The following is a 57,671-nucleotide window of genomic DNA, read 5'->3' as shown; positions in this document are numbered from 1 at the left end:
CAACAGCCGCTGATGCAAGGGACCGCCATGTAGCCGCGTATAGTCGAACCGCTCCAGCCCCGCGAAGAGGGGAACGTGCCCGCGGACGAGCAGCTCCAACCAGAGTGCAAGCACAAACAAACCGACGACGCGAAAGGCCAGGTCGGGCAAATTCCAACTACCTGCCTTCAGCAAGGCAGAGATCCTGACGACGGATGTGTCGGAAAGCGCAAGCAGGCGTTGCCGGCGAAAGGAGAAGAGCAATGCCGCGATGACGAGGCCCTGGGATGTGGCGAGCGGCAGCACAGCCAGACCGGGACCGATCTCCCTTTCCAGTTGCTCAGAGTAGACCGGCCCGAGCACGTCAATGTAGAGAACGGAGATAAGCCGCCAGGCGAATGCAAAAAAGAAGAAGAACAGGACCAGCAGAAGTCCGGGCCGGCTCGTTGCGATACGTCCCATGGCTGCAAGCACGAGGCCAGCGGCGGTGACGCACAATATCGCTGGAAGAAAGCCGTCCAAGTTCCACCAAGAGACCATCTCTTCCCCTCGACACCCGGCTGTTGCCCCTGCCCCGGGCAAGTTCCGGATCAGTCCGAATCGCCTAGGGGCTCCCAACCATAGAGCAATCCGTCATTGTGCAGGGTCGGCGCGAAATTCATCCGCTCCCTCGCCGTCACGCGGATGCGGCCCTTGTGATCCAATTGGTCGAGCAGCGTCCACAGCCGGGTTTGATAGTCCATGGACCGTATGTAGATCCGACTGGCGATATCCCGCGGATCGGAAAAGTTCAACATGTCGACCGCCGGCTCGATATTGATCACGCGCGCAGGGCGCGCCTTCAATATATGATCCACCACGGCCTCGACCGCATAAGGAATCTGCTCGATGCAGAAATAGGTCAGGATCGTCGCGCCCGTGAGCTCCTTGAAAGAGGGATCGGCAGGATCGGTCAGGTCGATACGACCGAAGCTGATCCGATCATCGAGTCCAAAATGGCCGGCGATCTGCCGGCCGGCCTCGATCCCGTTCGGAGCGATGTCGAGGCCGCGCAGCCTGGTCCAGCGCGGGTCGATGCACAGCGAGAACAGATTGTAGCCGAAACCCGCACCAAGCTCCACGAGCGAGGTTGCTTCGCCGGCGTGCCGAGCGATCAGTTGCGAGAGCGCGCCCAGCCGATACCGATAATAGTCATTCGTGGAGACCCGGACGATCCGTCCATCGACCTTGGCGAGGCGCGACGTCTCATTGTGGCCGACCAGAAAGTCCTCGAGCGAACGCTCGCGAAGCCAGGCGCGCTCCGAAAGGATCCGGCCCCATTCCCCGGCATTGTATTCGGCATCAACGATGTCGTGCGTTCGCCTGATATTCTTGAATGTGATCCGGCGAAGGCTGCGCGCGATGTCGACGGCGTAGGCTTTCGACAGCTCCAACCGTGAGGCCGGCTTCAAAACGGGCCTAAACGTCACTGGACGTTCTTTCGAAGATCGATCATGAGATTCGAGCGCCTACCTATCACAGGCCCAGGAGAAGCTTCTCGAACTGCGTCGTGTTCGGCGTCGCGAAGAATGGCCTATTCCTGGCACCAGGGAACATCCGCGGAAAGGAGAAGAATGTCGCGGTGTAGAGCAGCCGTCCATGCCCCGGTCCCATACGGCTCCCCATGTGCAGACATCTGGTCGTGTCCACCATGAAGGACGCAAGCCGGGGCGCTTTCATCACCTTGATATCGCCGCGTGGAACCTTTTTGAACACCTGCTCATCGGGGAAATGGCTCCCGAGCAGAGGGTAGCCGAACCTCTCTGTCGACTGCTTTGGCAGGAAAGTGAACGGACCGTCGGCGTCATCCTCGACATCAGTCAGATAGCTGAAGAACTTGATCACCCGGACATCGTCATGATCACGATGCCAAAGTTGCGACGAGGCTAGGCTCTCACCGGTATAACGGGAGTAAGACAATAGCACGTAGTCGAGCCAAGGAATCTCACCCAGGGCGGTTGCCACGACGTTGACGACCGAACTCTGCATCGCATAGCGAACGAAGATGTTATCCGCACTGAGCTGGCCGTTCTGCATCTCGGCATCAAGCAGACGCACCCAGAACTTCTTCCAGGTCGAACTCTGCTTGTCCTCGAGCCCCTCGATGTCCTTTAGTCTCAACAATCCCGCATCCGCGAAGGTCTGCTGGATCGCGCGGTCCATCAGCTCGGTGACGACCGCATAACCGTCCCGATTCAAGTCCTCGGCCTTGGCCTTCTCCAATGCAGATGGAGTCAGGAGTTCAGCCTGGCGCCGCCGCTCCTGCTTCTCGCTCAGGTGCCAGGTGCTGACGCCGGTCTTGACTGCCCAACGGAGGGGCGAACGGTTCACGTGCCAAAGCGCCCTGGACATCAATCCCATTTTGCCGCCCCTCGACCCTGCAGGATACAAAGTTCGCGCCGTTCCCCATGGGGTTCAGTCAGCAGGCTGGCCTTAGCAAATCCACCAAATCCGAGCAACCGCAGAGTGTTGGCCCGGAACTTCGCGACGCCATGGGGCGTGGGGTCCATCAGCGGTGCGTCATCGCACGGGCGAACTTGCCTACCATCGCCCGGTCGCTGCGCGACAGTATCAGGGTGATGCTCAGGACTGACGCTGCGATGCACGCAATTGACCCCACGATGAACAACTCCGGCAGGGTTGTCGGTGTGGCGTACATCTTGTAGCCGGCCGCCATCGTCGCGAGGATCGCCGCCACCAGCATTTGCCTGCCGAGTTGCTGCCAGAAGAGCGAATTGGGCAGGCCCATGAAAGACAGCATGCGCTGGGCAATGAGCGGCGCAAACAGGACGTAAGACACCGCCCAGCCGAGGATGAAGCCACGTTCGCGCAACCATGCCGCCGTGAGCGCCGTGATGATGTATTGCGTCAGCACCTGCAAATAGAGGAAACGCGTGTTGATCCGGAGAAAATCCGACCGGACCATCAGCGCGGTCTGCCCCGCCCCCAACATGACGCTCACGGCAGGAACGAACAGCGACGAGGCAAGCCACGGCCATTGATCTGCATGTTGCGGGCCGACCCATACCTTCAATATCTCCTCGGAGAACAGCCCGATGACGACGAGGATCGGGACGATGATCGCGGCCGGCAGAACCAGGCCGTTCCGCCCGAGCAATTGTAGCCGCCGAGTATCGGTCTTCTCATCGAGATGAGTGGAGATGGGAAGAATCGCGGAGTAGACAGGACTCATCGTCGTTTTAAGAAACCGCGGCAGCCGCGTAAGCAGGTCGAAGGCCCCGACCTCGGCGGGACCGTACAATGCGCCAATCATCAATGGGATGATGGATAGCTGCAGGGTGCCCGCGATCCTGTTGTTGAACATGAGCCAGCAGCGATAGGCAACGTCGTGCCGGCTCGCAGGCGTCCAGGAGCTGAAACGCAGCGGCGTGCCGCGTGCCGCGATGTAGATCACCAACGCCAGCACGAGGTACTTTGCAACCATGGCGCCGAGATACGCATAGGCGATCCATTCAAAGGCGGCATTTTCCCAGAAGGCGAGATAGATCGAACCAACGTACAGAACGCTGCTTCCGACTTCCGTCATCCGAAGCCAGCTATATTGCTCGAAGCCTTTTAGCGCGCCTTCGGCCACCAAACCGACGAAGGCGATCGGCAGGACGAGCGCGGTGATCCGGAGGATCGACACGAACGCCTGCGCCTGTTCAGGTGCCACCTTGAAAACGAGCGCAAGGCTGGATGCGGCAAACCAGAGCGCAATGCCCGAGACGACGCCGGCAACGACCGCGATCAGGGTCAGGAGCGATATCTTTTCAGAGGCCGCCGCCCAATCCCCGAGCCGCCCGCGAGCAATCGCCTGGGTCGCGATCTCAGATACACCGAAATCGATCAGAACGAGAAAGCCGCTCGGAAGAAAGCCGCGCACCAGGACGATCAAGCCGAGAATTGCAAGGCCGTAGGACTTCGCGATCAACCCGACGGCAAACAGTCCCAGCACGCCGGCAAGGCCGTAGGCGACGGCTGAGATCGCGGTGTTATGCAGGAAGCGGCGCAGCATGGGTCAGTTCAATTCCGCGAGCTGCACGCTCGCTCCGCTCATCATTCGCTTCACACGAACGTTCGCGGCTGGCCGGGCGACAAAGCGCCTGCCGTCGATGGAAGCCTCGTCGAGGCGTTTCAATATCGAATTCACGGTCTCGATGCCGAACGCCTTGCCGTCCCGGCGACGTTCGCTTTCGGCGGAGCTGCAAGCACGCCGCAGCAACGAACTCGTCCCGTAGCCCAGACTTCGACGAACAGCAGCCGCGGCCATCCCGCGCATGGAAGGCCGCGCCGACGCATGCGTCGGCGCCTTGCCCCGCCGGGCGGAGATTGTCGCAAGCACCACCTCGGACACGCGAGCGGAACTCGCGCCGTCCACGGCGGTATAGAGGTCGCTGAGAATTTCACGGCGAAAAGCCGCAGTCTCGGCGGGCAGCGACGGCATACGACCTTCGAGACCCTGCCGGACCAGTTCGATCATTTCGGCTTCCGTGGCGGCGCCTCGACTGACCCGCGTCGCCGCATCGAGACGCAGGGCCGGGGTGTTGAACCACTCCATGCTCAACGGCTCGACGTCCAGCATGGTCGCCTCGATCGCTGTCGAGCAGTTCTGATGAACGAGCAGGCGCGCGCCGCTGATCCATTCGAGCGAAGTTCCGGTCTGGATGACCTTTGCGTTCGGCAGAGCCGCGAACGCATCATACGAGCTGATGTTCTCGAATGGGTGCGGCCGCAGCACGAACTGCACGTCGGAAAAATACTGCGCGAGCTTGATCGCCATATCCAGAGTACTGCGATAGGCATGGGCGCCATCGGCGATGAACTGGCGGGCGAATTCGCGCTCGAAGCCCGCTTTGACCATCGACTCCTCCTCGTGAGCGGTGCTGCCGGAGAAGCGCGGATTGACGGTCGGGAAGTTCGTGTTGATGAGAACATAGCCCGACCCGACGGACGGCTTCGGCAACGCCGCGCGCCAGGGTGGCGCGCAGAAATCATAGCGCGGACAGCCGGTGGCGTGCAGGAGATCCGCCGCGACCGTGTCCTGCCGGAGGAATGCCGCGTATTGCGCCTGGCCCCAGACGCAGTAGAGATCGACGAGATCGGGACAGCCCGCACTCTTCACCATGCGGGCAAACTGATCCGCATTCTTGCCGCCGATTCCTTCCGTATCGAGAACACCGACCAAGATCCCGGCGCTCTTGTAGGACTTGATCAGATCGGCATTGTTGGGACGCGTGTAGTTTACCAGCACGAGATCAGGCCGCACGGCCGGAACGTCGAATCCCTGCTCGTACATGGGCACGAGCGTAGCCTGCATGCCGCGTGTCGACAATTGCCGCGCGAGCAGCACCAGTCCCTCGAGGTCGCGAAGCGGGTTATCGACGACCAGGCAGACATGCGGCCGATCAGCCACGGACGCTCCTCGCCATGCCTTGCGGCGTCAGAAACTCATCATCTGCAGACGAGAGCAAATCCCAGCTCATCGGCGTTCCTTGCCGAACCGCGCGGCCGACACGCTTGCCAAGCAGTGTCTCGAAATATTTCGGCGGCAGGCCAAGACCGGGCCGGATGATGCGGAGGTTCTGCTCGGTCAGCACGTCACCGGGTGCGAGATCCTCCGCCACGTAGAGCGACCGGCGGAACACGAGCGACTTGTTCTCTTTCTCAGTCAAACCATAATAGACTTGGCCGAGAGCGAGCCAGGCGCGCTTCGTCTCCACCACGAGGGCCGCCATCTCCTCGGGCTCCATCGAGAAGGTGGAATCGACGCCGCCGTCGGCGCGGGCGAGCGTGAAATGCTTCTCGATCACGCTCGCACCGAGCGCAACGCTTGCGACTGATGCACCGATACCGAACGTGTGATCCGACAGCCCGACCTCGCAGCCGAACAGCGAGCGCATATGGGGAATTGTCAGCAGATTGGTGTCGGCGGGCGTCGCCGGATAGGTGCTGGTGCATTTGAGCAAGACCAGTTGCTCGCAGCCCGCCCCCCTCGCCGCCCTCACCGTCTCGTCGAGATCGGCGACCGTGGCCATTCCCGTCGAGATGATCATGGGCTTGCCGGTAGCCGCAACCTTGCGAATGAGCGGCAGATCGGTGTTCTCGAACGAGGCGATCTTGTAGCAGGCGACACCGAGACCTTCGAGAAAATCGACGGCGCTCGCATCGAACGGAGTCGAGAACGGAATCATGCCGAGCGCGCGCGCACGGTCGAAGATCGGTCCATGCCACTCCCAGGGCGTGTAGGCCTGCTGGTAAAGCTCGTGCAGGGAACGACCTTTCCAGAGGCTGTCAGGATCGTCGATGAAAAACTCGTCGCGCGCGAGCGCCAGCGTCATCGTGTCGGCCGTATAGGTCTGCAGCTTGAGCGCGTGAGCTCCCGCCTTCGCGGCGGCCTCGACGATCGCCAACGCGCGCTCAAGCGACTGATTGTGGTTTCCCGACATCTCCGCAATGATGAACGGCTCGTGAGACTGGCCGATCGCGCGCCCGGAGATGGATATCGTGTCAGTCATCGATTGCTCCAACCTTTTCGAGGCGCACCAGGTAACGGTGACCGCGGAAATCGAAGAACGCGGGAAAGCGCTCGGGATCCGCCACCCGCAGAAGCTCGAATTGCCGAGCCAGTGGCTGGGCCGGATCCAGCCTCGAATCCGCAGGCGAACGCCGAGGATAGTAGGTCGGCGCGCGGCCATCCTGAGCAACCGGCGCCTTCCGCCCGATGCTCGCCAAAGCCTCGTTCATGAGATCGAGCTCGATCGCAAACAGCTTCGCATTGATCTCGTCGAACAGTTCATGGCCTTCGAGGATCAGGTGGCGCTGCGCCCAGATGGCGCCCGTATCCACCTGGTCCTCGGCCTCCAGCAACGACACCACGATGTCATTCTTTCCCTCCAGGATCTGCCAGATGTGCGGCGACCACCCGCGCCCCTGGGGAAGGTCGCTCGCATGAATGACGAGACTCTTGCCGTAGCGTGTGCGATCCCCCGCCGAAATGATCTCGTGGCACGAGATCAGGAACAGGATGTCCCCGCCCGAGAGCTCCGCCTTTCTTTGCACGAGTTCGACCGCGTGCGTCGCACCGGTGACCTGCACCCAATGCTGCAGATGAGGGTAAATCGGATGCGACGCGCTGGAGCAGAGGATCGAAATCTTCATCTTCAACCGACGGACCGAACAGCGGGATTCTCAAGCTTCGTTCCGCCTTTAGCACGAAAGTCCGGCTTGGCCACCAGCTGGCTGCCCGCCCCCCGTAATTTTTGGGCCCGCGGAAGGATTGTGGTCTGGAATCAATGGCCTAGTCGTACATTTGGGTCACGACTCGGTTCCTCCCTTCGCCGTCCGCCAGCGCCAGGGCAGCCTGCCCCATCGCCCTGACGCGAGGTGCACTGTCGAGCAACGAAAGGAGGCCTTCGGCAAGCATCTCAACCGTGACGGCGGCCGCGGAACCCAAATAGAGTGCAGCTCCGGCATCAGCCAGGGCCGTCAGCGCACCGACCTGGTTGTCGGCGATGTCGACCGCCACGGCAGGCAGGCCGAGGCAACAGCGCTCCCAGCTCATCACGCCACCCGCCCCGATTGAAAGATCGGCCCGCCGCATCAATTCGGCGATGTTGTCCGCCCCCCGATGGACCCGTGCTCCCGACAACCCGCGGCACAATTGCACGATCTCGTCCGCATGAGGATTGCTCGGCCCGACGACGACATCCACCTCCACCGACGGCCGCTCGAGGTCCGCGATCGCTCGCAACGCCTTGGCGGTCTCATTGGCGGGATCGGAGCCGCCGTAGCAGACCAGGATGCGGCCAATCTCGCCGCTGCGGCCCGTCAACAGGCGACGCTGCTGCGCGAAATCGGGGCGCAGCAGGGCGTATCGCGGCCCGAGCAGTTGCACACAGGTCTCGACCACCCGGTCCCGGTAGCGCGCGTGCATCTCCCGAACGAGGTTCTGGTCGAGCAGGAGGTCGCAGTCATGCCGGCGATCGGCGAGATCGTCGATTGCCAGAAGTCTCGACGCACCGCGCCGGCATGCGTTTTCCCAGCGAAAATCGAGCGCGTAATGGTCCACAATGAGCCAATCGGCTACGCCGATCTGGTTCAGGGCGAAAGAGGTCTGCTCTGCGTCCTGTTGCCATGTTGTCGGCAGCCAATGCGCATACGTGCTCGCCTCAGCCGTCTCGAGACGGCTTCCCGCGGACGGATCCGGCAAGAGCCGGACGGCGTGTCCGTTTGCTTCAACCAACGCCACAAGTCCCGCGGCGTGGCTGCGCAGGAGGAAGCACGACTGCGCTCCCTTTTCGGCGAGCGCATTCGCCAAAGTGAGGCATCGGGTGAGATGCCCCATGCCCATCTGGACCGATGCGTCAACGCGAAAGATTGCTCGCTGCATGCTGTTCGTGAACCCTACCCACGACCTCGTCCTGCCCGCGATCGTAGCCGATGAGACCGCCGGCTACCACAATCTGGACCGGAACTCATTCCAATCCACCCTTGAGCTATCTCGCTGGCTTCTATATGCGGAAACCGCAACTAAGCGCACCCCAAAACCCGACATGAGCTCCTCCAAGACCATCCTGATCACGACGCTAGCCGAATACCAGACCCGGTTCTGGATTCCGGTGGCGCAACGGCTGCGCACGTCAGGATGCGACGTCGAACTGCTCGCCTTCGACGATCGGAGCGCCGAGATGTCGGTGGCGGCCGGCGTGCCGGTCACGAACATGTACCGCGAGGGCCTCGAGGTCGCCCCCTCGCCCGATGATCGGAAGGCTTTCGATGCACGGATCGAAGCCTATGGCCTCGACGGCTCCAATTTCCTGTTCAGCCACGAGCGCTTCACTTTCGGCATTCGCGACAGCGCGGCATTGCGCCAACGCTTCATGATCTACGCCAACGCCATGGAGACCTTGCTCGACCGTCTCGCGGGGCAAGGCAAGCGCGCCGTGCTGGTGCAGGAGCTCGGCGGCTTTCTCTCGGTGATCTCGAGCTTCTACGCTGCGAAACGCCGCAACATCCGCAATTGGTTCATCGAGCCGTCATTCTTCCGCGGCCGGATGTACTTCACGCCGGACAGCCTTGCCGCGCCGCAGGTGATGGCGACACCTGCCGACACGGTGTCGCCCGAAGTGCGCGCCTATCTCGACGACACCCTGAAACAGCAGGCCATCGTCATCCCCAAGAAGGACCAGCATCACTATTCGGCCGCCTTCAAGAAGGTGGTCAATCTGCGCAATTCGCGCCGCCTCGCCGAGAAGCTCTGGGACCAGTTCGCGCTCGGCAAGCACCAGGAATTCGGACACAATCTGCGCCATGCCCGCGTTCATGCCGCGATGGCCCTCAATGCGACACGGCTGAAGAAGCTCTATCGTCCCATCCCGGACGCGCGGTTCGTTTACTATCCCTTCCACGTGCCGGCCGACATGGCTCTAACCCTGCGCTCGCCCGACTATCTGGATCAGGTTGCGACCGTCGATTTCCTGCTGCGCACGATCCCGGATTCGCACGTTCTGGTGGCAAAGGAGCATCCTGCCCAAATCGGCGCGATTTCGGCCGATCGCCTGTTCGAACTGGCGCGTCGCTTCGACAATTTCGTACTGCTGCCGCCACAGACCAACAATTACACCGTGCTGAACCGCTCCGACGCCGTCATATCCGTCAACAGCAAGTCGGGCGCCGAAGCGCTGCTGCTCGGCAAGCCGGTGGTGGTGATGGGCGACGCATTCTACCGCTCCTGTCCGCTGGTCTATGCGGTCGATCGTCTGGCCGACGTACCCGCACGGTTGCGCGCGGCGCTCGCCGCCGGGCCGTTCGATCCCGCCAAGGGCGCGCCCTATTTCGAGTCGGCCTGGCGACGGTCTTATCCGGGCGAGCTCTATGTCAGCGACACCAAGCTGCTCGACACCTTTGCGGCCTCCTTGCGTACCGCAATCGCCGCGCCTGACCGCGCGAACTGAACGGACCCGTCATGCCGCTCGTTTCGATCATCACTCCATCCTGGAACGTCGAAGGCCTGATCGAGGAGACGATCCGCTCGGTGCAGAGCCAGACATTCACAGATTGGGAGCTCTTGATCGCCGACGACTGCTCGACGGACAAGACCCCGCAGATCATCGCCGGCATCGGCGAGCGCGATCCGCGCGTCAAGCTGATCCGGCAGGCGAAGAACGGCGGGCCGGCGCTGGCGCGTCAGGCCGCGATCGACCAGGCGAAGGGCCGCTATCTCGCCTTCCTCGACAGCGACGATCTGTGGCTGCCCGAGAAGCTCGAGCGACAGCTCGCCTTCGCAAAGGCAAAGCAGGCCGCGCTCAGCTACACCGCCTTTCGCCGCATCAACGACACCAACACGGTGACTGGCCGGCTGATCGAGGTGCCGGCCTCGCTCACCTATGGGCAGCTCCTGAAGAACACTGCGATCGCGACACTGACCGCGATGGTCGACCGCGAGATCGCAGGTCCCGTCGCGATGAAGAACGAGGGCTACGACGATTTCTGCCTGTGGCTCTCGATCCTCAAGCGCGGCCATACCGCCTACGGCCTCAACGAGGATCTGGCCCGCTACCGGGTCAGAGGATCCTCGGTCTCCAGTCGTCCGCTGCGCTCGGCCAAATGGGTCTGGCAGATCTACCGCAACGTCGAGCAGCTCTCCTTGGCCCGATCGGCCTGGTGCTTCGCCCATTGGGGGGCTCGGGCCTGGCTGAAGCGGCGGGAGTTCTAGCCGTATGCCGGGATCCGACTGAAAAAATGCCAAAACAACCCCATGCACAGTAGAGGTATTATAGCACCTCTATCCAAACCCACTTGGCTATTGGCGAGTCCGGCCGTTGCCGATACCACTCAGCCCGCGCCGTCGCGAACAGTCTGGAACCGATCATGCCGTTTGAAAACTACAGAAACAGCCGCATCCTCGTGACCGGGGGCGCCGGATTCATCGGTTCGCACCTGTGCGAGCGGCTGCTCGATGCCGGCGCCGAGGTGGTGTCCGCGGACAATTATTTCACCGGCAGCCGGCGCAACATCGCCCATCTGATCGCAAATCCGCTGTTCGAGGCGGTCCGGCACGACGTCACCTTCCCGCTCTACATCGAGGTGGACGCCATCTTCAACCTCGCCTGTCCGGCCTCACCGATCCACTACCAGCGCGATCCCGTGCAGACCACCAAGACCTCGGTGCACGGCGCCATCAACATGCTGGGGCTCGCCAAGCGGCTCAAGGCACGCATCTTCCAGGCTTCGACCAGCGAGGTCTATGGCGATCCGCTGATCCATCCGCAGACCGAGGATTATTGGGGCAACGTCAACCCGATCGGCATCCGTTCCTGCTACGACGAGGGCAAGCGCTGCGCCGAGACGCTGTTCTTCGACTACTGGCGCCAGCACGGCCTGCCGATCAAGGTCGCGCGCATCTTCAACACCTACGGCCCGCGCATGCAGCCAAATGACGGCCGCGTGGTCTCGTCCTTCATCGTCCAGGCGTTGAAGGGCGAGCCCATCACCGTGTTCGGCGACGGCGGCCAGACCCGCTCGTTCTGCTATGTCGACGACCTCGTCGAGGCCATCATGCGGTTGATGGTGACTGGGGAAGACGTCACCGGCCCGATCAATCTCGGCAACAATTCCGAGTTCACGATCCGCGAGCTCGCCGAGAAGGTCATCAAGCTCACCGGCTCGCGCTCCACGCTCGAGTTCAAGCCGCTGCCGCAGGACGACCCGCGTCAGCGCCAGCCCGACCTCACCAAGGCGAAGGCGGTGCTGAACTGGGAGCCGAAGGTTGCGCTCGAAGACGGGCTGAAGGAGACGATCGCCTACTTCAAGCACTCGCTCGAAATCGCCTGATCCCGCGCGCACATGACTGAACTGTCCCGCAGCTGGCTGCGCTGGGCTGAGTTACACCGCTAAGCCAGCCCATTCGCGTCAGGTCTAAGTTGGGACCATGGCGCGAAGCCGGTCGCGCACGGCCGCACTCAGCAGCGGTCTTGCGAGCACGCCCACAACGATCAGCCAGATCGCACACTCGGCAACGAAATTCACGAGTCCGCTACCGGGCACGAGCGCATTGATCTCACGCCCCATCATCCAGCCCGCTGCCACGATCACGGCGGTCATGACCAGCAGAAACGCAATATGTCTCAACGGTCGCCGCAAGGTCTGCCGCATGATCAACCATCCGAGCAGGCCGAATTGGATCAGGATGTCACTTGCGACCACCGCGGCCGCGGCGCCGAGCGGCCCGATGCTGGGGATCAGCGCGAATGACAGCGCCAAGAAGATGACGAGCTGGAGACCTTTGGTTCGGATCAGCAGTTCGCCGTGATTGCTGTGGCTGGCGAAGACCAGCGCCAGCAACGACGGCGCGACCGCAGCCGAGCCGAGCAACAGGATCACCGCAAGCGGACCGTCATAGGGAATGCTGCCATGGGTCCAGAGCGCGAAGAAGTCGGGCCAGAACGGCAGCATGCCTGCAACGACCAAAGACGCGAGCCCGGTCACGAATGCCGATCCGTAGGCATAGTGGCGGCGCAGTCGCTCCTTGTCACCGATCGCGTGATCGTGGCCCAGCTCCGCGCCGAACGGCAAGGCAACCAACAGACAGAGCGCGCGCACCAGACCCGTGATCAAGCGCGTCAGCCCCCATTGTGCGACCGCGACGCGGTCGGTGACGAGCGCAGAGACCAGCAGGACCGGCAAGTTGACGAGCGCGAGCTCAGCGACGTTGGTGACGGCGAACGGCAGCGCGCGACCAAGCTGTCCGATGCTCCAGCGCCATGATGGCATTTTGAACGATGATCTTGCGGCAAGGCGCAGGAACGGAAACAGGCGCGGCGCATCGAACGCGACGATGAAGATCGTGAACAGCAGCTGCGTCGAGACGAAGGCAGCCGCCACCGCGAGCAGGGTTCCGGACGTGAATAGCGCGGCAAGCTGGGCGAACTGGCCGAGCAACAAAGCGGCGTTTTGCAGCCAGATGAGACGGCCATATCGACCACGCACGCGATAGAGGCCTGCGGCGAGGTTGCCGGGCACGCTAAGGAGCATGCCGAGGGTCATCACCAGCATCGCGGCATCGATTGTCGGCGTCGCATGAAAGCCGAGCACAGCCGAGGGCGGCGCGACATAGATGGCGGCGCAGAGGAGCGCAGCGAGACCTGCGATAATGGCTAGATAGATCCGCTGCATGGCGCGATAAAATCGCGCGGTCCGACCGTCCGAGTCGGCAGACGACCAGAAAGAAAGGAACCGGTTGATCGCGCGAAGCTGCAGTCCCGAATCTGCCACGACGACGAGGCCGCCCGCGGCATAGATCACGAGCCACGCCGCGAGCAGGTCGCTGCTCCAGACACGCAGGAAGGCCGGAAGCAGCAGCAGCTGCTGGGTCAACCCCAACACGATCTGCACCAGATTCGCCGACCAACCGTGAATGAGCCGGCGGGCGCGCCCGGCACCGCCGATACCCTTCGGACCATCGGCCTCGCCGGGCGCGTCAGTCTGCGTATCGGTCAAGCCGCACCCTTCCGGCGATTGGAACGTTGAAGCCGCGTCTTAAGGCGGTTGAGCTGCTTAGGCAATGGCGGCGCTATCACCCGCCACGGCCCTGATCGGCATCAGCGCAGGAGGCGCTTCGATCGGTTTCGGCGGCCTCGCGGCTCCTCATCCACACCCATGAAGCCGGATCTCTGCGGCGCTGTCACGAGATGCGAACCGCTCGATCAGCACGCGGTAGAATCTATTCTCGGCGGCAGAACCACAACACGCGGGTTGAGCCCGAATTCCGATAATGGCCCCTCACCGGCATTAGTGCCGGGCGGCTGCTTTTGCTATCCGCAAAAGCTCGCTTCCATACGTCACGCGAACAGGTCGTGACCAACGAGGTTTACAAGTTCATTGATGTTACTTGAAAGAAGATCTGCGAAATGCCCGTCGCCGTGTGTCAGGGCGTCTAGCGTCAGCCTGGATGGGTCCAACGAGGGTGCGCTTACGTTATCTGTGTTCAAGACAAGCGCTTCAGGAAAGTGGTCATGGTGGCTGGATTCGGAAACGTCGGAATTGAACACAAAAGAGTCGTTCGCGATCGTCGCAATCGTCGAACCGGAAGCCGGGGTGCCGATTGCTGATGCCGATACAACACCATTGCTATTCAAATCCTGATGGAACGTGCTCTCATACGATTGCAGTGCGGTGCTCGTCCCGGAAACAAAGGTCAGAAGGTTTGTGATGTAATTGCCATTCGAGTCGGTGCTCCAGATGTTGTACTGGCCCGTGCCGGCATTCTTCCAGGCCACATTGTAGCCACCGCCGGTCTGCTCAGCCCCGATCGGCGCCCAGCCCGTCCACATGCCGACCGTGATCGGCGCACCCGAAAACACGAGCTGGGGCCCGGTTCCGCCTGCAACGGGATTCAGAAAATAGTTGTTTCCAACCTGGACCAAACTCGTTGAGCCGGCCGTCTCGATCGCGATCGATGGTGCACCAATTACACCATCGCCGTTGAGATCCTGATGGAACGTGCTCTCATACGATTGCAGTGCCGTGTTCGTCCCGGAAACAAAAGTCAGAAGGTTTGTGATGTAATTGCCATTCGAGTCGGTGCTCCAGATGTTGTACTGGCCCGTACCCGCATTCTTCCAGGCCACATTGTAGCCACTGCCGGTCTGCTCAGCCCCGATCGGCGCCCAGCCCGTCCATATGCCGACCGTGACCGGCGCCCCCGAAAACACGAGCTGGGGCCCGGTTCCGCCTGCAACGGGATTCAGAAAATAGTTGCTTCCAAGCTGGACCAGGCTGGTTGAGCCGGCGGTCTCGATCGCTATCGACGGAGCACCAATCACTCCATCACCATTGAGATCCTGATGGAACGTGCTCTCATACGATTGCAGTGCCATGCTCGTCCCGGAAGCAAAACTGAGGAGGTTTGTGACGTAGTTGCCACTCGAGTCGGCGCTCCAGACGTTGTACTGGCCCGTCCCCGCATTCTTCCAGGCCACGACGTGGCCAGCACCTGTCTGCTCTGCCCCGATCGGGGCCCAGTCAGCCCACATGCCGGTTGTGACCGCCGCGCCCGAATACATGAGCTGTGGCCCTATCCCGCCTGCCGCGGGATTGAGAAAATAGTTATTCCCGATCTGGACCAAGATCGTTGAGCCGGCGGATTCGATCGCTATCGTCGGCGCACCAACAGTCCCGTCGCCATTCAGGTCCTGCTGGAACACTGATTCATACGATCGCAGTGCAAGGTTGGTACCCGAGACAAAACTCAACAGGTTCGTGATGTAGTTGCCGTTCGAGTCGGTGCTCCAAAGATTGTACTGTCCCGTGCCCGCATTCTTCCAGGCGACATTGTAACCGCCACCCGTTTGCTCCGCCGCGATCGGGGCCCAGCCCGCCCACATGTCGACGCTGACGGGTGCGCCGCTAAATTCCAGCTGCGGTCCCGTTCCGCCGGAAACAGGGTTCATCGAGTAACCGTTACCGACCTGCACCAAACTCGTCGTCCCCAGCGCCTCGATCACGATTGGCGCCACGAACGTGGAGCTCGCGAACGTACCGTTCGCGAATCGAAAATATTCCACTCCTGTCAGCATATCCGTGCCGTCAGGCGAATTCAGACGCTGATCGGCAACCGTGAACGTCTGCGTGTTCGCGTTGTACGAGATGGCATAGTTGGTTCGGTTGCCGGAATACACTGCGGTATCGCTGCCAGCACCGCCCATGATCGTGTCGTTGCCGGCGCCGCCGGTGATCGTATCGTTCCCCGAACCGCCGTTCAGCACGTTGGCGATGGCGTTGCCCATGATCGTGTCGTTGCCGGACCCGCCGGTGGCGTTGTCGATGTAGGAGCGCGCGTCGCCGTTATAGAGATAGGCGTTGTAGACGTTGCCCGATGCGTAGTGGCCGTTGCCGAGATAGGCCAGCTGCACGGAGGAGAACACCGATGAGGCACCGGGATTGAGGTTGATGCTCAGGTTCGTCGTGTAGTTCGACAGGTCGTAGGTATCGGTGCCGCCGCCGTCCCAGACCGTCTCGTAGATGCGATTGGCCGAGCCGCCGACGCCTCCGCCGGGTGCGAGCTGGCCGACGCCATTGATGAACTGCTGCCCCGTGGTCGGATTCCAGGTGTAGACGGTGCTGCTGCTCTGCGTCGTGTAGTCCGCGCCGTACATCGTCTGGAGCGCGAGGATATCGTTGGCCATGTAGGTCTGCGAATATCCGTAGGCTTCGTTGGTGTAGCCGCCCGTGGTCGAAGCGCCGACATAGCTGCGATAGCTCATGACGGTGTATTCGCTGCTGTCATGCGCGCTCGGCACCGCAACGTTGCCGGGGCCGCCGGCCTCCTGGCTGTGCTTGAGGCCGATCGCGTGTCCGAGCTCGTGCAGCGCAGTGGTGAAGTAGTAATTGCCGAGTTTGGCCAGCGAGAAATTGTATTGAGTCCCGAACCAGATGTCGCCGCCGGGTGCATAATTGCCGGGATAGTAGGCGTAGGCGGTCGGATTGGCGGCCGACGACTGCGCGATCATGAGGTCGGCGCCGTTGGTGCCCGCATATTGGATGTTGGCGTTGGTGTAGCTCAGGATCAATCCGACGGCGTAGTTGATCGCCGCCTGGATCTGGGTGGGCACCGAGGCAAAGCCCGAGGTGGTTGGTTCGCCGCTGCCGCCGGAATAAGGATTCGAATAGTCGCTCGGCGCATCAGGAAAGCTGTAGGTGATCGTGCCTGACCATTTGACGCCGGACAGCAGGCCGTCAATCTCGGCGTTGTTGGTGGCACTGACATAAGCGGCGGTGGCCAATGGACTCTCCAAGCAACGCGTCGTGTGATTCGCCGCGGGGGCACATGATTCTAGCTAGAGAGTTAAACGTTTGGTTTAAATGGGGCAGCGGCGTTTGCGCTGCTCCCATAAGGCCGTGTTAGCCATTAAATCCCGTAGTCATACGGAACACCAACATAGAGTTTCGTTCCCGGAACACCCGTGAATTGCAGGGTTTCATGAAACGACGCACACTCCCGGCCGGCCTGTTTGGCGCCTTGATTGCGCTTACTGGATTGTCCCATCAACGTCTCGGAGGACTGCCTGTGATGGTGGAGAGGGCCAAAGCAGACGACAGCAGCAAGGCAGGGCGCGCGCCCTCCATGCCGATGGCGCGAGATCCTGCCGCTGCGGTGGCCGAGGAATATGAAGCTGCCCGCCGGAAGGGTACGCGGGAGGCCCTTGAGCTCTTCATTGCGCGCCATGGCGATGATCCCCTCGCCGCGCAGGCGCGGGCCGACTTGAAGCGCCTGCCGCGCTGATCTCACAGACACCGCCTCAGGCATCGCATTTCAGCAGGCGGCATCGGCGCCGGCCCGGCTTGTCGCGTGATCTCTGGCCACTATGGTAGGCCGCAAACTGTCCCGGAGCCTTTCACGATGCCCTTTCCGCATGCCTCGGAAGCCCTGTCGCGCTTCACCGTGCTCGATCTGACCCGTGTCCGCTCCGGGCCGACCTGCGTGCGCCAGCTCGCCGACTGGGGCGCCAACGTCGTCAAGATCGACGCGCTGACCGAGGATGCCGGCGGCGAGCAGCCGGGCGGGCCACGGCGCGGTTCCGACTTTCAGAATTTGCACCGCAACAAGCGGGCGATGACGCTGAACCTGAAGGACGAGCGCGGGCTCGCGGTGTTCAAGCGCCTGGCCGTCAAGGCCGACGTCGTGGTCGAGAATTTCCGGCCCGACGTGAAGAAGAAGCTCGGCATCGACTACGACAGCCTCGCCGCGATCAACCCGCGCATCGTCTATGGCAGCATCTCCGGCTTCGGCCAGGACGGCCCCTACCACAAGCGGCCGGGCTTCGATCAGATCGCGCAAGGCATGGGCGGGCTGATGTCGATCACCGGCGCGCCGGGCGAAGGCCCGATGCGGGTCGGCATCCCCGTCGCCGACCTCAGTGCCGGTCTGTTTTGCGCGATGGGCATCCTCACCGCCCTGCTCGAGCGCGAGGTCTCGGGCAAGGGCCAGTGGGTGCAGACCTCGCTGCTGCAGGCCCAGATCTTCATGCTCGACTTCCAGGCCGCGCGCTGGCTGATGGAGAAGGAGGTCGCCAAACAGGCCGGCAACAACCATCCGACCAGCATTCCGACCGGCGTGTTCAAGACCTCCGACGGCTACATCAACATTGCCACCACGGGCGGGCGGATCTGGGAGCGCTGTGCGCAGGCGATCGGCGCGCCGGAGCTCTACACTCATCCCGACTATGCGACGGCTCCCGCCCGCTCGAAGAATCGCGATGCGCTCAACGCCGAGATCGAGAAGCGCACCGTGACGAAGTCGACCGAGACCTGGGTCCGCGAGCTCAACGAGGCCGGCGTGCCCTGCGGGCCGATATACGCCATCGACCAGATGTTCGAGGACGCGCAGGTCAGGCATCTCGGCATTGCGCAGGACGTGCCGAATGATGAAGGCCGGGATATCCGCCTGGTCGGCCAGCCCGTGACGCTGTCGCGCACGCCGAGCAGGATGGTGGCGCGGCCGCCGGAATTCGGCGAGCAGACCGACGAAGTGCTGAAGGAGTTCGGCTTCGAGACCGACGAGATCGCAAGGCTCCGCGACGCCAAGGTGGTGTGACTTCGCGCGCCCCGCCTGCAACGACAAAGCCCGGCACGAGGCCGGGCTTTGTTTATTGTTAGACGCCTCTTTTGTGATCCAGCTCGCTCAGTACTTCGCGACGACCGGGCCACCAAATTGATAGTTGATGCCGGCGCGCAGGATGTGGTCGGTGAAGCGAGAGGAAGCACTGGCCGCAATCGTGGGCAACGGCGCCAGCGAGAACGGACCTGACGAGAACCGGCCGAGATCCACATAGAGATATTCGAGCTTGGCGCTCCAGTTCTGAGTGATCTTGCCTTCCACACCCGCACCCACGGTCCAGCCGACCCGCGTGTCCGACGAAGAGCTGGTCGAGGCGACCGTGACACCAGCCGGGGTGAAGCCGACGATGGTGCCCGTGGTCTTGATCTCGCCGAAGGCCACGCCGCCGGTGCCATAGAACAGCACTTTCGGCGTCGCCAGAATGCCGACGCGGCCGCGCACCGTGCCAAACCATTGCAGATGCTGGTCGAGCGTCAGAGTGGTGCCGGCAGCAGCGCCGGGGGGCAGAAAGGTCAAGCCGGGAAGACAGGCGCCGCCTGCAAGGCTGGTGGGGGCGCAGCTGAAGCCGGCCCGTCCCTTCTCGTCCGACCAATTCAGGTCGCCCTCGATGCCGAACACCCAATTCGTGCTCTGCCAGTTGTAGCCGGCCTGGCCACCGGCGACGGCGCCGTTCATGTCGAACGAGGCGCTGGTGACGGATCCGGCCGGCGGCGCGATCACCGCACCGGTCGCCGTGTTGGTATAGGTGACGTCAGTGCGCGAACGGCCCCAGCTGTAGCCGCCGTTGGCGCCGACATAGAAGCCGGTCCAGCTCCAGACCGGATCGACGATAGGCGCCTTGACATACGGCTTTGCCGCGAGATCGGCAGCCAGCGCGCCGGTCGCAAACAGCGACATCGCGGCCGCCATTCCAATCACTACCCGCTTCATAGAGAATTCCCCCTTGCACGATCTTGTGATCGAAATATACCCGCCTCCTCGCCCAAGGGCTGTGCCGCCGCGGCAACATTCGGAAACAATCGGACACGCGGTGGTATCCCGACCGAAAAGCTACCTTACTTATAAACCATTGATTTCAAAAAAGATTGGTCCAGCGCCCTAGGCCGATGTCGCCCTGGTCCCATGCGTCAACCCGACACGGGCGAGGAGGTGGTCGATCACCGGCCAGAATAGCAGCACAATCGCCAGGGTTGTGATCGAGCCGACCAGGCCGTTCGACCAGAACACCTTCAGGGTGCCGCCCGAGCCGATCATCGACAGGCGGAAGGCATCCTCAGCGCGGTTGCCGAGCACGAGCGCCAGGGTGAACGGGGCCAGCGGAATGCCGATCTTCTTGAAGACGTAGCCCACCACGCCGAAACCCAGCATCAGCCAGATGTCGAACATCGCGTTCTGGATGGCATAGGCGCCGATCGCGCAAGATACCACGATCATCGGCGCCACCGCCGCGAACGGCACGCGTAGGATCGAGGCGAAGATCGGCACCGTCGTCAGCACCAGCACGAGGCCGACGACGTTGCCGAGATACATCGAGGCGATCAGGCCCCAGACGAAATCCTTGTGCTCGACGAACAGCAGCGGCCCCGGATTGAGACCCCACACCATCAGCCCGCCGAGCAGGATCGCGGCCGTGCCCGAGCCGGGAATGCCGAGCGCCAGCATCGGCAGCAGCGCCGAGGTGCCGGAGGCATGCGCCGCCGTCTCCGGCGCGAACACGCCCTCGATGCGGCCCTTGCCAAAACTCTCGGGCTCCTTGGCGAAACGTTTTGCCAGATTGTAGCCCATGAAGGAGGCCGCGATCGCACCGCCCGGGGTGATGCCGAGCCAGCAACCGATGAAAGAGGAGCGCAGCAGCGTCACCCAGTATTTCGGCAGATCCTTCCAGACGCCGAGCACGACGCGCAGCGAGATGCTAGCCGCATGCCCGCGCAGCGCAAGGCGCTCCTCCATCGTCAGCAGGATCTCGCTGATGCCGAACAGGCCGATGACGGCGACCAGGAAGTTGATGCCGCGCAAGAGCTCCGGCGAGCCGAAGGTCATGCGCAGACTGCCGGACACCGTATCCATGCCGATGCCGGCCAGCAGCAGGCCCAGCGACATCGAGATGACGGTCTTGTGCTTGGCTTCGCGCCCGAGGCCGACGAAGGAGCAGAAGGTGAGGAGATACACCGCAAAGAACTCGGGCGGGCCGAACTTCAGCGCAAAGGACGAGATCATCGGCGCGAGGAAGGTGATCAGGAGCACCGCGACCAGCGAGCCGACGAAGGAGGAGGTGAACGCCGCAGTCAGCGCCTCCGCCGCCCTGCCCTGCTGCGCCATCGGATAGCCGTCGAAAGTGGTCGCGACCGACCAGGCTTCGCCCGGGATGTTGAACAGGATCGAGGTGATGGCACCACCGAACAACGCGCCCCAATAGATGCAGGACAGCATCACGATGGCCGAGGTCGGGTCCATCGTGAAGGTCAGCGGCAACAGGATCGCAACGCCGTTGGGGCCGCCGAGCCCGGGCAGCACGCCGACGAAGATGCCGAGCACCAGCCCGACCATCATCAGCACGAGCGTCTTCCACGTCAGCAGGACGGCAAAGCCGTGGAGCAGGAGACCGAGAGCTTCCATCGCGCGCGGCTCCGCTTAGCGGCCGAGGGCCGCTTCGAGCGGCCCCTTCGGCATGATGACGTCGAAGGCGACATCGAAGGTGACGAACATGATCGCCGTGAACGCGAACGCGGTGAGCAGCGACTTCCACAACGCGATCCGGCCAACCAGCCGCATGAAGCCCGCGATCAGGAGAAAGCTCGCGACATAGAGGCCAAGGAACTGCGTCGCCAGGCAGAACAGCAGCGTCGGCACGAACACCGCCAGCACGCGGCGGCCTTGCGCGCGCGCGATGAAGGTTCCGGGCGAGACGCGCCGCGCCAGCAGCGCGGCGATCAGACCGTAGAGGCTGCCGCCGGCGAGTATGACGGACAGATAGAACGGGAAATAGCCGGGCTCCGGCCCGGTCGCATCCCAGGACGCGCCGGTGCGCCAATTGTCGTAGCCGAGCGTGACCGCGAGCGCGAGCAGCAGCAGGCAGACGACGATCTCGATCGTGCCGGAAGAGACGACGGAAGGGGAATCGTCTTCGGGCGCGGTAGGATCCTCGACGACGATTTCGATATCGGTTTGGGACATGGGCTCAGATGCGAGGCTGGGGATTGTGCATCTCTCCCCGTGCTGACGGGGAGAGGCAGAGGCCGGATCCGCGGCCGTTTTCTAGAACGCCGAAGCGAAGCTTCGGCTATGGCAAAGCGCCGGGTGAGAGGCTCTCTCTACGAGCTCAACTCGTGGAGAGAGCCCCTCACCCTGCCCTCTCCCCGTAAGAACGGGGCGAGGGAGAAGAGAGAGCTACTTCGCGACGAAACCGGCTTCCGTCATCAGCTGCTTGTTCAGCGCATCGTCCTCCTCGAGGAACTGCACCATGTCCTTGCCGGTGAGGAAGATCGGCTTCAAGGCCTGCTTCTCCATGTAGTCCTTGTACTCCGCGGTCTGCGTCACCTTGTGAAACAGATCGACGTAGAATGCCTGCTGCTCCGGCGTGACCTTGCCGGGCAGGAACATCGCGCGCAGCATCAGATATTGCACGTCGACGCCCTCCTCCTTGCAGGTCGGGATGTCGGCCCAGGACTGGGTGTCGGTCACCTTGGTCGTATAGGCAATGCGCTCCCTGTCGAATACGCAGAGCGGACGCACCTGGCCGGCGCGCCAGACTTCGAGATTTTCGGATGGGTTGTTGACGTTGGCTTCGGTGTGGTTGCCGACCAGCTGGGTGGCGGCCTCGCCGCCGGATTTGTAGGGCAGATAGGAGAATTTCGCGCCGGTCTTCTGCTCCAGGAACACGGTGAGCACGTGGTCCTCGCGCTTGGAGCCGGTGCCGCCCATCTTGAACGGCGCGCTCGCAGCCTTGGCGGCCGCGACGAAGTCCTTCAACGTCTTGGGGCCCGCGCTGTTGTCCCACAGCACGAACTGGTCGAGCGCCACCACGGAGACCGGCGTCAGCTCGCGCCAGTTGAACGGGATCTTCGCCGACAGCGGCAGCATGTAGATCAGCGAATAGGCGATCAGCACCTTGTTGGGATCGCCCTCGCTGGACTTCATGTACATCAGCGCTTCCGCGCCGGAGGCGCCGCCCTTGAGCGAGACCACCATCGGCTGCTTCATCAGATTGTTCTTCTGGATCGCGGCCTGCATCATCCGGGCCATCTGGTCGGAGGCGCCACCCGCGCCCGCCGCCACCACGATCTCCACCGGTTTCGTCGGCTCCCAGCCCGCAACAGCCGGCGCGCCACAAAGCGCGGTTGCAAGCGCGATTGCGGCCTTCATTCCATGTCCCACGTGCGTCTTCCCTATCTTCTTGTTTACATTGGAAATTCAGCGATGAACTCGGCCCATTGTGCTGGCGAATCCGGCCGAGTTCAAGCCATCCCGCGTCAATCCCGGTTATGACTTTGGAATAAGACAAGTCACGCGCTATACGAGCTGCAAGGGAGCTGGTCCTATCGGAGGCGAAGGGTAGATCAATGATCTTCTTGGGCCTAAAGATCTTGGGCCCTCAGCCGTTCGCCTTTCTGAGTTTGCGAAATGTACTTGAAGTGCTGAAGTGATGCCGCGCCTCCTCTACATCAATGAGAAATTTGGCCATGACGCAACGATCATCCTCGACAGCGGGGACGCCTGTTGGGTCTCTGTTGGCAGCAGGGGCGTCTTGGTACGCTCTCACAAGCACAGCTTCTGGGGTGGATTGTTGGGAAGCCTGCTTGGTCTGAAGCTCTATCAGGAGCGGGATGTCTACCGCGCACTCAGTGTGGCTCAAGCTCTCGCCGCGACGTTTCGGCCGGTTCCACAAATTCAATGCAGAGACGTGATCCTCAAGGCATTCTGCACAGCGGTCTGGCACAGCTCTTCACCCGCACGTGTTAAGGACGTTTTGAACGACCCGGCTCTGCTCGAAGGGTAACATTACTAGCCGCAAGCACGGCTCCTAACAGGCATTCTGTTTCGTCTGTGCTTGCAATTTCGTTTTCCAACCATATTCCTGAAAATATGAGTACCAGTAGAAAACTGACTTTGAACCACGGCCACGAGCGGAAGAGAACGCGGTGGAAAGTGAAGTGGGGAGTTCCCGCCCGAGCCGCTGGCGGCACAGCTAGAGCAGCCGCGCTATCCGGTGACGAGCGAAGGGAGATTGCGCGGAAGGCCGCCAAGGCCCGTTGGGCGAGACACTTGCCGCAAGCGACGCATGAAGGCGTCATCCGGTTTAGCGGCATCGAGATTGAGGTTGCCGTTCTCAATGACGGACAGCGCCTGGTGACTCAGAGTGGCTTCATGGTGGGCCTAGGTCGCATTCGCCCCCCCAAGGGACGTCAGTATTACAGGAGCGGCGCCAATCTCCCTGCTTTTTTGACAGTGCAGAACCTAAAGCCCTTTATCGGCGAAGAGTTGGTTATGATGGCTAACCAGATCGAATTTCGTACCAAGCAGGGCTTTAAGGCATTCGGGTACGCGGCGAACTTCCTGCCGGAGGTCTGCGATGTCTTTGCGCGCGCCCAACGAGCCGGAGTCCTAAGGGCCGTTCAGCGCAACGTTGCTCACCGCGCCGGAATTATCGCCGAGCAGCTTCAACGCTCATGCACTATGCGCCTCATAGATGAAGCTACGGGTTACCAAGAAACTCGCGAGACGTAGACGGGCCGGGATGGATGTCGGGCGCGAGGAATGAATCAAAAGCTCCCCTCACATATTCCGACCCTGCAATATCAATCTAGGACGGGGATTTATTAGTGCCGGGCCATAGCGACATTGCTGGAGAACTGCTCAACTCGATTGCGAACACAACAAATTACTAAAGCAGATCGGTTCATAGAGCGAAAGCAGTTTGCGTTGGTCCTGATGGCGCGCCAGCCATGCTGCATCTCGGCAGATGATTTGAAGCTCATGTACCGCGGCACGCGATTGGGCGTACGGTTCCACGTCACTCGTTAACGGATGTCAGGAATTTCAAGCCGGTATTAAACTCTGAGTGTGGCCAGCCATCTTCGGCAATCGTTCGAGGAGACGTATGCACCCTCAAGGCGTCCTGGTGTTTCTGCTAGCCAGCATTGGCACAACCGTGTTCGCCAAGGGCGTGCCGCAGGATCCACTCCAATGTGGTGATGAACTCGACCGGGGCGCCAATTGCACTCAGTTTGTCACGCTCCAAGGCACCAACACGCCGGGAAATTTCGCGATCTTTAACACTGTCAAGCAGGGCGCTTGCGTCAACTTGGTGAATAACGGGCAAGGTGCTGGTTCCAGTAGGGCGGCTGATGCGCGTCCGAAGGACGGCTGGGGTGTTCTTTAACCCATGACCTTGCAGAGAGAGATTATCGCTTGTAAAGGTTTTGCCGCGATGGATTGGCGGATCAAAGCCCTGGCATTTCGTGCTCTTGAGCTTCCTGGTGGGGCCCACGCCCATTATTTCTTGCAGCGGCACGTTACGAGGAACTGGCCTAGAAGGCCGACGACGCTGGATTCTTTGGCCGGCATAGCCCGGCGCGTCGTTGAAGACTATGCGCGGCACATCGGCGGGATGCCGGCCTCTGTTCTTGAAGTTGGGGCAGGGCGCGATCTCGCAGTGCCATTGGCACTCCGGCGCTTGGGTGTGTCGAAGGTCATTGCATGCGATGTTGAGCGGCTAGGCAAGTTGGATCTGATCCAGCACGCGGCCAATCGCCTCCTGGCCGGTCAGTTGCAGTTGCGTTCATGGGATGAACTGGAGCAGTTCGGGGTCAAGTACCTTGCCCCGCACTATGTCAGCCCAGATGATGAGACGGTCGACTGCTCCTGCTCGAATGAAGTCCTTGAGCATGTTCCGGCCGATCAGCTTGCCTTTCTGCTCAAAGGACTGCGTGCTATCACCAAGGGCATCACGACGCACTCGATCGACTATAGTGATCATTATGCGCGGTCGGATAAGTCGGTCTCTCGTCTGAACTTCCTGCGCTACTCCGACAAGGAGTGGCGGCCGTTCAATAGTGGTAAGCAGTATGTGAATCGGCTCAGGCACAGCGACTATGTGCGGATGTTCAAGGAAGCCGGGTTCACGATCCTGGAAGAAAGTTCGGTTGCGGGAGAGTCACCGCCGGATCTGAAGATCGCGGATCGGTTTAAAAACTACGATGCGGCCGACCTCTTCGCTATCAAGGGCCGCATCATTGCAAGATGATCAGCCGCACATTCCTTGGGTACTGATCGCGATTGCGGCCATTTCGGTTGTGCTCGCGATCTGTGCCGGCGGCATTAGATAGCCGACACGCTCGAATAGAATAGTACCGACCACGCCGGCCCCTTCGGGCGGCTTTTTCTTTGGGAAAATCACATGGTAAACCTCAGCGCCCTGACGCGGGCGAACGCCGCTCGCTGGTCGAAAGCCTGACTCACCCGCGAAGCCGAATTCGCGCACCCCGCAAAGATTGCCGTTGCTAACAAGAGCCGCTATCTAGCCATCGCGCGCGCGGCCGAGATGACTGATATCGCGTGGGTCTTCATTGCGGTCAGCCACTACCGTGAGTCGTCGCAGGATTTCGATCCCAAACCTAAATCGCAATGCCTCGTGAAGGCCTCCGAACTACCGCCGGAAACACCAGAGGTCATGTGTCCAACTCGCAGCTCACCGGGCGGCTTTTGCGTCTGTCCCAGATTCACTAAGGACGGTGACACAGACGGATATTTTGTTGGGACGGCAAGATAGCCAACCGCCCCCCCTAAGCGGCGATGGTCTTCATTGGTGCTTGGAGGGCCCGAGGTGATAAGATGCACGCTTGGCAAGCGGCTGTCTTAGCTGGAGGCCGTTCAGCCAGGCCACTACGCACCTCGAATGCGCTGGCCGCGCCTCGCCACGATCTCCAGTGACCCACAACCGGTATATTCACGCCTGCGCAACGTGCAAGCACGGGCATTGTCGAGATCGTGCTTGCCGGCGGCTGTCGGGGGCGCTTTGGGTGGGACTGGATACGGTGGCGCTGCAGCGGGTATTGAAGATGCGCGCTACTTGCCCTTCCAGACCGGAGCCCGCTTGTTGAGGAAGGCGTCCATGCCCTCGCGGAAATCCTCGCTCATATAGGCTTTCAGGATCAGGTCCTCGCCTTCCTCGCGCGAGAGCGTGCGGCGGATGCGGCGCACCGCTTCCTTGGTCGCTTCCAGCGTCAGCGGCGCGTGGCTGGCGACGAGCTTTGCAGTCTCGTCGGCACGGCGCTGCAGCGTCTCCACGTCAGGCACGACCTCGTTGAGCAGGCCGAGCGCCAGCGCCTCCGGCGCCTCGACCAGGCGCGCCTTGAAGATCATATCCTTGGTGCGGGCGGGACCGACCAGCGCGACGACGCGGCTGATGTTGGACATCGACAGGCAGTTGCCGAGCGTGCGTGCGATTGGAAAGCCCATCCGCGTCGTCTCGGTGCCGATGCGAAGATCGCAGCAGGCCGCGATCCCCGCGCCGCCGCCGGTGCAGGCGCCGGCGATCGCCGCGATCACCGGCACGCGGCACTGCTCGAGCGTGCCGAGCACGCGATCGATGCGCGCCTCGTAGTCGAGCGCATCCTGCGCGGTCTTGAAGGCACGGAATTGCGAGATGTCCGTGCCGGAGGCGAACGCCTTGTCGCCCGCGCCGGTCAGGATCAGCGCCTTGATCGAACGGTCGACGTTGATCTCCTGGCAGATCTCCGCCATGCGGTCATACATGGCGAAGGTCATGGCGTTGCGCGCCTGCGGGCGGTTGAAGGTGATCCGCGCGATGCCGTCCGTGACGGAGTAGAGCAGGTCTTCGTTGGCAGTCGTCGGTGCGTTCATCGCGCGCTCACTTTCTTCGTTAAAGTTCGGTCAGGCCGCCCTCAGGCAACCTGAGCCTTAGGCGACTTGAGCCTTGGTCATCGGCACCGCGTCGCGTCCCTTGAGGACGTCCATCGCCGCTAGCACGCCGCCGCTCCGGTGCGGGATCTTTGCAAGATCGAGACCCATCTCGACGCCGGCGAGCGTGCCCATCAGCATCAGATCGTTGAAATGGCCGATATGGCCGATGCGGAACACCCTGCCCTTGACCTTGTTCAGGCCGGTGCCGAGCGACATGTCGAAGTTTTCCAGCACCACCTTGCGAAAGGCGTCGGCATCGTGTCCCTCGGGCACGCGCACGCCGGTCAGCGCCGGCGAATGCGCGGCGGGATCGGCACATTGCGTCTCCAGGCCCCAGACCTTGACCGCAGCACGCGTCGCGGCGCTGTGGCGCTTGTGGCGGGTCCAGACGTTCTCCAGCCCCTCCTCCTCCAGCATCTTCACCGCCTCGCGCAGGCCGTAGAGCAGGTTCGTTGCGGGCGTGTAGGGGAAGGTGCCGAGCTTGTTGAAGCTGATCACCTCCTGCCAGTCCCAGTAGGAGCGCATGCCGGGGTTGGCTTTGGCGACCGCGAGCGCTTTCTCCGAGACCGCGTTGAAGCCGAGGCCCGGCGGCAGCATCAGGCCCTTCTGCGAGCCGGCGACCGAAACGTCGATGCCCCAGGCGTCGTGCTCATATTCCATCGAGCCGAGGCCGGAGATGGTGTCCACCATCAGCAGCGCCGGATGCTTGGTGCGGTCGAGGATCTTGCGCACCTCCAGCGGCGGCGTCACGCAGCCGGTCGAGGTCTCGTTGTGCACGACGCAGACCGCCTTGATGGCGTGCTGCTTGTCGGTGGCAAGGCGCTTCTCGATCTCGGCAAGGTCGGCGCCATGGCGCCAGTCGCTCGGGATGAAGTCGACGTCGAGCTTGAACTTGTCGGCGATGCCGCGCCACAGCACGGCGAACTGTCCGGTCTCGCACATCAGGACCTTGTCGCCGGGCGCGAACACGTTGACCATCGCCGCTTCCCAGGCGCCGGTGCCGGACGAGGGGAAGATGATCACGGGCTGCTTGGTGCGGAATACGCGCTGCATTGCGGCAAGCACGGCAAAACCGAGCTCGGCGAACTCCGGACCGCGATGGTCCAAAGTCGGCATATCCATCGCCCGCAGCACCCGATCGGGCACGTTGGTCGGTCCTGGAATCTGTAAGAAATGCCTTCCAGTATGCACGGTCATCGGCGTCCTTCCCGGTCTTGCCTTGGTTTGGTGGGCGCCGAATAGCACCATTTGACCGGCTTGTCCTCTCCTCCAAAGGGCCCCTCGGGCATAGCGGGCCGGCCTGCCCTCGGCCGCTCCGTCGCGACCATCTTCGCGGGCCGACCTTTACGTGCCGACGATCTTCAGATGCGGCGCGGCATTGCCCTGCGGGCGCTGCTCCAGCAGCTTCATCGCGACGTCCACGCCGCCGGCGCGGTGCGGCACGCCGGCCACCGACAGGCCCATCTCGATGCCGGTGAGCGCGCCGAGCAGCGTCAGCGCGTTGCATTCGCCGAGATGGCCGATGCGGAAGACCTTTCCGGCGACCTTCGACAGGCCCGAGCCGAGCGACATGTTGTAATTGTCGAGCACGACTTTCCGGAACTGATCGGCATCATGCCCCGGCGGCATCAGCACGGCCGTGAGCACCGGCGAGAACTCCGAAGGCTCCTGGCAGAGCACTTCGAGACCCCAATGGTTGACCGCGGCCCGCGTCGCTGCCGCCAAGCGCTGATGCCGCGCAAAAACATTGTCGAGCCCCTCCTCGAGCAGCATCGCGATCGCCTCGCGCAGGCCGTAGAGCAGATTGGTCGCGGGCGTATAGGGGAAGAAACCCTTGGCGTTGGGCTTGAGCATCTCCTCCCAGTCGAAATAGGAGCGCGGCATCTTGTTGGTCCTGGACGCAGCCAGCGCCTTCTCCGAGATCGCGTTGAAGCCGAGACCGGGCGGCAGCATGAAACCCTTCTGCGAGCAGCTGACGCTGACATCGACCTTCCACGCGTTGTGACGATAGTCGACCGAGCCGAGCGAGGAGATGGTGTCGACCATCAAGAGTGCCGGATGCGAGGCGCGGTCGATCGCGGCGCGGATCTCGGCGATGCGGCTGGTCGCGCCGGTCGAGGTCTCGTTGTGCACGACCATCACCGCCTTGATGGTGCGCGCGGCGTCTTCGGAGAGCTTGGCCTCGATCACCGTGGGATCGGCGCCGCGGCGCCAGTCGCCCGGGACGAAATCGACCTCGATGCCGAAGCGCCCGGCCATCTGCCGCCACATCGTGGCGAAGTGGCCGGTTTCGACCATCAGCACCTTGTCGCCCGGCGACAGCGTGTTGACGATCGCGGCTTCCCAGGCGCCGGTCCCCGACGAGGGGAAGATCACGACCGGCCCCCTGGTCTGGAAGATCTGCTGGCTGCCTTCGAGCACGGTCCGGCCGAGCTCGCCGAATTCGGCGCTGCGGTGGTCGATGACAGGCATGTCCATCGCGCGCAGGACGCGCTCGGGGACCGGGCTCGGGCCCGGAATCTGCAGGAAATGGCGTCCCTGCGGCATGCAAAGCTCCCTTTCGGCGGGTTATGGCCGGCTCTGCCGGCTATTTTGCATTCATTTTTTGTCCCTTCAATCGAAATCTGGTATTCGATTGCGAGCGTCGACGCGATCAACCGGGCAAACTACTGTGCTGCAAATGAAATCCACGATTCCCGACAATGGGGTTCCGATCACCCCGTCCCCCGGCAATGGCGATCGCCAGGAAAACCGTCACGAGGCCTCGCTGCATGGCGAGATCCTGCTGCGGCTGCGCGACTACGTGGTCGAAGGCAACATTCCCGAAGGCGCGCGCGTTCCCGAGCGGCAACTCTGCGAGATGCTCGGCATCTCCCGCACGCCATTGCGCGAGGCGCTCAAGGTGCTCGCCGCCGAGGGCCTGATCGAGCTATTGCCCAACCGCGGCGCGCGCGTGCGCCAGCTCAGCCAGCGCGACCTCGAAGAACTGTTCGACGTCATGGCGGGCCTGGAAAGCCTGGCGGGGCGCCTCGCCTGCGAAGCCATAACGGATGCGGAAATCACGGCGATCGAGCAGCTGCACTACGAGATGTACGGCCATTACCTGCATCGCGACATGCATGGCTATTTCCAGGCCAACCAGCGCATCCACGAGAGCATCGTCGCGGCCGCGCGCAATGAGACGCTGAAGATTGCCTACGCCAATTTCGCCGGCCGGATCCGACGCGTCCGCTACTCCGCCAATTTCGCCCGCAAGCGGCAGCGCTGGGCGGAAGCCATGCGCGAGCACGAGGCCATCCTCGATGCGTTGCGCCGCCGCGCCGGCAGTGAACTCAGCGACATCCTGTTCCAGCATTTGCGCAACAAGCGGACGGCCGCGATCGAGCACCTGACCGAGCCCCAAGAGGGCCTGCCGGCATCGCCTTGAGGGCGCCCGGCTCATTTTGCATTCACAATATAGTCGGCTAGGAACCACAATGAATAACTCAGCAAGACTGAGCCCCGCTGGGTCAGTCCGGGATCAGGGATGACGAACGCCTCCTCGCTCGAACGGCGCCTGCGGTCGGAATTGACCGGCGACGTGCTGTTCGACGGCTTCAGCCGCGGCCGCTACGCCACCGACGCCTCGTTCTACCAGATCATGCCGGCTGGCGTGGTGGTCCCCAAGACCATGGGCCAGGCCTTGCGGGCGCTGGCGATTGCGCACGACGAGGGGCTGAAGGTCACCCCGCGCGGCGGCGGCACCTCGCAATGCGGCCAGACCGTCAATGACGGCCTCGTGGTCGATCTCTCCAAGCACCTCAACCGGATCCTGTCGCTCGATGTCGAAGGCCGCACCTGCGTAGTCGAGCCTGGCATCGTGCTCGACGACCTCAACCGTCAGCTCAGAAAACACGGCCTGTGGTTTCCGGTCGACGTCTCCACGGCCTCCCGCGCCACGATCGGCGGCATGGCCGGCAACAATTCCTGCGGTGGCCGCTCGCTGCGCTACGGCACCATGCGCGACAACACGCTGTCGATGGAGGCATCGCTCGCCGACGGCACGCTGGGCCGTTTCGGCGAGGTCGCGCGCGATCTCTCCGACCTCGAGGCCGGCGACAGCACCCGCGCCCTGTTCCGCGACATGCTCGACCTCGGCACCCGCGAGGCCGACGAGATCGCCGCGCGCTTCCCAAAGGTGCAGCGCCGCGTCGGCGGCTACAATCTCGATGCGCTGGTGCCGCGCAACGCGCCGAACAACATGGCGCATCTGTTGGTCGGCTCGGAAGGCACCCTCGCCTTCACCACCAAGGTCGAGCTGAAGCTGTGGCCCGTGATCCGCAACAAGGCGCTCGGCGTCTGCCATTTCGGCAGCTTCTACGAGGCGATGGATGCGGCCCAGCACCTCGTCAAGCTGAAGCCGATTGCGGTCGAGCTGGTCGACCGCACCATGATCGCGCTCGGCCGCGACATCGCGATGTTCGCACCCGTCATCTCCGCGGCGATCAAGGGCGATCCGGACGCCGTGCTCGTGGTCGAATTCGCCGAAGAGGACCAAGCCGACAACCTCGTGCGCCTCAAGCAGCTCGGTGAGCTGATGGCGGATCTCGGCTTTGGCTGGAACAACGACACGCGCAAATGGGGCGGCGTGGTCGAGATTACCGAGCCGGCTCTGCAGAGCGGCATCGCCGATTTCCGCGCGGCCGGCCTCAACGTGATGATGTCGATGAAGCAGGAGGGCAAGCCGGTCTCCTTCGTCGAAGACTGCGCGGTGCCGCTGCCGCACCTTGCCGATTACACCGCGCGGCTGAACGAGGTCTTCGCCAAGCACGGCACCAGCGGCACGATGTACGCGCACGCCTCCGAAGGCTGCCTGCATGTGCGCCCCGTTCTGAACCTGAAGCTTGAAAAAGACGTCAAGGCGATGCGCGCCATCGCCGAAGAGGCCTTCGCCCTGGTGCGCGAGTACAAGGGCTCGCATTCCGGCGAGCACGGCGACGGCCTGGTGCGCTCCGAATTCCACGAGGCCATGTTCGGCGAGCGCCTCGTCGCCGACTTCAGGGAGGTGAAGCAGCGCTTCGATCCTGCCGGCCTGCTCAATCCCGGCAAGATCGTCGATGCGCCCAGGATGGACGACCGCTCGCTGTTCCGCTTCAAGCCCGACTATCGGGTCGGCGAGCTGAAGACGAAGCTCGACTGGTCGGCTTATCCCGGCGCCGGCGGCGGTTTCCAGGGCGCGGTCGAGATGTGCAACAACAACGGCGCCTGCCGCAAGCTCGAGGGCGGCGTGATGTGCCCGTCCTATCGCGCCACGCGCAACGAGAAGGACGTCACGCGCGGCCGCGCCAACACGCTGCGGCTTGCGATCTCCGGCCAGCTCGGCCCGGATGCGCTCTCTTCCGACGAGATGATGGAGACGCTCAAACTCTGCGTCTCCTGCAAGGCCTGCCGCCGTGAATGCCCGACCGGCGTCGACATGGCCAAGATGAAGATCGAGGTGCTCGCCGCGCGCGCCGCCTCTCACGGCCTGACGCTGCGCGACCGGCTGGTCGGATATCTGCCGCGCTATGCCGGCCTTGCGTCGCGCTTCGCGACGCTGGCGAATTTGCGCAACGGCAGCCCGCTGCTGCGAAGGCTGTTCGAGCGGTTTGCCGGCATCAGCGCGCGCCGGGCCCTCCCCGCCTTCCGCAGCGATGTGTTCGTGCCGCCGTCCGAAAGCGTCGGGCCTACGGACGGTCGCGAGGTCGTGCTGTTCACTGATACCTTCAACCGCATCTATGAGCGCGAGAATCTCGACGCCGCGCTGCGCGTGCTCACGGCCGGCGGCTATCGCGTGCATCTGCCAAAACTTGCGAGCGGCAACCGTCCGCTGTGCTGCGGCCGCACATTCCTGTCAGCCGGGCTCGTCGACGAAGCCAAGGTCGAGCTCGACCGGCTGGTCTCGGCTTTCGCACCCTATGCAGCGCGCGGCGTGCCGATCGTCGGCCTCGAGCCGAGCTGCCTCCTGACGCTGCGCGACGAGCTCGCTTCGCTGCGCAAGGACGACGACGCCAAGGCGATCGGCGCCCATGCGCTGACCTTCGAGGAGTTTCTGGCACGCGAGGCCGAGGCCGGAAGGCTGCAACTGCCGCTCGGCATCGTCGCGGACAAGGCCGTGGTGCACGGCCATTGCCATCAGAAATCCTTCGGCGCCTTCAAGCCGGTCGAGCAGGTGCTGCGCCTCGTCCCGGGCCTTGAGGTCAAGACCATCGAGTCGAGCTGCTGCGGCATGGCCGGCGCCTTCGGCTATGGCGCGGACACGTATGATGCCTCGATCGAGATGGCCGAGCTGTCACTGCTGCCGGCCGTGCGGCGCGCGGACCCGGATGCGCTGGTCGTCGCCGACGGCACCTCATGCCGGCACCAGATCCAGGATGGCGCCCAGCGCGAGGCGCTTCACGTCGCGCGCGTGCTGGCCATGAGCCTCGATCGCGCAAAAACCAACGCCACCTCTCCAGCTGCAAAGGAAACCAGCCATGGCTGACCTCACGCTCGACACCGCCCGAAAAATCCTCGACGCCGCCTTCGCGAAGGCCGGCGAGCTGAAGCTGAAGCCGCTGGTCGTCACCATCCTGGACGCGCGCGGCGTGCTCAAGCTCGCGGCGGCGCAGGACGGCACCAGCCTGATGCGCGCCGAGATCGCGCATGGCAAGGCCTATGGCGCGCTGGCCATGGGCATGGGCTCGCGCGCTTTGTTCCAGCGCGCGCAGGAGCAGGCCTATTTCGTCGATGCCGTGAACACGATTGCCAAGGGCGCACTGGTGCCGGTCCCCGGCGGCGTGTTGATCATGGACGGCGCGACCCTGCTCGGCGCGGTCGGCGTCTCCGGCGACACCTCGGACAACGACGAGGCCTGCGCCGTCGCGGGCATCCAGGCGGCGGGGTTAAAGGCGAACGCAGGTTAGCCTAGACCGGTCTTGCTAGGTAAGTCTTCTATTTGGTGGGGCACAGCAGTGCTCTGGCAACGAAGTCAGGCAGGAAATCGGGCTTAATCAAATCGATCGGCTATCAGCAACCCAGAGTGAGCTCTAGGCTTGCGCCCCCCCCACGTCCAGAACGTAAGTAGCAAACAAAAGAGGATCAACAAAGCAATCAACCTTGCGCGTGGTCGACCGCCTTCATCGCCGTTCGTTCACGGGGTTTCGGTGGTTAACCGGTGGTCAAGCCGTTGAAGGGCCCCAGCCAAAGACCTGCTGACTAAGAGTCTGATGTCTTCTAAACAACCACAGGTACTTAGATGTAAAAGACGGCCATAGCGCAGCTATATAGATCGATGGTGGGTTACAGCAGAGTTGTAAATTGCGAGCCAGCGCTTCCTTGAACCTGCGGCCCCTGCGTCCCGAACGTAAGTAACAAACGAAAAGATCAATGAAAACAATGAAGTTTGCTCGCGATTGACCACCTTGATCGCCGTCCGTTCAAGAGGTTTCGGTGGTCAATCGGTGGTCAGCTTACCTGATGCGAGCCTTGATCTGAGCCCGGCGGTCCTAATGCTGCGCGTCCGAGGAGGGCTCCCTTCACACGGGAGAGGTCCAAGGTTCGATCCCTTGTGCGCCCACCATCAGAATCACTGAAAATCCGGTACTTTTTTAGATTCGTGCTCAGGCCTGTTCGGCAGGTGCAGGCACGAAAGAGCAGAACTAAGCAGCAACAAGCGGGGAATGACCGGGGATTCTGTTCACCCCGCGTTCCGGCCTCAGAGAAGCTTGGCTCCCGCTTCTTCATCCCACTCCAGTTCGCAAAGCACCTCAGTTTCAACAGACGTTTCCGCGGTAAAGTACTTCGCGTTCTCCGTCAGAAGCCGCCGAGCTGCCTCTTCCGACCTTCGTTTTTGACTCGCAGCGCTCGCTGAAGCTTGCAATCGCTTCACCGGTTCGTTGGACCGCATCCCATCCCAAAATCTCAACCACGGCGTACCAGACCCCTCTTCCCGGATATCGTCCGCGATGGCGTCCAATTCGGCCTTGGATGGCGTCCAACCAACCCCACCGCGAGAGATTGTGCTCACTCCGGAGAGGATTGAGTTCAATCAGATCGCCAACCTGGTCCCACGTTACCTCCCTCCACGACGTCAGGGACGACGTAATTCAGATGATCTTCCTAGCAATCGTGGAGGACTCGCTTCAGCGCGATCAGGTCGCTGGCCAAGGTCCGCGAGTTCATCAGCGCGCACTACAAGGAAGCTCGGCCGCACAGCATGGGCAAGTATGGGCTAAGGTCGCTCGACGCGCCACTTTATGCGGACAGCAGTGTGACGCTCGCGGACCGGGCTACTCGCGTCATTTGGGACGAGTCTCGGACGTAGGTCGCCGTAGCCGGCGGACCGCGCTGGCAATTCGACGGAAAGGCCGCAGCGAGCTGAATCGCTGCGGCCTGCGCCGTGTCAAAAGGCCGGGTGAAAGAGGTAGGTGCAATATGGTGCCAGCCCGGTCTGCCAAGTTTTCCCGGTATCTCAGGTTCCGGCCACAACAAAGGTGAATCGATGCAGTTCATAGTTTGCTGGCGTCTCTATCCACTCCACTTACCCAGACTGTCTCGCCGACGTTTCGAACGATTAGGAACGGGGAAGTGCATGTTCCACATTGCATGAGAGTGCAATCGGGAGTCTCAGCCATGGCAGTGCAAATCGCGATGGATCACAGCGGCGAGAGCCGGCACTTTTTCGACAACTCCAATGCAGAAGCACTGGTAGAGGCGGAGAAGCTTTTTCTGCAATTTACCAGCAAGGGATATACCGCTGCAGTGCGGACGGGGCCTGGTGAGGCAACCAGGATCACGGCGTTCGATCCGACCGCCGAAGAGACATTGTTCTTCCCGCGGCTTGTGGGGTGAGCAGCAGTGACGAGAAGGTTCGGTCGCATCGGCCGGTGGACGGGCCGGAGCCTGGCCGTTGGTAGGCTTTATCGAGCAGCAAAGGAGGAGAAAACGGTCCAGGCTCGGGGGCTGCGACTGCTGCGTTCTTTCGCCACAGCAAAGAGTCGACTTCGAAAGGAAGGGGTACTTCGATGTCGTGGGGTGCGATAGCGGAAAGCGGTACCGCATACGCCGGGGAAGGTCCGGCAACGTCAACAAAATTGATGAATACGGGCGGCTTGGCACGGGGTGGTGCTTCGTCCCGGTGGGTGGTTTGGTCCAGGGCGATGTCATGCTAGCTCAAAAAATAGCTCTTGAGACTGACGAGGAACACGCTTTGAGCGTCGCCAATAGCTTCCCGGGCCGATCCGGTGGCGCCGACCCGGTCGTCGTCCGTCAGAAGGGAGAATTGTGCAAGGACATCTTCATTCCAGCTAAACGCAACGCGGCATCGCCGACCGGCCTAACGAGTTACTAGTACGAGGGCGAAGAGGAGCAAAATAAACAGAATGCTCGCTGGGTATATATGCAGAACCTTCGTCCTCAGCGGAATGGGGATATCGGAATTGTCTTGATTATAGGAGAACCGCACCTCTGAAAACCCCAGGGCAAGACCGAGGCGGCTCTTGCTTGCGAAGTAGGCGAAAGAGTCGTTTATGAAGCAGCAGCAATCGAGCAACATCAGTGCGGGAAATACATACAATCCCGCGAGGCGCCTCTCCTTGAGAACCCAAGCACCGCAGAGCCAACCCAATCCCCCACCAATGATTGGGGCGACGACCAGCTGCCAAAGGCCAAAATTGAGAACGAGATTCCCTAGGAAGAAGCCAAGGGCTCCGAGGCCTGCGATAACCCCGGCATAGGAGAAATCGTCCAATAACTTGTCCAGTGATGCCACGGGCCACCAATTGGTAGTTGCACCTCGAAGCCTAGGTCATCTTAAAACTGCTAAATGATTGTTAGCGGAATGCCTCGTATTGAACGACGAACGAGCCCGCTTCTGGCCCAAAGCAGGCTTGTGCTCGGCACGCTCAGTGATCGCCACCGGAGCTGCCATCGCCCGCGTGATCACCACCGCTGTGGAAGACGCTCTCACCATCGCCGCCCGATCCAGAGGTGGATTTAACAGCACCCCAGCGCTCCGCATCGACTATCATCGACGTATGCCGGTGTGACGCAAGCAAGAGAGGAGGCGACTTCCGTACTGGATTGTGCAGCAAGAGTTGACTAATGGTAGATTGAGCTTGGTGTTGAAGCCTGCACAGAGGGCGACACACCTAGTTGAGTCTATCTGGCCCATCGGCTAGATCGACCTCTTCGTCTTGCGGCTAGACTTCTGAGAACCGCCTTGGAGAAAGTCTTAGCCGAAAAGGCCGCCGGAATTCGGCTCAAAATAATAGCGTCGTGGAGGGCTGCGCCCCGCCCTCTAGCTAAGTTTTTGAAATATACGGGATATAACTTGTGGTTCTTTGGCCGGCATCGCTGGAGATATCGCGGGCCAGAGACTGAATCGCCATAGCGTTTGGTCCTGCCAAATCGTCATCCAGGACACCTCGCAGGCCCATCACCGTGATACCTGCAATGATTGTGCCGGTATGGTCAAAGATGGGAGCCGAGATCGCAGTGTAGTCAGATAGCAGGTTGGATCGGTTGCGACTAATTCCCTTTTCCCTGATCGTCGCGACGAGTTCGCGTACCTCCTTCCAACTGCGCGGGATGTCGGCCAACTCGGTCCGCAAAGGGCGCTGAGATAGGTCTACCAGTTCCGCATCAACATGGGCGGACGTCATGCCCTCGGGAAGGTACGCCAAAAACAGCCGTCCCAAGGCAGATCTCAGGATCGGGAGTACACTGCCCACGCGGAGTTCGAAAACGGAGCGACTGTGGATACCATCGGCCCGAAAGACAATCGTCGGGCCGTGATTGCCCCAAACGCCGAGAAAAACGCTATGCCCGATGTCGTTTGCCAGTTCGACGAGCCGATCGCGGGAGGCTGTGAAGATGTCGAACTGCTCAAGGCCGGCAATTCCAAGTTTCAGCGTATATGGACCAAGGCCATAATGCCCGGTGCTGGCATCCTGATGAACCACTCCGATGCCGAGCAGGCTGACGAGATAGAAATGCAGATTGCTCGCGGATAGGCCCGTGCCCCCTGCAATTTCCTTTAGGGGCAGCGGCCGCCCGGCGGTAACCAGGAAGTCGATTACCCGAAATCCAATTTCGATGGACTGAATGCCTTTCCGAGCACTCTTTTTAGATCCGTCTTTATCCACTTGAGCCGTTCCCGGGGCCGTTGCGCGAACCGCCACCATGTCGGTGGGGTTCTCCTTGGAGTGGTCCATGTCTTACAATCCGGGGGGCAAACGGGCAACGGAGTCCTCTAAGTCCCGCGATCGCAATTCAGTTGATGGGAGCTGTCTGGGCAAAGGCTCCGGAAAGCAGGTGGCCCGCGTTGGGGAGTGTCGCTTCGAGGCCTAACGCCGTCAGCATCTGGTGCGTTGTGGCGATAGCGGCAGTGACGACGGGTACACCACATTCGGCCTCGACGTCGGGCACCGCAGCTAGCGATGGCATTTGGACGCATGCTGAGAGGACGAGGGTGTCGATGCCCTTCATATCGAGCTTTTTGTAGATGTCGACGAGGGCCAGCGGGTCTCGTGCACCGACTGCCAGATTGTCTTCTATCTCGAGGGCGATGAAATCGTTGACGGAGATGTTTTCGCTCTCGATGTAATCGACGACCAGCTTGGTCAACGGCTTCAAATACGGAGCGACGATGGCGATACGCTTTGCACCCATGAGCTTCAGGCTGTCGACAAGCGCGCCGGCGGAGGTAACAACGGGCGCAGGGGCGCCATTTTCCACGGTGCGGCCGTGCAGTCGTTCCTGCGAGATGCGATGGTAGCCCTTGCCCATCGCCATGATCGCGACCAGGCAGGCGTAGCCGAGAACATCGACTCGCGCATCCGATAATTCGGAGGCGCAGCGGTCGGAATCGCGGTCCATCGCCGCCAGTTGGTCCTTTGTGACGCTCTTCATTCGCATGCGCGCGGAGTGGAAAGAGAAGCGTTCGGGAAGAACACTCTCTCTCGCGCGCAGCATCGCCGGAATCTCGCGCTCCATGGTCACATTGGAACTGGGCACGATCTGGCCGATGCGTATTACTTTGTCTGCAGTCATGGTGTCCTGTCCCGGGTCACGTGCAAAATCTCAGGTGAAGACTGTCTGTCTGGACGTCAGATGGCGACGACAGGGTTGCGCAACCTGCCGATGCCTCCCACCTCGGCCTCGATGACGTCACCCGGCCGCAGCCATTCCTGCGGGTCGCGCCCAGCGCCGACGCCGTCCGGCGTGCCAGTCGCGATGATATCGCCCGGCTCGAGCGTGATGCCCTGGCTGATATCGGAGATCAGCGCGTTGACGTTGAATAGCATGTGCCGCGTATTTGAGTTCTGCTTCTCGACGCCATTGACGGATAGCGAGAGGTCCAGAACATGTGGATCGGGGATGTCATCTGTGGTGACGATCGCTGGACCGAAGGGCGCAAAGGTGTCCTGGCCCTTCGAGTAGATCCACTGGCCAGCGCGGCGGTTGTCGCGCGCGCTGATATCAATAAGTACGCTGTAGCCAAAGACATAGCTGAGCGCATCTTCGGCTCGGACCCGGCGAGCGGTCCGCCCGATGATCACGGCCAATTCCACCTCCCAGTCGAGTTGTTTGGTAATCTTGGCGTCGTGATGCACGGCATCGCCGGGTCCGATTACTGTAGTGGGCGGCTTGGAGAAGATCACTGGCTGTTTCGGTAACTCCTTCGACGTGTTCAAGGTGCGGCTCGATTCTGCGACATGCTCGATATAGTTGAGCCCGATGCCAAAGATGTTCTTGCGTGGGCGCAGGATCGGAGCGAGTACCCTGACATTCTCGATTGGTAGCGCAGCGCCGACCGGCAAGGCCCGCTCCGTATCGTCAACGATTTTGCGAAGCGCTCCCAGTGCGGCAGGACCCTGATCGATGAAGGCAAGCATGTCATCCGCCAGGGGAATGCCGGACGCAGCACCCAGCCCCCCGACATCGAGGACGGTTCCCCCGATCACGACGCCTAGTTTTGACTTATCGGCAGGGTTGGCACGGAATGTAATCAACCGCACGTTTCTTCTCCGATGTTTCGTGGCTTAACCGGCGAGCGGCTGATAGCCCTCGTTCTCGCCATAGGCCTCCTCGCGATAGAGGCCGAGCGAATGCATGACCGGCAGGTCGTTGAACGAGAACAGGCAGGCATCCTCCTTGTCCGACGCATTGGCATGCTCGTGGATTGCCCATGATGGGACGCAAAAGATGTCGCGCTCCTGCCAATCGAAGCGCTTTCCATCGACGATGGAGTAGCCACTGCCTTTGGCGCACTGATAGATAAAACTTCCAGTGTGCCGGTGCGCCTTTGTCCTCTCTCCCGGCCGCAGCAATTGCATGCTGGCCCCGATCGTCTGCATCACGGGACCGCCCGTGACTGGATTGACGTATTTCATCAGGACGCCGTCATAGGGCGAAGCGTCGGTTGCCATGGCGTACTTGGTCAGCGCCTCGTAGGTCGGCTCCCATTCATACTTGAAGAGCGGCGAGTAGGGTTTCGACCAGGTGCCTGTAGCAGGTAGTACGCCAGGAGCGCCGTAGGTGTGGGTCGAGTCGTCGATCTCATAGGTGACCTTCTGCCTCAGGTCTGGATGGACGGTGAAGAAGTTCGCCTCGAGCGCGTTCATCAACGGAATGTCCAGCCCATCCTGCCAGATGCAGGGGCTGCCGTCGGCCGACACGCCATGCTCGTGCCAGGCGCCATTCGGCGTGAGGACGAAATCGTTGCGGCGCAGCGTCATCTTGTGGCCGTCGACGATCGTATAAGCGCCAGACCCTTCCATGATGAAGCGTAGAGCGGAAGCCGAATGGGCATGGGCCGAAGCCGCCTCGCCCGGGTTCATCACCTGAAGGCCGGTATAGAGCCAGCCCACGGCTGCCGAAACGTCGCGACGGTTGGGATTGGACAGGTAGATCACCCGTCGGCCGGCCTTCTCTGGCGTTACCAACGCCACCGAGCGAAGGACATGTTCGCGCAGGCGACGGTAGGGCCAAAGGACCGGCACCGACGTCGACTTCGGAAACCAGGGCTCAATTTTGTTCGCCACTGTCCAGAGTGCTCCGGCGTCCAGATCCTCGAGTTCCCTGTAGTAGGAAAGCAGTTCCTGAGTGTCCTCGACGTGAGAGCGACCCGCAACATCTTCACGCATTTGACAATCTCCTCTTCATGGTCTCTGCAAAGTGACCGGCTTCCTCCCCAGCGGGGTCGTGGCCGGGACTGTCTCGGCCACCAGAGGTAATCGAGGCGGGATCGTTGCGAATCGACACTGGCTCCTGCGGCGCGGCATTCACCCGCAGATTGAAGATGTCGAAGCGCTGATAATGGCCGACGATGTCGTGCATCTGCTTTGGCTGAATGCAGCGGCTGAGATCGATGTCGGCATAAACAATGCCTTCGTCGTCGATCAGCGGTGTGCCCGCGACACGTCCATCCGGCCCTATAATCCCGGAGAATGCGCTCGACTTGCGTTTCAGTCGCGCCCGAGCATCCGGAACGATCGTTTCCATCGCAGCGATGATCTCTTCGGAGATGGTCGAGCAGGCCACGACAGTGAACAGCTTTCCTTCAAAGGAATGAGCCGCAGCCCGTAGCCGGATCGCATCGGCCATGTCGTAGTCAGGCGGTGCAACAGGCAGTGCAATGTAGCTTGCGACGTGGACCAACTCGCCCTGAGCAAGCAGAGCATAGCGCGCAAGCGTATTGGTGTTCTCGCCGCAGGCCAGCCCGGCGAGCGGACCGATCGCGGTTTGATGAACCAAGAGCGAAGAACCATCGCCGTTGGTCCAGGTCAGCTTCTCCGCCCAGGTCGGAACGAGCTTCCTGTGCCGGCCCAGCAGCCTTCCGTCAGGGCCGATGAATAGCAAGGTGTTGTACATGGCGCCCCAACTGATCGGGCTACGTTCGTTGACGCCGATAACGACATGAACACCGTGCTCGCGTGCGGCCGCGCACAACGTCGCCACCTCCGGACCGTCGATTAATATGGAGGCTCGCGAAAGCCGCTCGAACCATGCGCTTCCCGTTACTGGGTCAGTGATCCAACTCCAATAAGGATACCCAGGAACGAACACCTCCGGAAAGGCGACTAGCGAAGCGCCGTGCCGCGCCGCCTCCCCGATCAGGTCCACCGCTTTCAATATCGTCTTTGCGCTGTCCAGGAACTCCGGTGAGGCCTGGATGGCGGCGGCGCGAAATACAGGGAGCATTTGTGAGCCTACACTTTGTACAATATTACTGTAAATAAACAACGATAATGAATTGGAGTCAAGTTCTCAGACCGCTCGCGTCTAACGCGGCAGCGCGAGAGAGTTCGCGCAGCGGCCATGCAAGTTGCACGGTTCCCTCCTGAAGTGGATGGTGCGCCAGCGGGAAAGATTGGCGCAGGCGCCGTTTTGGCGGATTGACAGGGACGGCTTATATACAATAATGCTGAATTAGCACATCATTATTAAACGCCGGTGAGGCGTCGGAGGAGACGGTAGAGCATGTCGGACGCCAAGCTCACAGATCAGCAGTTCAGTTACGTGAATCACCTGCAACTCGAGCAGTTGCTTTCAGTGATGCGGCAGATCACGCCACATCCCGAGGAGCACATTTTCATCACCACGCATCATGCGCTGGAGATCTGGTTCAAGCACCTGATCTTCGACATGAAGCGGATTATCGAGCACTTGTCTGCGGGCGAATTGACAAGGGCGAACTGGCTCCTGAAGCGGGCCGCCGAAATCATGAGGCTGGCGGAAGGGCATTGGACCGTTCTCGAAACTATGTCCGCGGCGGACTTCCTAGAGTTTCGGAGCTATCTCACCGGTGCCTCGGGGATGCAGTCCCGGCAGTTTCGCGAACTGGAGGTCATGTGTGGACTCTGTGAGACAGCAGGAGAGGCTTACCGCCAGCGCGTGGCCAAAGCTTGGCCCGGTCTCGCCGAGGGCTACCCGATAACTTTGCGCAAGGCGTTCTTTGCCGCCGTCGGAAACTCGGACCACTCACTCGTCGAGATCTACCGCGATAGATGGAAGCTCTTCGAACTTTTCACATTGGCCGAAAACGCATTTGAGTTTGATCGCCGCTTCCTGTCCTGGCGACATAGCCACATTCTGATGGTGCGGCGCCAGATAGGAATGCGCACCAAAGGAACCGGCGGAACTATCGGTCAGGACTATCTCGCTTCGACCGCCAACTTTCTGTTTTTCCCCGAGCTTTGGGAGCTTCGACACGAGTTGACGCTGAGCGCCGGCGGGGAAGTGGGCGGCACTGGAGGCGGCCGATTAACGAGCGCACCGTCCGGGCGCTGATGATCGGACGATCTATGAGGAACTGAGCCAATGAATTGGAGAAGAACCAGCCTCTGGGGCACGATCGCGATTTCGCTGACAGCCATGTTTGGCGACGTCGCGCATGCGGACGAAGTCGCAAAAATCGGGATAGCGCAATTCGGGCGCCATCCGCAGCTCGATCTCATCACCGAGTCGTTCAAAGAAGAGTTGAGCAAGCTAGGGCACCAGGAGGGGAAAAACGTCTCCTACAATTTGAAGCAGGTGAATTTCGACCCTTCCCTTGTTCCACAGATGATCGGCCAGCTGCTTTCTGAGAAGCCGAATTTGATCCTGACTATCACTACTCCGGTCAGCCAAGGGGCCAAAGCGATCTTGCAGAACACCGATGCGGTTGGCGTGTTTGCCGCAGTGAGCGATCCGGTTCAGGCAAGCCTTGTTCAAAGCTGGCAAGGAGGCGACAAGAACATGACCGGCGCCTCGGACCTGCAAGACATCGACGCCGTGCTCAATTTCACTCACGAACTGCTGCCGGACGCCAAGTGGCTGGGCGTCCCCTACAACCCGGGTGAAGATAACGACGTCGCGGTGCTACGGATCATTAAGGATCTGGCGCCCAGATATGGCTTTAAGGTGGTCGAGATCGGCGTCGAAACGGTCAACGACATTCCGGTGCGAATCTCCGCGTTCAAGGGTCGCGCTGATGTTCTGTACGTCATGACGTCCAATCTGCTGCAATCATCAGAGCCCGCCGTGGCGGCTGCAGCGCAGTCCGTTGCAATTCCGGTCATCTCGGCAAATGACGCAAACGTGCGCACAGATAGTTTCCTGGCTTCGTTTGCGGTCGATTACGCCAGCGTCGGACGGCTCGCTGCGGATTTGGCTGCACGTATTCTCAAGGGCGAGAAACCGGAAAACATCCCGGTCGCCAAACCGGCCCCGAAGGACCACAAGCCGGTGATCAGTGCCAGGCAGATGGAGAAGTTCGGCCTCAAGCTCCCAGCCTCCCTCTCATCCTGCAACTGCATGGTCGACTGAATCATCCGCGCCGGGGTGACCGGTTAGGGCTGCCTCGGTGCGTGGTCAGAGTAAGGGAGGAAGAAATGCTAGCCATCAGAGGCATCGACAAGAGGTTCTTTGCTGGGACGCTTGACGAAAAGCATGCGCTTAAGGGCGTAGATCTTACGCTCAACGAGGGCGATTTCTGCTGCGTCATCGGCAGCAACGGCGCTGGAAAGAGCACACTGTTGAACGGTGTTGCAGGCAAGATCATTCCCGACAAGGGATCGATCCGGATAGATGACCGCGACGTCACCGCGATGCCAGTGCATCGGCGCTCGCGCTGGGTCGCCCGTGTCTTCCAGGATCCCATGCTGGGTACGGCGCCGGAGATGACAATCGCAGAAAACATGCTCATGGCTGAACTGCGCCCTCGACCCGCGCGGTTCACACTCGGACTGAGCCCAACCAGACGTGACGCCTATCGAGAAAGGCTAAGGACGCTCCGGCTCGGGCTCGAGGACCGGCTCGACGCGAAGGTATCACTGCTTTCAGGCGGACAAAGACAATCACTGTCGTTGCTCATGGCCGTCATGGCGCGGCCCAGGATTCTGCTCCTCGATGAGCACACCGCTGCGCTCGATCCGAGAACGGCGCAACTCGTTCTCGACATCACCTTGGACGCCGTCGAACGCAACAAGCTGACAGCGCTGATGGTGACTCATGACATGGATATGGCGATCCGCTGCGGCAACAGGCTGGTGATGATGGAAGCGGGCCAGATCATTTACTCGACTTCGGGCGAAGCAAAGAGACAGCACACTGTCTCTGATCTTATCGATCGCTTCCACACCAAAGACGACAAGATACTGCTGGCAAGTTGAGGGCACCATCATGACGGCGTTCTGGAGCTTTTACGACCTCATTCCGATCACTCTGGCGCAAAGTCTCATCTATGCGTTTGTGGCCTTAGGGATCATGCTGCCTTTTCGTATCCTCAACTTTCCGGACATGACAGCGGAGGGTGCGTTTCCTCTTGGCGGCAGCATCTGCGCAGCATTCCTAGCAAGCGGGCTGTCCCCCATGGTGGGCATGGCAGTGGCGGCTGTGGGCGGGGCGCTTGCCGGCGCTAGCACCGCAATCATTCACCTGCGCTTTCGCATCAATTCGCTGCTGGCAGGCATTCTGGTGATGACCATGCTCTACTCGCTCAATCTCCATATCCTCGGTCGACCGAACGTCGCGTTGTTCAAATACCCGACCTTGTTTAACAGCATTGCATACTTCGGTCCGGGCTCCCTTGCGGGAAAGATCGTTGTGCTGAGTCTTCTCGTCGCGACGGTCTTCTTCCTACTCCTCTACCTATTGCTGACGGAGCGTGGCGTGGGTGTCCGCGCCGCCGGCTCGAACCCGGAGATGGCTGAAGCTTATGGTGTCAGCGTTGGTTCGATAACCGTTGCCGGCGTCGCGACAGCGGGTGCCTGCTCTGCTTTTGGTGGATCGCTCCTCGTGCAGTCGCAGGGCTTCGTCGACGTCGGCATGGGTATTGGCGTTCTCGTCAACGGCCTCGCCTCTCTCATCATTGGCGAAAGCTTGTTAGGGCGACGTCGCGTCATAAATCAACTGGCCGCCCCGGTCGTCGGATCAATCCTCTATCCGCAGATGGTGTCGGTCTGTCTGGCGATTGGGCTCCCGCCCTCGGACCTCCGCTTCGCTACCGGTCTGCTGGTCCTGGTCGCGCTGGCGCTACCTATTTTGCGAAAGCGCGGAACCGCACCAGCAATGCGGGAAAAGGTGAGAGCCTGACATGCAGACGCTCGATTTGGCCGCCCCTCCAGCCGAGAAAGCCGAGTTGGATCTGCAGCTTTCGCCCAGCCGCTCCTCATTGCATGTGCCAGCTATTTTTGGACAATGGCAAGCGCTGTCCGAGAAAGCTCGTCAACAGTCGGGGTCGGCTGCATTCCTGAACCTGCCCTACGGCAAAAAGACCCGACAGCGTCTCGACGTTTTCACCAATGGCGACAGGAAGGGGGCGCAGCTTCGTCCGGTCCATGTCTTTATTCATGGCGGATTCTGGCAAGAGGGCAGCAAGGACGATTTCCATTTCCTTGGGCCGGCGTTTGTTAAGGCGGGTTGGATCTACATCGCGGCAGGCTATTCGCTCGCTCCGACGGTCTCGCTTAGTGAGATCGTAGCAGAGATCCGGGAGGCCGCCGGCTATGTGAGGGCTCGTGCAGCCGACTTCGGAGGTGACCCGGCAAGGATCGTGGTCTCCGGCCATTCGGCCGGCGGTCATCTGGCGGCATGCTTAGCCCTAGCGGGCGAGGAGGAGCAAAAGCTGGCCGGAATTGTCGCAATCAGCGGCGTCTTTGACCTTCACCCTATCCGTCAGTCCTATGTGAACGACGCGATCAACATTGGGGATGACGAGGCCCGTTTGCTCTCGCCGGCACTCCGCGCCCCCATTCCCGGCACCGTAGGTCGCGTGTTAGTCGGCGCTTTGGAAAGTCCGGAATTCATTCGTCAGTCGCGTTTGCTTGTTCAGAACTGGGGCAACGCATGTGGCTCGTTGAGCTACAGCACAATCGCCGGGGCCGACCACTTCAGCATTCTTCTAGATCTCACCGACCCAACCAGCCAGGCCTTCCGCGCCGTCGCGGGCGTGGTCGACACCGCTGCCTGAGAAAAAGACATGACCGATCTTGTCGCAATGGCATACGCACTCGATGCAGCCGACCCACTGGCTCGCTATCGCGAGTTTTTTCAAATCCCCGAAGGCATGATTTACCTCGATGGCAACTCGCTCGGCCCGTTGCAGAGGGCTGTCGCGGAACGCACTTCCCTGACCGTGGGTAGGGAGTGGGGCGAGGGTCTGATCAGCAGTTGGGACAAAGCAGGTTGGATCAGGATGCCGGTAAACGTGGGCGATCGCATTGCCTCGCTGGTGGGTGTCGGTAACGGGGAAATAGCTGTCGGCGACAGCACCTCCGTGAATCTGTTCAAATGCTTGGCCGCCGCGTTACGACTACGCCCTAGCCGGCGGGTGATTCTGGCAGAGCACGACAACTTTCCGACCGACAACTATATTGTCGAAGGCTTGGCTGAGTTGTGTAGGGACGTCGAGATTCGATTTTTCCCGTCGACAGACCGGATCGCGGACCACCTTGCGGACGATGTCGCAGTGGTGTTGCTCAGTCACGTTCATTACCGGACATCCAAAATACAGGACATGGCGGGGGTGACCCGCGAAGCCCACGCGCGCGGTGCGCTGGTCGTTTGGGATCTTTCGCACTCGACCGGCGCAGTTAAGGTGGAACTGGCAAAGTCGGGAGCCGATTTTGCGGTTGGCTGCACGTACAAGTACCTCAACGGGGGTCCGGGTGCGCCAGCCTTCGTTTGGGTCGCACCGTCACTGGTGAGTTCGGTATCACAACCCCTCACGGGCTGGATGGGCCACAGTCGCCCCTTCGACTTCATCCCGGAATACGAAGCAGGCGCAGCGATCAAACGCTTCGTTTGCGGTACGCCGCACGTGCTGAGCCTTTCTGCCCTGGATGAAGCCTTGAAGTTGTGGACCGAAGTGGATCTCGACCACGTCTTCGAGAAGTCAAGGCGCATGACCGAGTTGTTCATTAAACTCGTAGAACAGGAGTGCATCCAGTTTGGGCTGGAGTTGCAGTCGCCGCGCGACGCAAGCGCACGAGGCAGCCATGTCTCGTTCGGTCTGAGCTATGGCTATCCAGTGATGCGGGCGCTGGCGGCGAATGGCGTCCTCGGGGACTTCCGCGCTCCCGACACTATGAGGTTTGGGTTCGCACCGCTTTACCTGCGATATTCCGATGTCGCTGCGGCCGTGGCGCGGCTGAGGACAATCCTGACCAACAAACTATGGGATGTCGACACATTCAAGGTCAGTGCCGCTGTGACTTGAACTTGTTGTTTCCGTGCGTCCAACTGTCGGCGCGGAAGGCCGGAGATGGGCTAGCCGCCCTAAAGTTTGCCATCCTCGCTGCGGCTAACATCAACCTCATCTCTCCTGCTGAAGGAGAAGTTAGGTCCAGGAGGGAGTGCAAACCCAAAGTTTTCCCGAAGAGGAGACGAGTCTCTGGAGCCTGACGGTATTCTTGATTTTCGGTTGATCAGGTGTGCCTTGGCCTCGACAGAGCACGGCAGTTTCCGCCGCGCGGCCGATGCGCTGAACCTGCAGCAATCGAGCGTGAGCAGGGGTGTGCGGAGCCTTGAGCATCGCGTTGGCGCGCAACTTTTTGGCCAACGCCCGCGAGGCGAGCGATTCCTCCAGGAAACCAGGCAGTCTAATTGGCGCGCGACTTGCCCACGCCCCTTCTTTGAGACGCGGCCGGTACAAGTCGCCATTGGTCAAGAGGTCGAGAAAGCCTCCTTAAGCTCAGGGACATGCGCAGGTCGTGCAATGCATCGCGTCTTTCAGAATTTTATCGATCTTCTGTCCACCGCAGAAGATCTTCAGGACTTTTCCAATGCGATGGCGGACACAGCGACCGCTCTGGATCTGTCCTGCTTTGCTTACCTCGCCTTGCAGCGTTCAGAAAACGACGAGCCTCGCCTAATTTCCACGTATCCGTCGCGGTGGACGGCGCGTTATCTGCGTAACAGTTATCAAATGATCGATCCTGTCATCAGAGAGGCGCTTCAGACCCCCGAACCCTTCCGCTGGGGAGGTGATTTCCGATCGAGATTGACTTCGATGGCGCAGCAGCAACTCTTCGATGAGGCTGCGCAATTCGGAATCCGGTTTGGATTTACCGTCCCAATTCACGATGGGCACGGTCCAATCGCTGCACTGACCTTTGCCGTCGACGCGAAACGGCCGCAATTCGAAAGGTGCATTGATTCGCATGCGCGGGTTCTTCAGCTTATGGCGATGCATTTCCATGCCCACGTTCGCCGCAAGCTTGCGAACGAACGTGCTATAAAGGGCATACGCTTGTCTCCTCGGGAATTCGAATGCTTGGAATGGGCTTCACAAGGGAAAAGCGCTTGGGAGATCGGATGCATCCTCGGCATCTCGCGCAACACAGCGGCATACTACCTAGAAAACGCGAAGGAAAAGCTGGGTGTTCGAACGATCGCCCAAGCGGTGACGCGCCTGGCCGCTGCAAATAAAAGCAAGCAGAAATAGGGCATGCCTCCCCTACAACTACAGGTAATGATTCGCGTCAATAATCTCGCTTCAAAGAGGTGATGAACACCTTTGGAGGGATTATGATTCAGCTGATCACACCATCTTCTTATGGAGAGTTTTCCGACACTCTCGTTGAGATGCATCGGTTGCGGCATCGTGTTTTCAAGCTGCGCATGGCATGGGAAGTTCAGACCAGTGGCGAAATGGAAACCGACGATTTCGATGCGCTGCATCCCCACTACCTAGTTCAGGTAGGTGAAAACGGCCAAGTGCAAGGGTCCGTTCGTCTGCTTCCAACGCTTGGCCCGACCATGCTTCGCGATACTTTTCGCGCACTTATCGAAGGCAACCCCGCGCCCTCGACCCCTCTCGTTTGGGAAAGTAGTCGATTCGCAATCGATGTTGCTGCGGATGCCCCGAAAGGAGATCACGCGATCACTCGTGCCGCTTACGAGCTGTTTGCGGGAATGGTCGAGTTCGGGCTCTCACGACAACTCACCGACATCGTTACCGTCACGGATATCCGAATGGAGAGAATCCTTCGACGAGCCGGCTGGCCTCTGCGACGCATCGGCAATCCTTCGACGATCGGCAACACCCTTGCCGTGGCCGGTTACCTCGCGATTTCGCGCGATATTCTGGCCAGCCTAAGAAAGGCCGGCGGTCTTTCGACACCGGTCCTCTGGACACCGGTAATCTTCGCAGCCGCCTAGAAGCGGTCATGCCAAACGAGCGATATGCACGTCCCCGCCTTGAGCGGGGTCGCCGTATCTTGCCGTCTGCTACTGAACCATGAACATGACCGAAACTGAGATCAGGAATAATCAGCGAAACTCAGCGAGAGCTATTGATCTGCAACAGCTTCGGCTCGCGGTTGCCGCTTGTGACTACGGAAGCTTTCGCCGAGCGGCAGAAGCGCTTTCAATCAAGCATAACGCGTTCAGCCGTGCTGTCGGTCAGCTTGAGCACCTCGTGGGAACTTCACTGTTTGAGCGCTCAAGCGGAGGAATCAAGCCTACGTTGACCGGCCGCGCAGTCTTGCGCGTTGCACGGCTAATCCTGGAGCAGGTGGACATGCTCGTTGACATCGGAAAGTCCGGTGGTCGCGGCGATACTGGGCACCTTGTCGTCGGTTTCTTCACGTCTATGTCCGCGGGCAATTTGCGAGCGACGATAGGTGAGTTCAAGAAGCTGGTCCCAGAGCTCGAACTGGCGACGTCGGAACGCTCCCGCTTCCGTCTGATGAATGCCCTCCGTAATGGAACCATCGACGTTGTCGTTGGCCCCGGACGTCTACCTTCAAAGGATACAAGGTCTCTATTGCTCTGGAGTGAACGCATCCTCATCTCGTTGCCGCAGGATCACTGCCTGGCAGCACGCGAGATCATCTATTGGACCGATTTGCGTAACGAAAAGATCCTGCTAAGTGAATATGATCCAGGAAGAGAGCTCGAGGATCTCTTGATTTCGAAGCTCGTGTTACCCAACGATCGGCCGAAGGTAGAACGTCATGACGTAAGCCGTGGCATCATCAAGAGTCTGACGAGTTTGGGCATAGGACTCAGTCTGGCTATGGAATCGGATATTGGTGCAAGCTTCGCCGGCCTTGTGTACCGAGAATTGCAGGACGGAACGGGACCAAGCCGGCTGGACTTCTATGCGCATTGGCGCGACGACAATGAGAATCCGGCTCTGAAGCGTTTCCTCAATCTGTTAGCAGAACGCTATCCCTCGCCTCCGCCGGCTCTCGGGGTGTGACCGGCTCGTCTCGCTTTTGCAAATCCGCGGTCCGTGGCCATAAAGCGCGCCAGCATGGGCGCGATCAGTTTTGCGGGCTCGATGCGCTGCCCACTTTCGCGTGTCAAGGCCTCTGCATAGGCGACGAGATCTTGATGCACTGACGCTGGAAGTTCAGTGGCGACCTTGACCGGCTTGTCATCGGGCAGCGCTCCTATTCTGAGCTTGGGCATCCCCTATCCTCCGTAAGGTGCAAGTATGAGGTCACGATTGACGACAACGCGAACTGGGAAACCCGGTCGCACGGTCAGTGTGGGCTGAATGTTGAGGCCGCGCCGAACTACCTGCTGCCCGCTCTGGTTCAGTGAGCCCGAGGCGCCGTGCCGCAATGCTTGGATTATGGAGCTGTCGTTGCTGTTCGTATCCGAGCCAGCCCCCAGTTCGGTCCCGACCGCTAGAAACGTCGATAGGGCCGCGGCTTTGAAGAGTTCGCCCCAATGGTTGTCTACTTGGTCTTCGAGGCCTGCATATCCCGCAGTGTCTGCGCCTGGCTGCCGCTCGAGAACGATTGAACGTCCATTCGGCATTATCAGCCGGGTCCAGACCAGCAGAACGCGCGGCTGGCCGAAAGTGACCTGGCTATCATAGACCCCGATGAGGCGCGCTCCTTGGGGCACAAGCAGAAAGCGGCCGGTCGGAGTGTCAAAGACATTCTCGGTTACCTGCGCCGTGATCTGGCCCGGCAGGTCCGATCGTATCCCGGTGATCAGGGCTCCCGGAATGACCGTCCCGGCCTGCACGATATATGGTGAAGCCGGCCTCGTGATGCGGTCAGGGCTGACCGTGCGACGGTCCACGGATGCGTTCACGAAGGCAAGCTTCCGGTCTTGACCGTTCTGCACAAATCCGTCATCGCCCGTGCTCGACGCGTTCGGCGACGTCACGCGCTCGCTTCCAGGAGCCGCAGCAGCGGACGGCCGCACTTCTCGACCATTGGTCGAAGCGAACAGGTGACTGATGCGAGCTGCTTCGGTCTCTTGATCCCGCCGCTGCTGGTCCGGATCAGTACCGATCATCGGCGACTGGCCTTGAGCGGCAAGTATCGGTCGACCGAGGTCCCCGGGGAGTGGCGGACCAAGCTGCGGGATTGGCTGGCGCGGAACGCCAGCATAGTCCTTTGGCAGCGTCGTAATGCCGTCGGCAATATTATGGTGGTCAGTGCTGTAAAGCTCATCGGCCGCTTGATTACGGGAGCGAGTGCTCTGTAGCGACCACAGGACCGCTCCGCCGATGACAAGCAGGGCAACCGCGCTCCCCCCGGCCAAGACCTTCCGCGACAGCCGCGTCACGCGCGGATGCTCTGCTCTCAAGCGGAAGCTCCTGGACTGTTCCTCCGGTGTAGCCGGCGGAGCAGCTTGCTGGTGATCGGCTTCATTCCGGGTATTCATGACGACGGCCTCCCGTCAGTCCTGACAATCCTAACCTTCTGCTGGTGTTCACCGCCAAGCCGCAGTTCGGCGGCCGCAAACAGCCGATCGACGATCAACACGTTGCCGTAGGCGCGATAGTTGACGAGTTCGGTCTTGCCGTCTGGACCGATGACGAAGAGGGGAGGCATCTCGCCCTGCGCGATGCCTTGCGGGAACTCGACGTAGACCTTGCGGCCATCGTCATATGCGGCGAGCGGCCGCCAGGGAGGACTGTCCCCTTCGATGGCATAGCGTGAAATGCGCTGCGCCGGTTCCGGAAGAACGGGCTTCAGAGCGACCGAACGCGATCGTTCGCGTACGGTTTCCGGATAGTACCAGGCAACAGACGGCATGTATGGCCGATCGCGGGAGCGTAGTTCGATCAGGTACGTCCGCCGATCGGTATTGACGACGAGGTTGGTCTCGATCGAAGCTCGGGTCGGCTTGACCAGGATATGGACGCGCCGTGTGTCGCCGCTCCCGCTCTCGGTATCGCCCACGACCCAGCGTACGGTATCTCCGGCCGCGATCGGCCCTGATCCCGTCAACTGTTCTCCCTCCTCGAGCGCGATATCCGTGATCTGCCCCGGTGCGGCGTAAATTTGATAGAGCGCCCCGGGACTGTAGGCGTAGATTTGCGCCGCGTTGAAATACCCCCGCTTGCGCGGTTCGACGCGAGACGCGCTGTTTGCCGTCTCGACCCGGCTCACGGGTTCAGCGTCTTCCTTCCCTCCCGACTTGCCGCCGAGAGCCGGCTTCCATAGGGGTGGAACGTGAAGCGGTCGCGACCTGTCGTCGAGAGCCACGGGCGTTGCTGGCAGCGGAGGAACTTCAGCGTCATAGCTGATCTCCGGCGGAATATAGGTCGCGCACCCTCCGAGCACAGACGAACAAAGCAGAAGAGCGGATAGAAGTGCACGCTTCGAGCTCACGAACTCGGGCCAAGCCGAATTGAGCCTGTTTTGCTGAAGGGAACATGTCGAATGAACGTCAGACGGCGTCTTGGTCACTGACCCAACTCCTTTGACCAGTTGATGGCGCGGACGTAGACGCCAAGGGGATTCTTGCGCAGACGTTCGGCATCGCGCGGGGTCTCGATCACGATCGTTAGGATTGCAGTCCAGCGCTCAGTCGAGCTCAACGAGCCGTTGTCGTAAGTGCGTTGAGTCCACGCGACCCGAAAGCTTTCCGAGGATGCGCGGATGACGCTCGAGACGTCGACGGAGATTTGCGCCTTGCCCAGCCTGGCAAAGGGATCATTGTTGCGCGCATAATCGTTGAGCGCAGCGGCGCCGCGATCGGTCGTAAAATCATAGGCCCGGAGCCAGTTCTGGCGCAGAACGATGCCGTCGGCCGGCAGGCCTCTGACATCCTCGATGAAGCGCGCCAGATGGTAGGCGATCTGGGCATCTGTCGGTTGATAGTCGATGTTGGCTGGCGCGACCCTTTGGGCTTGGCCGAGATGATCGACTTCGACCACCCAGGGCGTGATCGAGCCTTGGCTGGATTGCCAGACAAGGCTACCAGCTAGACCGGCCGTCAGTATCAAACAGCCGAACGCCATTAGGCGCCAGTTCTTGGCTTGCACGCGCGCTGATCCAATGCGTTCGTCCCAAACCTGCGCGGCCTTTTGATAAGGCGTAATCGGCTCGGGCATGCGCCCGTAGTGAACAGATGGTCGTTTGAACATCGATGGTTGCCCCTGATTATCGAGTGATCGGGTTCAAGTCGTGCGATAGGTGGATTTGAGCCGCTGCTGGGCGGCGGGGATGCAGTGGTGTGTCTCAGCGTTCTCCTTCAGACAAATCGACGGAGGCACCACTGCCGCCATGATCGCCGGAGCGGACGGCGTGGCCAGCGGCGGAGGCACCATGCCGAATGGTCTGAGAACGCCTCATGCGGCGGGCCCAATCAGGCTGCCCTTCGGCCGGAGCGCTCGCGCCCTGGCCGCCCGCTTGGCTACCTCCGAAGGCAGCCGCGGCTCGACGCAAAGGACTCTTCGCAGCCGAAGCGCCAGCCTCTGCCACGCCAGCTAGACCGCCGCTTCGATAGGCGGCTGATGCTCCGCTTATGACAGCGCCGCCACCGCGGGCGGCACCTGCAATCGCACCGCCAGCGAGACTAGCACCGCCAGCGGCAAGTCCCGCGCCAGCCGCAACAATGCCGCCGGCAGCAATGCCTGTTCCAACCGCGGCGCCGGCGCCGAGTTGAGGTCCACCCGATACAAGGCCGTTTGCGATACCCGGACCGAATATACCGAGACCCAGTAAGGAGAGCGCCGCGAGCACCAGCGTCATCGCGTCTTCGATGGTCGGCTGCGCACCGCCGAAACCAGCTGTGAACTGCGAGAACAGGGTTGAGCCAATGCCGACGATGACGGCCAGGACCAGGATCTTGATGCCAGAAGATATGACGTTGCCCAGAACGCGCTCCGCCGCGAAGGCGGTTTTGCCGAACAAGCCAAAAGGAATGAGCACGAAGCCAGCCAGCGTCGTGAGCTTGAACTCGATCAGGGTGACAAAGAGTTGGATCGCCAGAATGAAGAAGGCGAGCAGCACCACCACCCACGCGAATAGGAGAACGACAATCTGGACGAAATTCTCGAAGAAACTGATGTAGCCCATCAGGTTGGAGATTGAATCAAGCAATGGTCGGCCGGCATCAAGGCCGACCTGAGCGATCTTTCCCGGCCGCAGGAAATCGGATGCAGATAGGCTTGCGCCCGATGCTTTCAGCCCAAGGCCTGCAAAGCTCTCGAAGACGATGCGCGACAGGCTGTTCCAGTTCCCGATGAGGTAAGCGAAAACCCCCACGAAGAGCGTCTTCTTGACAAGACGTGCGATGATGTCCTCGTCAGGTCCCCAGCTCCAGAACAACGCAGCGAGGGTGATGTCGATCGCAGCAAGAGCCGTTGCGAGATATCCGACATCGCTCCCCAGCAGCCCAAAACCGTTGTCGATATAACGCGTGAACGTTTCCAGGAATTGGTCGATGATCCCCGTACCCGTCATGGCCTGCTAGCCTCGGGTATCGCCGGTTGCGGATATCCTTGCGGAATTCGGCTCTGATCCTTTGGGGCGGGCACCAACCCCGCGGCGGGATCTTCTTGGCCAGGAACCGCGGCACCAGTTTTCTTGGCCAAGAAGCGGCGCCGGTTTTCGGCCCAGACCTGCCTGCAATGCTGATAGCCAGCCGTTTCTTCCGCAGTGACACCGCGGCAGCGTGCAAGGTCAGAGCTGGTTGCATCCGTCGTCTGTTCCGCCTTCGGCGGCTGAGGAGAACCGTCTCCGCCGCGAAGCTGAATCGTGCAGGCAGTGACGACCAACACACCGATGGTCGTAAGCAGCGACAACGCCTTGAATGCCCGGATGTCTGTCATCAGTGGAACATCTGCACGTTAGATGATTGATAACCCTGCCCCGGTGTCAGGAACCGACGAAGCTGTTCTCGTCCTTGATCCTGGGCAGAAGCGCGTTGGGCAGCTTCAAGACTCTGCGCCCGACCTTGCGCCGTCACGACGGCGGTGAGGTCGGCGAGTTGCTGCGCGTTCAGCGCGAGAATCTGATTGCCGGCCTGCGTTGCCTGCAGTGCGCCGCTCGCGCCTTGGCTGGTCGTTACGAGCGCGGACGTCTGGATACGATTGGTGTCGAGGTTGCCAACGATGCCCGCCTGGACACGAAGCGCGTCTTGAGTTGCGGCATAGGAATTCAGCCACCGCGACTGAGCGTTCGAGACCAGCAACCGATCCGACTGGCTGCTGGTGGCTGGCGCGTAGCTGGTCGAGAAGGCACGATCAATCTGCTCGACGTCGTAGGCGACGCGCTGCGCCTGGGCAAGCAATTGCTGGGTGCGCTGGATCGAGGATTGCAGTTGCTGTAGCGACGAGTACGGCAGGTTTGCCAGGTTCTTCGCCTGGTTGATCAACATCTGCGCCTCGTTCTGCAACGAGGCGATCTGATTGTTGATCTGCTGCAGCTCTCGTGCGGCAGTCAGGACGTTCTGAACGTAGTTGTTGGGATCGAAGACGATCAGCGCCCTTGCAGGCACCGTGGCTAGGATCAGCGCGACCGTGCCAGCGGCCGCCAATAGACCGAGACGCCTCATAGCGATTTCTCCAGATTGACGAGATTGGGGATCAGGCCGAGGGCCCAGGCCACGTCACGGTGCTGTAGCCAAGCCGGCACAAATCCGTCAGGTCCATGTTCGGCAAAGAGTTGCGCGATGACAGCCTGATCGGCCTTGGAAGAAGCTGCCGTAAAGGCGAGCGCGACTTCACCAAGCCCAAGTTCGAACATGCGGTTGCCCCGGCGCGACTGGCAGTAGTAGTCGCGCTTTGGCGTTGCCCGGCTCAGAAGTTCGATTTGGCGATCGTTCAGTCCGAAGCGGCGGTAGATGGCGGTGATCTGCGGTTCTATCGCCCGTTCGTTCGGCAGTAACAGACGAGTTGGGCAGCTTTCGATGATCGCCGGCGCGA

52 protein-coding genes and 1 pseudogene (2 of these 53 running past the window's edge) are annotated in these 57,671 nt (G+C 61.1%); 22 read left to right on the top strand and 31 right to left on the bottom strand.

Annotated features, from left to right (window positions below; translation table 11 throughout):
* The 8 genes from I6F36_RS25380 to pseG form a co-directional block, all read right to left on the bottom strand.
* Positions 1 to 519, bottom strand: partial view of a DUF6418 domain-containing protein gene (locus tag I6F36_RS25380; RefSeq protein WP_225172416.1) — the beginning only. Its footprint begins 912 nt before the window's first position; 519 of the gene's 1,431 nt are visible here — the first part of the coding sequence; it begins with the start codon at positions 517 to 519; its stop codon lies off the left edge, out of view.
* A gap of 50 nt (positions 520 to 569) precedes the next feature.
* On the bottom strand, positions 570 to 1,448 hold the full coding sequence (locus I6F36_RS25375) for a class I SAM-dependent methyltransferase (protein WP_225136955.1): 879 nt from the start codon (positions 1,446 to 1,448) through the stop codon (positions 570 to 572).
* Positions 1,449 to 1,494: 46 nt separating this feature from the next.
* Complete coding sequence (locus tag I6F36_RS25370; protein WP_225136957.1) at positions 1,495 to 2,379, bottom strand: hypothetical protein; 885 nt, start codon at positions 2,377 to 2,379, stop codon at positions 1,495 to 1,497.
* A gap of 148 nt (positions 2,380 to 2,527) precedes the next feature.
* On the bottom strand, positions 2,528 to 4,036 hold the full coding sequence (locus I6F36_RS25365) for a lipopolysaccharide biosynthesis protein (RefSeq protein ID WP_225136959.1): 1,509 nt from the start codon (positions 4,034 to 4,036) through the stop codon (positions 2,528 to 2,530).
* A 3-nt stretch (positions 4,037 to 4,039) separates the two neighbouring features.
* Positions 4,040 to 5,434, bottom strand: coding sequence for a surface carbohydrate biosynthesis protein (locus tag I6F36_RS25360; RefSeq protein ID WP_225136961.1), 1,395 nt, complete (start codon positions 5,432 to 5,434; stop codon positions 4,040 to 4,042).
* Positions 5,427 to 6,536 carry a pseudaminic acid synthase gene (gene pseI, locus I6F36_RS25355; protein ID WP_225136963.1) on the bottom strand — a complete coding sequence of 370 codons (1,110 nt, stop codon included), beginning with the start codon at positions 6,534 to 6,536 and terminating at the stop codon, positions 5,427 to 5,429. The genes I6F36_RS25360 and pseI overlap by 8 nt, the downstream gene beginning before the upstream one ends.
* Entirely contained in the window at positions 6,529 to 7,116 is a 588-nt protein-coding gene (locus I6F36_RS25350) for a formyltransferase family protein (RefSeq protein ID WP_225172415.1), read from the bottom strand. Before I6F36_RS25350 ends, pseI begins: the two co-directional genes overlap by 8 nt.
* Positions 7,117 to 7,318: 202 nt before the next feature.
* Entirely contained in the window at positions 7,319 to 8,410 is a 1,092-nt protein-coding gene (gene pseG / locus I6F36_RS25345) for a UDP-2,4-diacetamido-2,4,6-trideoxy-beta-L-altropyranose hydrolase (RefSeq protein WP_225136967.1), read from the bottom strand.
* A gap of 163 nt (positions 8,411 to 8,573) precedes the next feature.
* Here pseG and I6F36_RS25340 point away from each other — a divergent pair, with 163 nt between their 5' ends.
* The 3 genes from I6F36_RS25340 (at position 8,574) to I6F36_RS25330 (ending at position 11,853) form a co-directional block, all read left to right on the top strand.
* On the top strand, positions 8,574 to 9,974 hold the full coding sequence (locus I6F36_RS25340) for a capsule biosynthesis protein (protein WP_225136969.1): 1,401 nt from the start codon (positions 8,574 to 8,576) through the stop codon (positions 9,972 to 9,974).
* A gap of 11 nt (positions 9,975 to 9,985) precedes the next feature.
* Complete coding sequence (locus I6F36_RS25335) at positions 9,986 to 10,735, top strand: glycosyltransferase family 2 protein (RefSeq protein WP_225136971.1); 750 nt, start codon at positions 9,986 to 9,988, stop codon at positions 10,733 to 10,735.
* Positions 10,736 to 10,890: 155 nt separating this feature from the next.
* On the top strand, positions 10,891 to 11,853 hold the full coding sequence (locus I6F36_RS25330; protein ID WP_225172414.1) for a UDP-glucuronic acid decarboxylase family protein: 963 nt from the start codon (positions 10,891 to 10,893) through the stop codon (positions 11,851 to 11,853).
* Between the two features lie 84 nt (positions 11,854 to 11,937).
* Here the strand turns inward: I6F36_RS25330 and I6F36_RS25325 are convergent, their stop codons facing one another.
* Positions 11,938 to 13,518: a lipopolysaccharide biosynthesis protein gene (locus I6F36_RS25325; protein WP_225136975.1), complete on the bottom strand. Its 1,581-nt coding sequence runs from the start codon at positions 13,516 to 13,518 to the stop codon at positions 11,938 to 11,940.
* Positions 13,519 to 13,859: 341 nt separating this feature from the next.
* Entirely contained in the window at positions 13,860 to 16,802 is a 2,943-nt protein-coding gene (locus I6F36_RS25320) for a M10 family metallopeptidase C-terminal domain-containing protein (protein ID WP_225172413.1), read from the bottom strand.
* 197 nt (positions 16,803 to 16,999) lie between these two features.
* Here I6F36_RS25320 and I6F36_RS25315 point away from each other — a divergent pair, with 197 nt between their 5' ends.
* Together I6F36_RS25315 and I6F36_RS25310 are read left to right on the top strand one after the other, a co-directional pair.
* Complete coding sequence (locus I6F36_RS25315; protein ID WP_225137064.1) at positions 17,000 to 17,302, top strand: hypothetical protein; 303 nt, start codon at positions 17,000 to 17,002, stop codon at positions 17,300 to 17,302.
* Positions 17,303 to 17,419: 117 nt separating this feature from the next.
* Positions 17,420 to 18,613, top strand: coding sequence for a CaiB/BaiF CoA-transferase family protein (locus I6F36_RS25310; protein WP_225136979.1), 1,194 nt, complete (start codon positions 17,420 to 17,422; stop codon positions 18,611 to 18,613).
* Positions 18,614 to 18,700: 87 nt separating this feature from the next.
* Here I6F36_RS25310 and I6F36_RS25305 read toward each other — a convergent pair whose 3' ends face one another.
* The 4 genes from I6F36_RS25305 to I6F36_RS25290 form a co-directional block, all read right to left on the bottom strand.
* Complete coding sequence (locus I6F36_RS25305; protein ID WP_225125707.1) at positions 18,701 to 19,567, bottom strand: outer membrane protein; 867 nt, start codon at positions 19,565 to 19,567, stop codon at positions 18,701 to 18,703.
* Between the two features lie 168 nt (positions 19,568 to 19,735).
* The gene (locus I6F36_RS25300) at positions 19,736 to 21,253 is read right to left on the bottom strand and encodes a tripartite tricarboxylate transporter permease (RefSeq protein ID WP_128266766.1); all 1,518 of its coding nucleotides are present in this window, start codon (positions 21,251 to 21,253) and stop codon (positions 19,736 to 19,738) included.
* Positions 21,254 to 21,268: 15 nt separating this feature from the next.
* Positions 21,269 to 21,811 (bottom strand): tripartite tricarboxylate transporter TctB family protein, encoded by a 543-nt coding sequence (locus I6F36_RS25295; protein ID WP_225136984.1) that lies wholly within the window; start codon positions 21,809 to 21,811, stop codon positions 21,269 to 21,271.
* A gap of 213 nt (positions 21,812 to 22,024) precedes the next feature.
* The gene (locus tag I6F36_RS25290; protein ID WP_225136986.1) at positions 22,025 to 22,999 is read right to left on the bottom strand and encodes a tripartite tricarboxylate transporter substrate binding protein; all 975 of its coding nucleotides are present in this window, start codon (positions 22,997 to 22,999) and stop codon (positions 22,025 to 22,027) included.
* Positions 23,000 to 23,279: 280 nt separating this feature from the next.
* Here I6F36_RS25290 and I6F36_RS25285 point away from each other — a divergent pair, with 280 nt between their 5' ends.
* From I6F36_RS25285 to I6F36_RS25275, 3 genes are all read left to right on the top strand, one after another.
* Positions 23,280 to 23,633 (top strand): hypothetical protein, encoded by a 354-nt coding sequence (locus I6F36_RS25285; protein ID WP_036043883.1) that lies wholly within the window; start codon positions 23,280 to 23,282, stop codon positions 23,631 to 23,633.
* Between the two features lie 266 nt (positions 23,634 to 23,899).
* A complete protein-coding gene (locus I6F36_RS25280) occupies positions 23,900 to 24,361 on the top strand; it encodes a hypothetical protein (RefSeq protein WP_225136987.1) in 462 nt (153 codons plus the stop codon).
* 658 nt (positions 24,362 to 25,019) lie between these two features.
* On the top strand, positions 25,020 to 25,880 hold the full coding sequence (locus I6F36_RS25275; RefSeq protein WP_225136989.1) for a class I SAM-dependent methyltransferase: 861 nt from the start codon (positions 25,020 to 25,022) through the stop codon (positions 25,878 to 25,880).
* 821 nt (positions 25,881 to 26,701) lie between these two features.
* Here I6F36_RS25275 and I6F36_RS25270 read toward each other — a convergent pair.
* The 3 genes from I6F36_RS25270 to I6F36_RS25260 all read right to left on the bottom strand — a co-directional run bounded on the left by I6F36_RS25270 (position 26,702) and on the right by I6F36_RS25260 (position 30,106).
* Entirely contained in the window at positions 26,702 to 27,499 is a 798-nt protein-coding gene (locus tag I6F36_RS25270) for an enoyl-CoA hydratase/isomerase family protein (RefSeq protein ID WP_109143034.1), read from the bottom strand.
* Between the two features lie 57 nt (positions 27,500 to 27,556).
* Positions 27,557 to 28,756: an alanine--glyoxylate aminotransferase family protein gene (locus I6F36_RS25265; protein WP_225136991.1), complete on the bottom strand. Its 1,200-nt coding sequence runs from the start codon at positions 28,754 to 28,756 to the stop codon at positions 27,557 to 27,559.
* Between the two features lie 147 nt (positions 28,757 to 28,903).
* Entirely contained in the window at positions 28,904 to 30,106 is a 1,203-nt protein-coding gene (locus I6F36_RS25260) for an alanine--glyoxylate aminotransferase family protein (protein WP_225136993.1), read from the bottom strand.
* Between the two features lie 133 nt (positions 30,107 to 30,239).
* Between I6F36_RS25260 and I6F36_RS25255 the strand changes: the two genes are divergently transcribed.
* The 5 genes and pseudogenes from I6F36_RS25255 to I6F36_RS25235 form a co-directional block, all read left to right on the top strand.
* Positions 30,240 to 30,986 (top strand): GntR family transcriptional regulator, encoded by a 747-nt coding sequence (locus I6F36_RS25255; RefSeq protein WP_225136995.1) that lies wholly within the window; start codon positions 30,240 to 30,242, stop codon positions 30,984 to 30,986.
* Between the two features lie 99 nt (positions 30,987 to 31,085).
* The gene (locus I6F36_RS25250) at positions 31,086 to 34,061 is read left to right on the top strand and encodes an FAD-binding and (Fe-S)-binding domain-containing protein (RefSeq protein ID WP_225136998.1); all 2,976 of its coding nucleotides are present in this window, start codon (positions 31,086 to 31,088) and stop codon (positions 34,059 to 34,061) included.
* Positions 34,054 to 34,482: a heme-binding protein gene (locus I6F36_RS25245; RefSeq protein WP_157285577.1), complete on the top strand. Its 429-nt coding sequence runs from the start codon at positions 34,054 to 34,056 to the stop codon at positions 34,480 to 34,482. The genes I6F36_RS25250 and I6F36_RS25245 overlap by 8 nt, the downstream gene beginning before the upstream one ends.
* 1,708 nt (positions 34,483 to 36,190) lie before the next feature.
* Complete coding sequence (locus I6F36_RS25240) at positions 36,191 to 36,409, top strand: hypothetical protein (protein WP_225137000.1); 219 nt, start codon at positions 36,191 to 36,193, stop codon at positions 36,407 to 36,409.
* A 51-nt stretch (positions 36,410 to 36,460) separates the two neighbouring features.
* Positions 36,461 to 36,791: pseudogene (locus I6F36_RS25235) on the top strand (hypothetical protein); the annotation flags it as partial.
* Positions 36,792 to 36,893: 102 nt separating this feature from the next.
* Here the strand turns inward: I6F36_RS25235 and I6F36_RS25230 are convergent.
* From I6F36_RS25230 to I6F36_RS25205, 6 genes are all read right to left on the bottom strand, one after another.
* Positions 36,894 to 37,307, bottom strand: coding sequence for a hypothetical protein (locus tag I6F36_RS25230; protein ID WP_225137002.1), 414 nt, complete (start codon positions 37,305 to 37,307; stop codon positions 36,894 to 36,896).
* A gap of 553 nt (positions 37,308 to 37,860) precedes the next feature.
* A complete protein-coding gene (locus I6F36_RS25225; RefSeq protein ID WP_225137003.1) occupies positions 37,861 to 38,772 on the bottom strand; it encodes an IclR family transcriptional regulator in 912 nt (303 codons plus the stop codon).
* A 58-nt stretch (positions 38,773 to 38,830) separates the two neighbouring features.
* On the bottom strand, positions 38,831 to 39,610 hold the full coding sequence (locus I6F36_RS25220) for an Asp/Glu racemase (RefSeq protein WP_275970698.1): 780 nt from the start codon (positions 39,608 to 39,610) through the stop codon (positions 38,831 to 38,833).
* A gap of 56 nt (positions 39,611 to 39,666) precedes the next feature.
* Complete coding sequence (locus I6F36_RS25215) at positions 39,667 to 40,578, bottom strand: fumarylacetoacetate hydrolase family protein (protein ID WP_225137005.1); 912 nt, start codon at positions 40,576 to 40,578, stop codon at positions 39,667 to 39,669.
* 24 nt (positions 40,579 to 40,602) lie between these two features.
* Positions 40,603 to 41,706: a cupin domain-containing protein gene (locus I6F36_RS25210; RefSeq protein ID WP_225137007.1), complete on the bottom strand. Its 1,104-nt coding sequence runs from the start codon at positions 41,704 to 41,706 to the stop codon at positions 40,603 to 40,605.
* On the bottom strand, positions 41,699 to 42,763 hold the full coding sequence (locus tag I6F36_RS25205; RefSeq protein WP_225137009.1) for a carbon-nitrogen hydrolase family protein: 1,065 nt from the start codon (positions 42,761 to 42,763) through the stop codon (positions 41,699 to 41,701). Before I6F36_RS25205 ends, I6F36_RS25210 begins: the two co-directional genes overlap by 8 nt.
* 279 nt (positions 42,764 to 43,042) lie before the next feature.
* Between I6F36_RS25205 and I6F36_RS25200 the strand changes: the two genes are divergently transcribed.
* The 9 genes from I6F36_RS25200 (at position 43,043) to I6F36_RS25155 (ending at position 51,749) form a co-directional block, all read left to right on the top strand.
* Positions 43,043 to 43,852 (top strand): tryptophan 2,3-dioxygenase family protein, encoded by an 810-nt coding sequence (locus I6F36_RS25200; protein WP_225137011.1) that lies wholly within the window; start codon positions 43,043 to 43,045, stop codon positions 43,850 to 43,852.
* 30 nt (positions 43,853 to 43,882) lie between these two features.
* Positions 43,883 to 44,869 (top strand): ABC transporter substrate-binding protein, encoded by a 987-nt coding sequence (locus I6F36_RS25195; RefSeq protein WP_225137013.1) that lies wholly within the window; start codon positions 43,883 to 43,885, stop codon positions 44,867 to 44,869.
* A 65-nt stretch (positions 44,870 to 44,934) separates the two neighbouring features.
* Positions 44,935 to 45,714 carry an ABC transporter ATP-binding protein gene (locus I6F36_RS25190; protein WP_225137015.1) on the top strand — a complete coding sequence of 260 codons (780 nt, stop codon included), beginning with the start codon at positions 44,935 to 44,937 and terminating at the stop codon, positions 45,712 to 45,714.
* Between the two features lie 10 nt (positions 45,715 to 45,724).
* Positions 45,725 to 46,636 carry an ABC transporter permease gene (locus I6F36_RS25185; RefSeq protein WP_225137017.1) on the top strand — a complete coding sequence of 304 codons (912 nt, stop codon included), beginning with the start codon at positions 45,725 to 45,727 and terminating at the stop codon, positions 46,634 to 46,636.
* A gap of 1 nt (position 46,637) precedes the next feature.
* Positions 46,638 to 47,513 (top strand): alpha/beta hydrolase, encoded by an 876-nt coding sequence (locus I6F36_RS25180; RefSeq protein WP_225137019.1) that lies wholly within the window; start codon positions 46,638 to 46,640, stop codon positions 47,511 to 47,513.
* A 9-nt stretch (positions 47,514 to 47,522) separates the two neighbouring features.
* Entirely contained in the window at positions 47,523 to 48,761 is a 1,239-nt protein-coding gene (kynU, locus tag I6F36_RS25175) for a kynureninase (RefSeq protein WP_225137021.1), read from the top strand.
* A gap of 66 nt (positions 48,762 to 48,827) precedes the next feature.
* Positions 48,828 to 49,988 carry an autoinducer binding domain-containing protein gene (locus I6F36_RS39890; protein ID WP_346656674.1) on the top strand — a complete coding sequence of 387 codons (1,161 nt, stop codon included), beginning with the start codon at positions 48,828 to 48,830 and terminating at the stop codon, positions 49,986 to 49,988.
* A gap of 83 nt (positions 49,989 to 50,071) precedes the next feature.
* A complete protein-coding gene (locus I6F36_RS25160; protein WP_225137023.1) occupies positions 50,072 to 50,704 on the top strand; it encodes an acyl-homoserine-lactone synthase in 633 nt (210 codons plus the stop codon).
* Positions 50,705 to 50,789: 85 nt separating this feature from the next.
* On the top strand, positions 50,790 to 51,749 hold the full coding sequence (locus I6F36_RS25155; protein WP_225137025.1) for a LysR family transcriptional regulator: 960 nt from the start codon (positions 50,790 to 50,792) through the stop codon (positions 51,747 to 51,749).
* Here the strand turns inward: I6F36_RS25155 and I6F36_RS25150 are convergent.
* From I6F36_RS25150 to trbE, 8 genes are all read right to left on the bottom strand, one after another.
* Positions 51,716 to 51,961 (bottom strand): DUF2274 domain-containing protein, encoded by a 246-nt coding sequence (locus I6F36_RS25150; RefSeq protein ID WP_225137027.1) that lies wholly within the window; start codon positions 51,959 to 51,961, stop codon positions 51,716 to 51,718. The two genes, I6F36_RS25155 and I6F36_RS25150, sit on opposite strands and share 34 nt — an antisense overlap.
* 3 nt (positions 51,962 to 51,964) lie before the next feature.
* The gene (locus I6F36_RS25145) at positions 51,965 to 53,176 is read right to left on the bottom strand and encodes a TrbI/VirB10 family protein (RefSeq protein ID WP_225137029.1); all 1,212 of its coding nucleotides are present in this window, start codon (positions 53,174 to 53,176) and stop codon (positions 51,965 to 51,967) included.
* The gene (trbG, locus tag I6F36_RS25140; RefSeq protein ID WP_225172412.1) at positions 53,173 to 54,207 is read right to left on the bottom strand and encodes a P-type conjugative transfer protein TrbG; all 1,035 of its coding nucleotides are present in this window, start codon (positions 54,205 to 54,207) and stop codon (positions 53,173 to 53,175) included. Before trbG ends, I6F36_RS25145 begins: the two co-directional genes overlap by 4 nt.
* Positions 54,204 to 54,887: a conjugal transfer protein TrbF gene (gene trbF / locus I6F36_RS25135; RefSeq protein WP_225172411.1), complete on the bottom strand. Its 684-nt coding sequence runs from the start codon at positions 54,885 to 54,887 to the stop codon at positions 54,204 to 54,206. Before trbF ends, trbG begins: the two co-directional genes overlap by 4 nt.
* 94 nt (positions 54,888 to 54,981) lie before the next feature.
* Positions 54,982 to 56,208, bottom strand: a complete 1,227-nt coding sequence (gene trbL, locus I6F36_RS25130; RefSeq protein WP_225172410.1) for a P-type conjugative transfer protein TrbL — start codon at positions 56,206 to 56,208, stop codon at positions 54,982 to 54,984.
* Positions 56,205 to 56,576 (bottom strand): putative entry exclusion protein TrbK-alt, encoded by a 372-nt coding sequence (gene trbK-alt / locus I6F36_RS25125; RefSeq protein ID WP_225172409.1) that lies wholly within the window; start codon positions 56,574 to 56,576, stop codon positions 56,205 to 56,207. Before trbK-alt ends, trbL begins: the two co-directional genes overlap by 4 nt.
* Positions 56,576 to 57,301 (bottom strand): P-type conjugative transfer protein TrbJ, encoded by a 726-nt coding sequence (trbJ, locus tag I6F36_RS25120; protein WP_225172408.1) that lies wholly within the window; start codon positions 57,299 to 57,301, stop codon positions 56,576 to 56,578. Before trbJ ends, trbK-alt begins: the two co-directional genes overlap by 1 nt.
* Positions 57,298 to 57,671, bottom strand: partial view of a conjugal transfer protein TrbE gene (gene trbE, locus I6F36_RS25115; protein WP_225172407.1) — the final stretch only. Its footprint extends 2,068 nt past the window's final position; the window shows 374 of its 2,442 coding nt (coding positions 2,069–2,442); its start codon lies off the right edge, out of view — the gene reads right to left on this strand; it ends in the stop codon at positions 57,298 to 57,300. Before trbE ends, trbJ begins: the two co-directional genes overlap by 4 nt.

This window comes from Bradyrhizobium sp. BRP19 (assembly GCF_020194195.1).
GTDB classification, from domain to species: Bacteria; Pseudomonadota; Alphaproteobacteria; order Rhizobiales; family Xanthobacteraceae; genus Bradyrhizobium; species Bradyrhizobium yuanmingense.
The sequence above is the reverse complement of the archived record's forward strand: the minus strand, read 5'-3'. Positions and strand labels throughout refer to the sequence as shown.

Bases quoted from the DNA above. Each gene is read 5' to 3' on its own strand.
- pseG (WP_225136967.1), bottom strand. From the start codon at position 8,410: ATGCAGCGAGCAATCTTTCGCGTTGACGCATCGGTCCAGATGGGCATG.
- pseI (WP_225136963.1), bottom strand. From the start codon at position 6,536: ATGACTGACACGATATCCATCTCCGGGCGCGCGATCGGCCAGTCTCAC.
- I6F36_RS25260 (WP_225136993.1), bottom strand. From the start codon at position 30,106: ATGCCGCAGGGACGCCATTTCCTGCAGATTCCGGGCCCGAGCCCGGTC.
- trbJ (WP_225172408.1), bottom strand. From the start codon at position 57,301: ATGAGGCGTCTCGGTCTATTGGCGGCCGCTGGCACGGTCGCGCTGATC.
- trbF (WP_225172411.1), bottom strand. From the start codon at position 54,887: ATGTTCAAACGACCATCTGTTCACTACGGGCGCATGCCCGAGCCGATT.
- I6F36_RS25290 (WP_225136986.1), bottom strand. From the start codon at position 22,999: ATGAAGGCCGCAATCGCGCTTGCAACCGCGCTTTGTGGCGCGCCGGCT.
- I6F36_RS25330 (WP_225172414.1), top strand. From the start codon at position 10,891: ATGCCGTTTGAAAACTACAGAAACAGCCGCATCCTCGTGACCGGGGGC.
- I6F36_RS25275 (WP_225136989.1), top strand. From the start codon at position 25,020: ATGACCTTGCAGAGAGAGATTATCGCTTGTAAAGGTTTTGCCGCGATG.
- I6F36_RS25315 (WP_225137064.1), top strand. From the start codon at position 17,000: ATGAAACGACGCACACTCCCGGCCGGCCTGTTTGGCGCCTTGATTGCG.
- trbK-alt (WP_225172409.1), bottom strand. From the start codon at position 56,576: ATGACAGACATCCGGGCATTCAAGGCGTTGTCGCTGCTTACGACCATC.
- trbL (WP_225172410.1), bottom strand. From the start codon at position 56,208: ATGACGGGTACGGGGATCATCGACCAATTCCTGGAAACGTTCACGCGT.
- I6F36_RS25205 (WP_225137009.1), bottom strand. From the start codon at position 42,763: ATGCTCCCTGTATTTCGCGCCGCCGCCATCCAGGCCTCACCGGAGTTC.
- I6F36_RS25185 (WP_225137017.1), top strand. From the start codon at position 45,725: ATGACGGCGTTCTGGAGCTTTTACGACCTCATTCCGATCACTCTGGCG.
- I6F36_RS25240 (WP_225137000.1), top strand. From the start codon at position 36,191: ATGGCAGTGCAAATCGCGATGGATCACAGCGGCGAGAGCCGGCACTTT.
- I6F36_RS25250 (WP_225136998.1), top strand. From the start codon at position 31,086: ATGACGAACGCCTCCTCGCTCGAACGGCGCCTGCGGTCGGAATTGACC.
- I6F36_RS25145 (WP_225137029.1), bottom strand. From the start codon at position 53,176: ATGAATACCCGGAATGAAGCCGATCACCAGCAAGCTGCTCCGCCGGCT.
- I6F36_RS25335 (WP_225136971.1), top strand. From the start codon at position 9,986: ATGCCGCTCGTTTCGATCATCACTCCATCCTGGAACGTCGAAGGCCTG.
- I6F36_RS25225 (WP_225137003.1), bottom strand. From the start codon at position 38,772: ATGGACCACTCCAAGGAGAACCCCACCGACATGGTGGCGGTTCGCGCA.
- I6F36_RS25285 (WP_036043883.1), top strand. From the start codon at position 23,280: ATGCCGCGCCTCCTCTACATCAATGAGAAATTTGGCCATGACGCAACG.
- I6F36_RS25160 (WP_225137023.1), top strand. From the start codon at position 50,072: ATGATTCAGCTGATCACACCATCTTCTTATGGAGAGTTTTCCGACACT.
- I6F36_RS25370 (WP_225136957.1), bottom strand. From the start codon at position 2,379: ATGGGATTGATGTCCAGGGCGCTTTGGCACGTGAACCGTTCGCCCCTC.
- I6F36_RS25310 (WP_225136979.1), top strand. From the start codon at position 17,420: ATGCCCTTTCCGCATGCCTCGGAAGCCCTGTCGCGCTTCACCGTGCTC.
- I6F36_RS25190 (WP_225137015.1), top strand. From the start codon at position 44,935: ATGCTAGCCATCAGAGGCATCGACAAGAGGTTCTTTGCTGGGACGCTT.
- I6F36_RS25340 (WP_225136969.1), top strand. From the start codon at position 8,574: ATGAGCTCCTCCAAGACCATCCTGATCACGACGCTAGCCGAATACCAG.
- I6F36_RS25305 (WP_225125707.1), bottom strand. From the start codon at position 19,567: ATGAAGCGGGTAGTGATTGGAATGGCGGCCGCGATGTCGCTGTTTGCG.
- I6F36_RS25195 (WP_225137013.1), top strand. From the start codon at position 43,883: ATGAATTGGAGAAGAACCAGCCTCTGGGGCACGATCGCGATTTCGCTG.
- kynU (WP_225137021.1), top strand. From the start codon at position 47,523: ATGACCGATCTTGTCGCAATGGCATACGCACTCGATGCAGCCGACCCA.
- I6F36_RS25220 (WP_275970698.1), bottom strand. From the start codon at position 39,610: ATGACTGCAGACAAAGTAATACGCATCGGCCAGATCGTGCCCAGTTCC.
- I6F36_RS25200 (WP_225137011.1), top strand. From the start codon at position 43,043: ATGTCGGACGCCAAGCTCACAGATCAGCAGTTCAGTTACGTGAATCAC.
- I6F36_RS25245 (WP_157285577.1), top strand. From the start codon at position 34,054: ATGGCTGACCTCACGCTCGACACCGCCCGAAAAATCCTCGACGCCGCC.
- I6F36_RS25150 (WP_225137027.1), bottom strand. From the start codon at position 51,961: ATGCCCAAGCTCAGAATAGGAGCGCTGCCCGATGACAAGCCGGTCAAG.
- I6F36_RS25180 (WP_225137019.1), top strand. From the start codon at position 46,638: ATGCAGACGCTCGATTTGGCCGCCCCTCCAGCCGAGAAAGCCGAGTTG.
- I6F36_RS25270 (WP_109143034.1), bottom strand. From the start codon at position 27,499: ATGAACGCACCGACGACTGCCAACGAAGACCTGCTCTACTCCGTCACG.
- I6F36_RS25295 (WP_225136984.1), bottom strand. From the start codon at position 21,811: ATGTCCCAAACCGATATCGAAATCGTCGTCGAGGATCCTACCGCGCCC.
- I6F36_RS25300 (WP_128266766.1), bottom strand. From the start codon at position 21,253: ATGGAAGCTCTCGGTCTCCTGCTCCACGGCTTTGCCGTCCTGCTGACG.
- I6F36_RS25365 (WP_225136959.1), bottom strand. From the start codon at position 4,036: ATGCTGCGCCGCTTCCTGCATAACACCGCGATCTCAGCCGTCGCCTAC.
- I6F36_RS25255 (WP_225136995.1), top strand. From the start codon at position 30,240: ATGAAATCCACGATTCCCGACAATGGGGTTCCGATCACCCCGTCCCCC.
- I6F36_RS25155 (WP_225137025.1), top strand. From the start codon at position 50,790: ATGACCGAAACTGAGATCAGGAATAATCAGCGAAACTCAGCGAGAGCT.
- I6F36_RS25265 (WP_225136991.1), bottom strand. From the start codon at position 28,756: ATGACCGTGCATACTGGAAGGCATTTCTTACAGATTCCAGGACCGACC.
- I6F36_RS25210 (WP_225137007.1), bottom strand. From the start codon at position 41,706: ATGCGTGAAGATGTTGCGGGTCGCTCTCACGTCGAGGACACTCAGGAA.